Origin of the sequence: Rhizobium halophilum (genome assembly GCF_021648825.1) — a bacterium.
GTDB classification, from domain to species: domain Bacteria; phylum Pseudomonadota; class Alphaproteobacteria; order Rhizobiales; family Rhizobiaceae; genus Neorhizobium; species Neorhizobium halophilum.
This window is the reverse complement of record NZ_JAKJHS010000007.1, coordinates 167,939-222,368: the sequence shown is the minus strand read 5'-3', so window position 1 is coordinate 222,368 and position 54,430 is coordinate 167,939. Positions and strand designations below refer to the sequence as shown.

Here is a 54,430-nt window from a genome sequence, read left to right as displayed (position 1 = left end):
TTGCCCTTGCCGCCGGCATTGTCCTTGCCCTTGCCGCCGGCATTGTCCTTGCCCTTGCCGCCGGCATTGTCCTTGCCCTTGCCGCCGGCATTGTCCTTGCCCTTGCCGCCGGCATTGTCCTTGCCCTTGCCGCCGGCATTGTCCTTGCCCTTGCCGCCGGCATTGTCCTTGCCTTTGCCGCCGGCGTTGTCCTTGCCGTTGCCGCCAGCATTGCTCTTGCCATCTGCCTTCGCGTTGCCCTTGCCATCGCGCTCAGCCTTGCTGTTGACCGGGCCGCTGCTGGAGCTATCTCCTGATGAGTTGCTTGACGAAGCTGCTCCACCTGCATTGCCCGTAGCTGCCGAGTTTTGTCCGCCTGCGCTCGGCCCCGCACCGATGGGATTGGCCTTGCCGACTGCGGGGACCGATGCCGGTGTCGGCTCGACAGAGAAGACGGCCGGGGGTTCAGCAACTCCTGCAACCGACATGTTCTGGGCTTGGTCAACAGTGACCTGCTGTCCCGGCCCGACATTTGCACTTTGTCCGCTGGTGAAGGAGGAAACCTGCACCAGTCCCTCTTGCACGGAAACAGAGGCGTCCTCGTCCGTCACCGTGACGGTGAAGCTGGTTCCCTTCACCACCGCCGCCAGGAAGGGCGTGTGGACATATGTGTGCGGTCGGCTGCGCTTCTCGATGTCGAGCGCGATCTGCCCCGTCTGCTGCACGACCTCAGTCTTGCGCGAGAACAGCCCTTGTGTCGTGATCACTGCCCCAAGGGTGTTTGGGCTCAGAGACAGACTTTCCGGACCCCTCGTGAGGGTCACGCGCCCTCGTGGGCCTGTGGCTACCCACGCATTGCTGGGAATGGTGATCCCGACCTTGACGTCGTCCCACGTCTTCTTATCGGTCGTATAGCTGACCTGTTTGGTGGTTCGGGAAACCACCCACTCCTGCGCAAAGGCAAGCGAAGCACTCAGCGTGGCAAGGAGAAATACGGACAGCCGTAACAGGCAAAGGATAGGCGACATGGGACCCCCTAAATACAGAAGATCCTAATCTACAAGCTGCGCTTTAAGAAAATCCCTATGCACTCGCTAAGAGTTTAATCGTTCTGCACTGAGCCGGAACATCATCGGCGTCTCTGCCCGGAGCAACAGTCGGCGGAAGCCTATTCCGGTGCTCCCGCTCCACCGCTTCTGCCCGACCCGCAACTCCTTGGCAGACAAGCGACGCTCCAGTATCTTCATCCCGGCCAGTATACATCCGACCTGTAATCGAGGGGGATACCGTCCAGCGCTCCCAGCCTTTCGGCCACGAATTCGATCTGCATCGCCAGATAGCGGATTTCGCGGGGTATTGCGATGCCGGCGACCATCTGCCGGTTGCGCCAATGGTCGTAGTTCAGTCTTTTCAGGCGCCGATCCGCCTCCAGACGCACATCGCGCGCCTGTGGCGCTCGCAGTTCCAGCGCCGCCATCTGCGTGCTCGGCACTTCCCGGGTGGTCTCGCGTCCACCTTCGATTACTCTCAGATTCATGTCTCACCTCGTCACCCACCATCGGAAGGTCGACGATTCGAGCCGCGCGCGGCAAGACCCACTTATCGCGGATGATTCTTAGCTGCAGCATTCCGCTCACTATGCCGCGAAACACAATCCTGATATCCATCCGCGCTCTTGAGCATAGGAGAGTTGGTTCGTGCCGGAAGCATTCGAATTCAATGACAGCAGCACGACACTGAGTGAGACGTTGCGAGCCCTGATCGGGCGAATTGACGGCAAGACGGTTAGCCTGCGCGAAATGATGGCGCAGGTGGGGGAGCATGGCCTGCTTCTGATGTGCGCGCTTGCCTCCCTGCCCTTCCTCATCCCCGTTTCCATCCCGGGCGTCAGCACCGTCTTCGGCTTCGCCATCATCCTGATCAGCCTGTCGATTACCTTCAACCGCCTGCCCTGGCTGCCGAAGCGCATCCTCGACCGGCGGCTCGACACGACGAAGCTGGTGCCGGCTCTGGAGAAAGGCGCCAGCCTCGTCTCGCGTCTAGATGCTTACATCAAGCCTCGCATGGCCAGCTTTGTCGCAGGCAGAGTGATGAACCGGCTGAATGGGCTTGCCATCGCCTTCGGGGGCGTGCTCCTGATGTTTCCGCTCGGCTTCGTGCCGCTGTCGAACACGCTTCCGGGCATCGCCATCCTGCTGCTGGCGACCGGGATGATCCAGCGCGACGGGCTGATCGTGGCAGCAGGTTACGCCTTCCTCGTTTTTACGGCCATCTATTTCGTCGCGCTCGGCTTCCTTGCCTTTAGCGCTGGTCAGGGGCTCGCAGAAATTCTCCGGTAGCCGGCATCAGCGGTTGTCTTCACGCGCCTGGCGGCGGCGCTGCCACCAGACGACGGTCTTCCTGCGCCGGCGACGGACAAAATGCAGGTCGTGGGACAGCACGAGGATGCCGAGCGGCAGCATCCAGAAGCCGAGAACCGGCAGAAAGCCCAACGTGCCACAGGTGATAAGCGTAGCGCCGATGACGATCCGCCCTGCGCGCGAGCGCGGCATGGGGATCTGCCAGGAGCCGAGCGCCAGTCTGCCGCTTTCCGGATCCATGCCGAAGCGCACCGTTTTCCGTTCTCTGTCCAATGCCCGAGGCTCCGCAGACTGTGCCATGACGGCTCCAGATGGGTCAGGAATTGTGGCAAAACAAGCAAGCCGCATTTTTTTCGAAAAAGTCCTTGGCAAACGGGCAAAGCATTTGTATTACCCCGCTCACCGCCGCCACAGAGCGGCTTGTTCCCTGGTAGCTCAGCGGTAGAGCATTCGACTGTTAATCGACAGGTCGCCGGTTCGAATCCGGCCCGGGGAGCCATCTGTTTCCAAACCTTTCTGGTTCGTTTTCGGGCGCGTCTGCGTATCGACGGCATCGTTTTCCGCTGCTTCTGCAGCGCATGGGTCGGCCTGAGGGCCGAGTCTCTGGCGTGAAACGCCGTCCCGGCCCCTCACGAACGTCTTACATCGAGCGTCAACCGGTCATTTGTGCCGGAACGTTGGCTGCCACCAACCGTTCTTTGGAGAATTAAAGGAGGATGCGCCGATGCCGGACGATTTGAGAGACATTGCCAACGACGTATCGAACGCGACCGAAAGTCCCACCGAGTTCGGACACTCGGTCGAAAGCAAAGCCCAGATTCTGGACGCCGCCAAAACCGCACATGCCACGGAGCCAGGCGAGGCGCTGAACGTATACCGGCTGGTTCCCGTGGCTCCGCCAAACGATGCGAGATGGCATAACGTGCCTGAGGTTCGCGAGCTGCTGGTGGCGGCCCGCACGCCCGGCGACGCGCGCATCGTCGCTGCGGGCGCCGAACTCGATTTCATGGAGGTTGACGCGCTTCCGGGCGAGGACGTGACCACCAGACACGGCAGCATCTATCGGGACGAGAAGGCCTTTACGGTCATTGAAGTCGAACGCAATCGCCATGATCTTCTTCGAGGTCCCCTCGACCATCCACCGCGGCTCGATACGATCTCTCCCGTCACGCCTTGACGTCAACCATGCTACCTTTCACCAGGGAGCGACCTTGCCGTGAACTCTGGCGACCGAGACGCGACAGGGTGCAACCGGAGGCGCTATATGCGAGCAACGAACATCAGGATCCCAGCTCTGCTAATGGTTGCAGTCACGCTGGGCAGTTGCACGACCACGGGACCTAATCCGGACCCGGTGCCAGGGAGCCTCATCTACGGCGGCCAGCCTTCTGAACAGTTGACCAAGGCGCCTGTCGGCAGCACCTTGACCCATCGCTTTTATGATGACTTTGCGCAGGAGTGGGAAGAACTCTACCGGATTCGGCCCGACCGCTCCCTCACGCTCGTGCGCCGGACACGGATCAACTATCCTCAGGATTGAACACAGCAGAGGGCAGGTCCTAGTGGGTCATTCATCGCTGTCGAGAGAAGGCCGCGCGTGCGGGAATTCTATGTAAGGGAACCGGACGTGGAACCTATTCCTCCCGCCGGCGTCGCTCAATCGGCTACAACATTGGGAGCACCTCAGATGCAGACTTTCCAGCGCTACTCGCCTGAAGCAACCCGACCCGGGGCACTCATCGTGCGACTGTATCATTCCGGAGGAGAGATTCGGGGTTATATTCGTCAGGTCGCAGAACCCGGCACGGATGATACGATCTTCCCGGGGAGGAGATGGAGCCGGAGACGGCCTTCCGGATGGCGGAGAACAAGAACCGGGAGACGGGCCAGCCGGTCTTTGTGGAACTGAGCGAAGGCGTGACCTGGGACCGAGCCTGGGGTGACTTGGCCTGAACGGCCGTACCCTCTGGATTTGACGGCACGACCAGCATCGGCAAAAATTTCTCGCTTTCCTTCCGGCGGCAGAAACCGGTTGCTTGTGTGAGCGGCCTTGTCGGTCGAGAAGTGCGGCTTACATCAGGCCAAACAGAAGGCTCTTCACATGACTCTCCATCACTCCGTCCTTGATGCCATCGGCAACACCCCCCTCATCCGCTTGAAGGGCGCCTCCAATGAGACGGGCTGCGAGATTCTGGGCAAGGCGGAGTTCCTCAATCCAGGGCAATCGGTGAAAGATCGCGCGGCCCTTTTCATCATCCGTGACGCTGAGCGAAAGGGGCTGCTGAGGCCGGGGGGCGTGATCGTCGAGGGCACAGCGGGCAACACCGGTATCGGCCTGACTCTGGTTGCCCAGACGCTCGGCTATCGAACCGTTATCGTGATCCCCGAGACGCAGAGCCAGGAAAAGAAGGACGCGCTGCGGCTGTTGGGTGCGGAACTGGTCGAGGTGCCGGCAGTGCCCTACAAGAACCCGAACAACTACGTGAAAGTCTCCGGCCGCCTCGCCGAGGAACTGGCGAAGACGGAGCCGGCCGGCGCCATCTGGGCGAACCAGTTTGACAACGTCGCCAACCGCGACGCCCACGTCGAAACCACGGCCGTCGAGATCTTGGAGCAAACGGACGGAAAGGTGGACGGCTTCATCTGCGCCGTCGGCTCCGGGGGAACGCTTGCCGGCGTTGCCAAGGGCCTGCGGGAAAGGAAGCCGGGCGTGAAGATCGGCCTTGCGGATCCCGAAGGCGCGGCTCTCCACGCGTACTACACGCAGGGCGAGCTCAAGTCCGAAGGTTCGTCGATCACGGAAGGCATCGGCCAAGGCCGGATAACGGCCAATCTGGAGGGCTTCACCCCGGACTTCTCTTATCGGATTCCCGATTCCGAAGCCTTGCCGGTCATCTTCGATATCGTGGAGAACGAGGGCCTGTGCCTGGGCGGCTCATCCGGCATCAATATCGCCGGCGCTATTCGCCTGGCCCGTGACCTCGGCCCAGGGCACACCATCGTCACCATCCTGTGCGACTACGGCAACCGCTACCAGTCCAAGCTGTTCAATCCGCAGTTCCTGCGCTCGAAGGACCTTCCGGTCCCGCAGTGGCTGACGACGGAATCAAACATCGCCATTCCCTTCGAGGCTGCCTGACCGATGCCCGTTGACGCGCTTTTCCGCGATGACTTCTACCTGAACACGCTCAAAGCTACCGTTACTGCCGTTCATGACGATGGCAGTATTGAGTTCGACCGGACGTGCTTCTATGCAACATCGGGTGGTCAACCTGGCGATACGGGATATCTGGAGCGCGCCGATGGCAGCAGGATCCGGCTTGGCCAGACCAGAAACGGCGGCAGCAAAGACATCATCCTTCATATGCCTCTGGACGGCGAGCCAAGGCCCTCCGTGGGCGAAACGCTCCGCCTGCAGATCGACTGGGAGCGGCGCCACCGCTTGATGCGCATGCACACCGCCTGCCATCTTCTCTCTGTGGTCTGCACCTATCCGATCACGGGTGCGGCGGTCGGCGAAGATGAGTCCCGCGTCGACTTCGACATGAGCGATACCATCGACAAAGATGACGTCACCACCCGCCTCATGGAATTGATAAAAGCAGATCATCCCGTCTACGTCCAATGGATCACGGATGATGAACTCGCTGCCAATCCGGGGATTGTGAAATCAAAGAACGTCCGCCCGCCAATGGGTCTCGGCCGCGTCAGCCTCGTTTGCATCGGCGATAACACCAGCGTTGACAGCCAGCCCTGTGGCGGCACACATGTACGACGCACCAGCGAGATCGGCGCCATCCACATTGCCAAGATCGAAAAGAAGGGTAAGGAAAACAAGCGCTTTCGCATCCGCTTCGGCGAAGCTCCGTCCGACGCCTGAGCGTTAACACGAAGAGGTAGCCTATGAACCAGTCCAGCCGTTTCGTCGTCTCGTCAGAATGGCTTGATCGGGAGCTCGGCGCACCGGATCTTCGCATCGTTGATGCGTCCTTCTACCTTCCCGCGCAGCAACGCAATGCGGAAGCGGAATATGCCGCAGGACATATCCCCGGTGCCGTCCGCTTCAACCATGACGCCGTTGCCGATCATTCGAGCGACCTTCCCCACATGGTCCCCTCGCCAGAGGTCTTTGCGGAGGCCGTTGGTCGTATGGGGATCAGCGAGAGCGACCGGATCGTGATCTACGACGGCCCCGGTATCTTTTCAGCACCGCGCGGTTGGTGGCTGTTTCGCATTATGGGCGCACAGAATGTCTTCATTCTCGATGGCGGGCTCGACGGGTGGAAGGCTGAAGGGCGGCCGCTCGAAACGGATGTTCCTGCCCCTGCACCCGCTCTCTTCAATCCGACGTTCCAACCGGAGAAGGTGATCGACCTCGACACCATGAAAGCAATCGTGGATGCTCGGTCGATCCAGGTTGCCGATGCTCGCAGTGCAGCCCGCTTCACGGCGGCAGAGCCGGAGCCGCGGCAGGGCCTTCGGGCGGGCCATATGCCCGGGGCGAAGAACCTCCCCTCCTCTCTCTTCTCCACGAATGGAAAGCTCAAACCCATGCCGGAGCTGCGCCGTATTCTCGAAGACGCTGGGCTGGACCTTAGCCGTCCTGTCGTCACCAGCTGCGGTTCGGGCATAACGGCGGCGATCATCACGCTCGCACTTGAGTCCGTTGGACATGAAGACAATGCCCTCTACGACGGCTCCTGGACCGAGTGGGGCGGCCGTAGCGACACGCCCGTTGTGAGCGCATCGGACGAGTGACCATGCCGAAGAAGTCGCAGCCACTGACGGCACATGTCACACGCCTTGAGATGACGGGGCCGCCTCGAGTGTCGCTGCCGGTCCCGGTCAATCTGCAGACGGCGGTGATCAGGGCACCCGCAATCCCGTTGCACTTTTACCGCTACCTCTACCGGCGGGTAGGCAAGCGTTGGCACTGGTACAACCGGCTGAGGCTGAGCGACGAACAGCTGTCGGCGATCATCCATCATCCGCGGGTTTCGGTGACGGTGCTTTACGTGAACGGTGCTCCGGCGGGCTTCTTCGAACTTTCCAAGGAAGCCGAGGACTGGACAGAGCTCTCCTACTTTGGGCTGTTCGACCACGCCATTGGTTTGGGTATCGGCAAGTGGTTTCTGCAGCAGGCGCTTTATGCTGCCTGGCAGGACATGCCTGCGAAGGTTACCGTCACGACGAACACGCTGGACCATCCGCGCGCTCTCCAGCTCTATCAGATGATGGGTTTTTCACCGGTCGCCACAAACGAGGCCATCGTCCAGCCGTTGACGGAGCGGGAATTGCTGCGGGCGCTTGACGGCTGACGCAGGAAACGGGTGGCGGGAGCCAGCAGACCACGCGATCATCGGCACAAACCGATGGAGCCTGCAAATGACGTCCCTGATCTTTTCCGCAATCGCATCCGAACATGCCGAAGCTCTGCAGTCCGGCTCGCCGGATGCCTATGGGCAAGAGCCTGAACGCCTGACATCATCGGGCGCCGGCATGCCCTGTCGCCACTGCCTGAACGTCATCACGGAGGGTGAAGAGCTTCTCGTTCTCGCCTACCGCCCCTTCCCCGAGTTGCAGCCCTATGCAGAAACCGGGCCGATCTTCCTGCATGCGCAAGCGTGCCGGCGTTATGACGCGTGCGATATCCTTCCTCCTATTCTTGAAACCAGTCCTGACTATATCCTGCGCGGCTATGGGCATGACGACCGCATCGTCTATGGAACGGGCGCAGTCACGGCGCAAAGGGATATTGCATCTCGGGCAAAGGAACTCCTGGCACGGCAAGACATCGCGTATATCCACGTCCGCTCCTCCCGCAACAATTGCTACCAGTGCCGTATCGACAGAGCCCCATCTGCATTTTCAAGCGAACGTACCGTGACCTGACGGACCGGGGCGAACGGGGCACCCCGGTTGCACGGTGTGCTGGCGGATGATCTGTGCCAGACAACAGCCGCCTAGGCGACGGCCAACAGCTTCTCCGGCGCGTGAACCTCGTATCCCAGTGCATCCGCGACGGCGGCATTTGCGATACGTCCTCTATGGACATTGAGTCCGTTGCGCAGGTGCTTGTCTTCGGCGATCGCTCGCAGACCCCGATCGGCGAGCGCCAGGCCGTAGTGCAGGGTTGCGTTGTTTAGAGCATGCGCGGAGGTCACCGGCACGGCGCCCGGCATGTTGGCGACGCAATAGTGCACGATGCCATCGACCTCGTAGGTCGGGTCGGAGTGGGTGGTAGCGTGCGAGGTCTCGAAACATCCACCCTGATCAATGGCAACATCGACCATCACCGCCCCTGCCTTCATTCCCGACAGCATCTCGCGGGTGACGAGCTTGGGCGCTGCCGCGCCCGGGATCAACACCGCGCCGATCACGAGATCGGCTGCGAATACCTCCTCTTCAAGGGCGTCGATCGTCGAGTAGCGGGTGTGGACGCGGCCGTTGAATATATCGTCGAGTTGGCGCAGGCGCGGCAGCGAGCGGTCGATGATCGTCACATCGGCCCCCAGTCCCACCGCCATCTTCGCCGCATGCAGCCCCACGACGCCGCCGCCGATCACCGCTACCTTCGCGGGCAGAACGCCCGGCACCCCACCGAGAAGGATGCCGCGACCACCATTTGCCTTCTGCAACGCCGTTGCCCCCGCCTGAATGGCAAGCCTGCCGGCCACTTCCGACATGGGTGCCAGGAGCGGCAGGCCGCCACGCTCGTCGGTCACCGTCTCGTACGCTACCGCCGTTACGCCTGATTCCAGCAGCCCTTTCGTTTGTTCCGGATCCGGCGCCAAATGAAGATACGTATAAAGGATCTGGCCTTCACGCAGTTGCGCCCATTCCTGGGGCTGGGGTTCTTTTACCTTCACCACCATGTCGGCCCTGTCGAAGACATCCTTGGCCGTGCCAAGGATGCGTGCGCCGGCAGCGCGGTAGGCGTCATCGTCGGCTCCGATGCCGGCACCGGCTTTCGCCTCGATCAAGACCTCATGGCCATGGGCGACATACTCGCGGACTGCACCAGGCGTCAGGCCGACACGATACTCATGATTCTTGATTTCCTTCGGGCATCCGACACGCATGCAGCGTTCCTCTCCTCTGATGGTTTTCACCGATAGTCCCAAGGGGGAAACCAGAGCAAAAAACGCGAGCAATGTCCTTGCAAAGGTGGATTGGCTTCGGCTCCCTTTTCGCGGATACTTGCAGTCTAGTCATTCCTATTGGGAGATTCTTGCAGGTGCAGCAGCCAGACGCGATCGATCTTGCGATGATGCGGATTCTCCAGCAGGAGGGGCGGATCTCCAATGCGGAGCTTGCCCAGCGGGTCGGGCTGTCGCAGTCGGCCTGTTCGCGCCGCCTGGCGGCACTAGAGGCCGACGCCATCATCAGCGGTTATCACGCGCGGCTTTCCAACAAGGCGCTCGACTACAAGATGATGGTCATCGTCCACATCTCGCTGTCGGGGCAGTTCGCGAAGACACTTACGGAGTTCGAGGCGGCAGTGAAACGTTGTCCCAACGTCCTCGTTTGTTACCTGATGTCGGGGGAATACGACTACATCTTGCGCGTCGCTGCAAAGGACCTGGAAGACTACGAACGGATCCACAGGGACTGGCTCTCCGCCCTCCCGCATGTCGTCAAGATCAACTCCAGCTTCGCTCTGCGCGAGATTATTGACCGCCCCAACGTGGGACTGTGATCCTGTCGATTCTCTCAAATCCCAGCATTCGCGCTAAGCGTGAGGTAACGGGCATCTGATAAATGCTGAGACAGAGGGGATGGAGATGCTCGGAATGGCAATCGGAAACGATCTCGCAATGACCGATCGGAATGCGGAGAGAACCAGGACCCGCATCTATGGCACGGTGAAATACTTCGCCCAATCCGCGAAGGGACGGGTCGTGGATCTTTCCGCGACGGGCATTGCCCTCGAGCTAGAGGAGGCATTGGCGGCAGCAGCCGGAAGCAGGGTGAAACTCGAGAGCGAAGAACTCGGCTTCATGGAAGGCACCGTCCGATGGTGCCGTGGCAACAGGATCGGGATTCAGTTGAACCTGAACAGCAATGCGCTCGCTCAGGTCTCGTCCTATTTCCGCTTCTTCCACAAAGACGTCGGCCCGGTTCTGACGCGGTAGGCACGTTCAGCGCTGGTCGGATTCGATGCTGAAGCTGTACGGTTGAACATCCTTTGCACCGAAGGATCGTGCGAGGTCGTTCCAGTAGCTTCTCCTGATCCCGACATCCAGCGTCACCGGCCCTTCGCTCGACATCCCGGACGCTTCCAACTGCCGCAGGTCCAGTTCGGCCGCGTTGGCATCCGATCCGTTGAATAATATCACCTGCGTCTCCTCGGGGACGGTGAGGGGTCCCGATTGCGCCGCCTGCGACAGTGGCTCTCTTGCAATCGGCTGTCGGCCCTCGCCGAGGAAAGTCACGGAGCAATCGCCGCAGCCTTGACCGGTGACCAAGTTATCGAGCTTCAGCTGCACGTCGGGAGACGCCGCAACCGATCGAGCGAAGGCCACTCCGACCAGACCTGCGCCAAGTGATCCGGTAATCTGGATCTGGTTCGGCTGATCGTTCGTGTTGTTGACGGCGCTCAGGATGAAAGCCGGCGCGCCAAGGCCGATCAGCAGCGCCTTCTGCGCACTTTGGCTTTCGTAGATGGCGGCAATCAACGCGCCGCAGAGAAAGTAGAAGGCGATCGGAACCGCGGCAACCAAGATAGCGATCAGCGGATTGGGCGCGCTTTCCAGCCATCGGGCGACCTCCCCGCTGTTCCACGCCTGAACCTTGTCTAGGAGGCTAGGTAGAACACCTCCCAATCCCCCGATGAGCACAATGCGCCACATATCAAACCCCCGGGTCCAGAACTCTGCCACAGCTTATCTTAAATTGTATCTTTTTCAACTACCCTTATAGGATGTGACGGAGGAGCGCCGTCATTTTGCCGATGTACTTCTGTGCGATTGCGCATAATCTTCGACAAGATCATCCTGGGGATTGACCATGCTGCACAATACTCTCCGTCCTCTCACGCGCCGCTCGTTGTTGACCGGCATCGCCGCCAGTTCGGCGCTGGTGGTCCTGCACCCCTTCGCCGCTCGCGCACAGGCAAACCAGGCCCACCTCAGGATCATGGAGACCACCGACATCCACGTCCATGTGATGCCGTACGACTATTACGGCGACAAGCCGAACGACACGATGGGCCTGGCCCGCACGGCATCGATCATCGACTCGATCAGGGCGGAGGCCGGTAATTCGATGCTGATCGATAACGGCGACTTCCTGCAGGGCAATCCCATGGGCGATTACATTGCCTATGAACGCGGCATGAAGGAGGGTGACCAGCATCCAGTCGTGAAGGCAATGAACGTGCTCGGCTATGATGCGGGGACGCTCGGCAACCACGAATTCAACTACGGCCTCGACTTCATGTTCAAGGTACTTGCCGGCGCTGGCTTCCCCTATGTTTGCGCGAATCTTACCAAGGGCATGCTGGCGTCCGATCCCAAACAGGATGAACTCTTCTTCAAGCCTTACGTGATCCTGGAAAAGCGGATCCGCGACGGCTCCGGGGCCGACAGCACGGTCAAGGTCGGCTTCATCGGCTTCGTGCCGCCGCAGATCCTGGTGTGGGACGCCAAGCACCTGGAGGGCAAGGCACAGACTCGCGACATCGTCGATGCTGCCAAGGCGTGGGTACCGGTGATGAAGGAGGAAGGGGCGGATATCGTCATCGCCCTTGCCCATTCCGGCATCGACGGCTCGGGAATGAGCGACCGCATGGAGAACGCCTCGCTCTACCTGGCGGGTGTGGAAGGCATCGACGCGGTCTTCACCGGGCACCAACATCTCGTTTTCCCCGGACCGAAGGATTTCGATGGCATTGCGGGTGCAGACGCCGCGAGGGGAACACTGATGGGCAAGCCAGCAGTGATGGCCGGCTTCTGGGGCTCGCACATGGGCCTCATCGATCTTCTTCTCGAAAAGGACGGCGGTAGCTGGAAGATCGTGGACTTCACGACAGAGGCACGGCCGATCTACCATCGCAACGAAGACCGCAAGGTCGTCGCGGACGTCCAGGACAAGCCGGAAGTGACGGCTGCGGTGAAGAATGAGCACGAAGCCACCCTCGCCTATGTCCGCCGGCCCGTCGGCAAGACTTCGGCGCCACTTTATTCCTATTTCGCGCTGGTGGCCGACGATCCGTCCGTCCAGATCGTCTCGAATGCGCAGACCTGGTACATCAAGGACATGCTCAAGGACGGCGAGCACAAGGATCTGCCGGTGCTCTCCGCAGCCGCGCCATTCAAGGCAGGCGGTCGCGGCGGCGCCGATTATTATACGGATGTCCCTGCGGGCGACATTGCCATCAAGAACGTCGCCGACCTCTACCTCTACCCCAATACGGTCCAGGCGGTGCTGATCACCGGCGAGCAGGTGAAGAACTGGCTGGAAATGTCCGCAGGCATGTTCAACCAGATCGAGCCTGGCGCCAAGGATGCTCCGCTCATCAATGCCGGCTTCCCGTCGTACAACTACGACGTCATCGACGGCGTTACCTATCTGATCGACCTCTCGCAGCCGGCCCGCTTTGGCAAGGATGGCGAACTCGTCAATCCGGATGCGCAACGCATCGTCGATCTGCAATTCGAAGGCAAGCCGATCGATCCCGCGCAGAAGTTTGTGGTGGCAACCAACAACTATCGCGCGGGTGGTGGCGGCAAGTTTCCCGAGATCGCCGGCGACAAGGTCATCTTCGTCGCTCCCGACACCAACCGGGACGTGGTCGTGCGCTACATCATGGAACAGGGCACCATCAATCCGTCGGCTGACGCCAACTGGTCGTTCAAGCCGATGGAAGGCACGACCGCCGTCTTCGAGACCGGGCCGAAGGGGCGCGACTATGCGGCCGACGTCAAAGGCGCGAAGATCGAGGATGCCGGCGACGGCGCCGAAGGCTTCGCCAAATTCCGGCTGATCCTCTAGCGCCGGCGGGAGAAATGCGTGGCTGCCCTCAAGCAGCCTCGCGCGCCGCCTCCTTCATCCGGCGGTTCAGCAAGGTGAGCTCCAGCGGCGCCTCCTTCTCATTTCGCCGGTAGTCGCTGCCATCCCTGTTTCGCCGCATGAGTCCCATGTCCACCAGGTCGCGGCGCAGGAGCGCGGCGTCTCCAAAGAGATGCAAGGCACCGAGAAGGAGGTTGATCTGCGGCTCCGAAAAAGTTTCGCCCGCCGGGATCCTACCCCACAGGTACCACAAGCAAAGCTCCTGCTGCGATCGCTTGCTCGGCCAGCGGATAATGCGTCCGCTGCGGTCGAAGACCCGAAGGGTCTTCTTCACCCGCTCCTCATCCGGCACCGGCAGTGTCTCCCCATCAAACTGCCAGTCCAGCAAGACCTCGGCTCTGCAGACCGTGGAGCGGAAGTGCTGGTAATTGCGGTAGCCCCCGGCGCGGCTCAACAGATTGAGCATCTCCACGTGGCTGGGCTTGTGATCGAGCCTGCCGAGTTGTTCGCGCAAGGATTTGGCGAAAGCGGAAATGTCGGCGACTTCCATCGGAAAGATGGTTCTGGTCATCTCTTATCCTCGATGTGCCGTTCCGGATAAGGTGGTCGATGGTCGCCGTCTTGTCGACTTCGGCACGAGATAAGTGCTGATGATCTCAAATCGCAGGTTTAGCTTCCCTTGAAGGGACGGCGACGCCTTGGTGAACTGCTGACCGTGACGCCGTTCTAGCTCTGTTGCGAAGGAGCGTCAATCGGCTGGACTACTCGGCCGCATCGATCCAAGACCTGTGCGCTTCGATCGTGACGGCAAACTCATCGGCACTGGGGCAGCTGGAAAGCCTCCTCCTGAAGGCCTCCACCAGCCATGATCCTGCCGGACCTGTCGGGCTGGACACCTTCCGCAACGCATAGAGCGGATATTCCCCCTGCTCATAAGCTTCAAGCCGCAGGGCCACGAGCCGCCCGCTCTGCAGGTCCTCGCGCACCAGGGGTGCAGGCAGCCCGCCCCAGCCGAGGCCGCCGCGGATCAACTGGTGCTTGGTAGCGATGTCGCTCACCCGCCAGGTCTTGAACGACAGGACATTGAAGTCCCGCCCCTTGGTCAAGCCAGAGGCATCCGTCACCACAAGTTGCGTTTCCTCGCGAACATCGGCCAGCGTCAACGGGCGTTCCAGCCGCGCGAGCGGATGATCGGCTGCAGCAACCGGAAGCATGAAGGAGTGGCCAATCTTCTCCGCGTGGATCGTGTCATCCGGCTTCGGCAGCGCCCCGCCAAGGCCGATGCCGGCCCGACCGGTCGACACCATGTCCATGACCATGCCCAGTTCCCCGACGTTCAGGCTCAAGGCGACCGTCGGGAAGCGTTTGCCAAACTCACGAAGCTCTTCGACCACGGCGTCCGCCGGCACCATGACGCTGATGGCAAGCGAAAGCTCCGGCTCAAGGCCCTGCTTCATGCTCTTGGCGCGCGAGCGCATCACTTGAAGATCCGCAACGATCCTGCGCGCGTCTGGAAGCATGGCACGGCCCGCCTCCGTCAGCCTCGGCTGGCGAAGACCTGCCCGTTCGAACAAGGGGACCTCCAACTGCGACTCCAGGTTTCCGATTGTGTAGCTGATCACCGATTGCGCCCGGCTGAGCCTGCGCGCGGCGGCCGAGAAGCTGCCTGTCTCTGCCACGGCGAGGAAGACCTGCAACTGGTCGAGCGTCGGATTCGCGTCCATTGGATCCATCCATATCTTCGATAGCTCTCTTCGAGATTATCACGCTTAACTCGATAGGTGTCCAGAGTTATCTCTTGCTCGCGAGCGCGGCCTACCTCCCCGCGACGACCTCCCAAGTCAGCCAAACAAGTCAGGAAGATCACCATGTCATCCATCCTCCTCGTCACCTCCAGTCCCCGCGCCGAATCCGTCTCAACCAAGGTTGCGCTCGATCTCGTCGAGAAGCTGAAGTCAAAGCAGGCAGACGCCACCGTGGTCCATCGCGACCTGGGAGAGACGCCGATCGCCCACCTCGACACCGTCACGACATCCGCCATCCGCAAACAGGCGGCCGATCGCACTCCTGAAGAGGCTGCCGCGGCTGCAGCTTCGGATGAACTCGTAGCCGAGCTTCTTGCCGCCGATACCATCGTGCTGGCGACCGGTCTCATCAACTTCAACATCTACTCGACGCTCAAGTCGTGGATCGACAATGTTGCCCGCGCCGGCGTGACGTTCCGCTATACCGCCGAAGGTCCCGAAGGACTTGCCACCGGCAAGAAGGTTTACATCGTCCTTTCAGCCGCCGGCATCTATTCCGAAGGTCCGGCCATGGGCATGAACCATGCCGTCCCGTACCTGAAGACGATCCTATCGTTCATGGGCATGACGGACGTGGAGGTGGTTTACGTCGAAGGAACAGCCTTTGGGCCGGAGGCCTTTGACAAAGCTCTGGCGGACGCCGACGCGCGTATCGTGGAGCTGGCAGCTGCGGCCTAGAGATCCGGATCGGGTCTCGCGCGCGGAAATCCAGGTTCCGGTTGCGCTCCGTGGTTAGGCAGAGCGCGACTTTTCTCCATCGGAGAAGAGCGATGCTCCGCTCTGGTCGATGATCTGCCTCGCCTTGCGGAAGGTGCACTCGATTGCCTCGTCGCTCGATGTGAAGACGTCGGCACGGATGAAGTGGCGCACCAGCACTTCACCATCCACCTCCTTTTCGATGCGACCAGCCAGCCGCAACTGGCTTCCTTCGCGGATCGGATTTGCAAAGATCATGCAGTCGCCGTGCATCTGTGGCTCGGCATCAGGGCCCGCCGGAGCTTCCGGCGTTGAACCGCGTGAAAAGATCGAGAGGATGCTGGAAAGAAACGAAGCCATAGCCCTGCCTGACATGTTGATGGAAGCGGAACGGTTGGATCCGCCATCTAGCTCATCTGCGATTAGAGCCTGAGAAGGTCTAAATGATCAAGTTCGCCAGGATCTCGTTGTCGGTAATGTCCTGATAGCCGAGATCGGCGGCTTCGAATCTCCTGATCAGCTCCTTGAAGTTCGCCGGATCCTTGGTTTCGATACCGATCAGGATGGAGCCAAAATTTCGAGCTGACTTCTTCAGGTATTCGAACCGCGAGATGTCGTCTTCGGCGCCGAGGAGGTTTAGAAAATCGCGGAGGGCGCCAGGCCGTTGCGCGAGCCGGAGGATGAAGTATTTCTTCAGCCCGGAATAGCGCATCGCCCTTTCCTTCACATCCGGCAGACGCTCAAAGTCGAAGTTCCCTCCGGAAACGACCGCCACCACTGTCTTTCCTTGAAGCCGCTCCGTCCCAAGTATTTCGAGGGCGGTGATCGACAATGCGCCAGCCGGCTCCAGCACCAGGCCTTCGAGGTTGAGCATCTCGGCGATCGTCAAGCAGATCGCATTCTCAGGCGCAAGCAGCACCTGCTCCGGCGAGAATCGCTTCAGCGCCTCAAAGTTCAGGTCACCAACGCGGGCCACGGCCGCGCCATCGACGAAATTGTCCACCTTCGGCAACCGAACGGGAGTCCCCGCCTCCAGGCTGCGGCGCAGGCTGGGCGCTCCCTCCGGCTCGACCAGCACGAATGCCTCCGGAGGCAACTGTTCCTGCAGATAGCCGGTGACACCCGAAGCAAGACCACCGCCTCCGACCGGCAGTATCAGCAGGTCCGGGACGCTGCCTTTGGGTAACTGGGAGAAAATCTCCGCTGCCACCGTCGCCTGTCCCTCGATGATATGGGCATGGTCGAAGGGCGGCACCATGACGCTGCCGGTCTCCTCCACATAGGCATTGGCCGCCGCATAACACTGGTCGAAGATATCGCCGATCAGCCGGATGGTGATGAATTCGCCACCGAACATCCGGGTCTTGTCGATTTTCTGCTGCGGCGTGGTGACCGGCATGAACACGATGCCCGGCACTGCGAAGTGCCGGCAGACGAAGGCAAAACCTTGCGCATGGTTTCCGGCGGAAGCGCAGACGAAGGTGCGTCCCCGGCCCCCCGCGGCCATTGCCTTGCGGAAGAAATTGAACGCCCCCCGGATCTTGTAGGACCGCACCGGCGAAAGATCTTCGCGCTTCAGCCAGACCTGTGCATCGAAGCGGCGACTCAAGTGCTCGTTCAACTGCAACGGCGTTTCGGGAAATATCTCCCGCAACGCCCGGCGCGCATCGTCCACCGCAACTTTGTCCACGTTCGCTCCGTCCATTGAATTTCGCATGTCTTCTCGCTATGCCATAGCCACCGGAGGAGGGAAAACCCTCTTTCGCGCCACACGAGAAATCGGAACATCGATTTGAACGCCAGTGCTCTTCGGCCGGCCATGTATATCGCGGCCCTCTGCGGTCTCTATCTGGCCACCGCGATGTTCCTTCCGGCGATGGTGGACCTTTACTATGGGCACGAGGACTGGCAGGTCTTCGCCCTCTCGGCTTTCATGGTCGGCGGCATCTCGTTGATGACGGCACTTGCCACCCGCGGCCCCCCGCCCGTCTTTACGAAAAGGTTGGGCTTCCTGCTCGTCAACCTGTTGTGGGTCATCTTTTCTCTTGTCGGGGCCATCCCGCTCTTCCTGGCCGACCACGAGCTTACATTTGCGCAGTCACTGTTTGAGTCCATCTCCGCCATCACCACCACCGGGTCGACGGTCCTAGTCGGTCTGGACAACATGCCTCCCGGTATTCTCCTTTGGCGTTCGCTGTTGCAGTGGCTGGGCGGGATCGGCATCGTCGCCCTCGGCCTTTTCGTACTCCCTTTCCTGCGCGTCGGCGGGATGTCCTTCTTCAAGCTGGAATCGTCCGATACCAGCGACAAGCCCTTCGCCCGTCTGGCCAGCTTCACCCGGGCCTTCATGGGGATTTACGTCGGGATTACGCTCATCTGCGCCATCTGCTACGCTTGGGCGGGCATGTCGCGGTTCGACGCGCTCAACCACGCGATGACGACGGTCGCCACCGGGGGGTTCTCGACCCACGACGCCTCTTTCGGCTATTTCGATAGCATTCCGCTGTTGTGGATCTCGACGCTGTTCATGACGATCTGCAGCCTGCCGTTTTCGCTGCTGATCATCTTCGTTGTGCGACGCCGGCTCGATTCGCTTCGCGACCCGCAGATCGTCGTCTTCGTCGGCTATCTCTTCGTCTTTGCGGTGGTACTCGCCGTTTATCACCACCTACAGAACGACGTGGGTCTCGGCACGGCGCTCGCGCATTCGTTCCACAACATGTCGTCGATCCTGTCGACAACCGGCTATGCCAGCACCGACTACACCACCTGGGGGCCGTTCGCGGTGGCGCTTGCCTTCTTCGCTACTTTCATGGGCGGCTGCACCGGCTCGACCGCCGGCGGTATCAAGGCTTACCGTTTCGTCGTGCTGTTCAACATCGTCGGCACCGGCCTCAAGCGCCTGATCTATCCTAACGCGGTCTATTCCATCCGCTACGGCAACTCGGTGATAGAACCGGAAGCGCAGCGAGGCATCTTCCTGTTCGTGGCGCTCTACATCTTCCTCTGGGCGGTCGGCAGCCTGGCGATGACGCTGCTCGGCTACGACTTCCTCACCGCCGCCTCCTCCGTGATCACGGCGCTCTCCAACGTCGGTCCCGGCATTGGCGACATCGTCGGCCCAGCCGGTAATTTTTCAACGATCAGCGACTCGGCGCTCTATCTGCTCTCGGTGATGATGCTCGCCGGTCGTCTGGAAATCCTGACGGTGCTGGTGCTGCTCACCCCGCTCTTCTGGCGCCAATAGACATCAATCGTTCTTACCACCGCTGGCCGTTTGGGGTCAGTAGATACGGTGACCTGATTCTCCAATGGGCACTTCACTTCACGGGCGTGAGCGCTAATTTCGCTCGGCATCGGATCAGGGCTCATGGCAAGCAGCACGTTATTTCCATCATCAACAAGCCTGATGGCGCAGAAGATCAGGTCATTTCCTTGGGAAACCACGCCGTTGGGGGCCATAGAATCCTGGCCATCTGCTCTGAAGATTTCGGTAGACGCGATGGTGGCCTCCCGTTTTCCCCAGTGTCTTTTTTGGGGACCGGACCTGATCGCAATCTACAACGACGAATTTCTGCCGATCCTCGGTGCCAAGGCCGAAGCCTTGGGCCAGCCTCTTCGGGTCACCTGGAGCGAGACCTGGGATGCCCTGAAGCCCATCGCGGAGCAGGCGCTGGCAGGCGAAGCGGGCTATTTCGTGGACTTCCCGCTCCAGACCACCAGGCACGGCCACACAGAGACAGCATACTTCACCTTCTGCTACTGCCCAATCCGAGACGAGAACGGCATTGTCCTAGGAATGCTGGATACGGCCATCGAGACCACCGAGGCAGTTCATGGGCGCAGAACATTGCTCTCGGAGCGCGAGCATTACCGGCAAATGTTCGAGAACGCTCCCGGCTTCATGGTAATGCTGAGCGTTCCCGACTTCCGAATCGAGTACGCCAACCCGGCCTACATGCGCCTGGTCGGCAACCGCGACGTCATCGGCAAAACGGTGGAGGACGCGCTTCCGGAATCGATCGCGCAAGGTTACCTGGGCCTTCTGCAGGAGATTTCGGTATCGGGGAAGGCTTATGCGGCGATGGGTCGGCTCTTCTCGCTCCGGCGTCATCCCGAAGCCCCGGTCGAGGATCGGTACCTGGATTTCGTGTACCAACCGATCAGGGACGCGGGCGGGAAGATCAGCAATATTTTCGTTTCGGGCTCCGACGTCACCGAAAGGACGTTGAGTGAAACAGCCCTGCGGCAATCAGAAGCCCGGCTGAGGTTCCTCGACGACCTCGCGAGGGAAACTGGCAAAGCCGGCGACGCTGACACGCTGCTTGCTGTCACGACACGGATGGTGGGCGAGTACCTACAGTTGTCCAGTTGCGCCTATGCGGACATGGACGATGACGAAGACGGCTTTACCATTCGCGGAGATTGGGCAGCGGAAGGCTCCCCCTCAATTGTCGGCCACTACAGCCTTGCCGCCTTTGGCAAGCTCGCCGTCTCGAAACTCACCCGTGGGCTGCCTCTCATCATCAACGACAACGCTCGTGAACTCGCCCCGGAGGAAGCGAAGACGTTTCAGGACATCGGCATCGCCGCCACCATCTGCATGCCTCTCATCCGCGATGGCAAGCTCACGGCACTGATGGCCATCCACAGCAAGCTGCCGCATACCTGGTCGGCCGAAGAACTCGCCCTCATTCGCGAGGTCACGGAACGATCCTGGGCCCATATTCAGCGCGTCCGGGCGGAAGCGGAATTGCGCAGCACCGCGGCCGCCCTTGCCGAACTGAATGCATCGCTGGAAGCGCGCGTCGAAGAGCGCACCGCGGCTCTGCTTCAGGCTGAGGAGGCCCTTCTTCATTCACAAAAGATGGAAGCGGTCGGTCAACTCACAGGAGGGATCGCGCACGACTTCAACAACATCTTGGCCGGGATCGGCGGCAGCCTTGAGCTCATGAACACGCGCCTTGCCCAAGGTAGGATTGCCGAAGTGGATCGCTACCTGCACGGCGCACAGTCGGCTGTCAAACGAGCGGCAGGGTTGACGCAACGTCTTCTGGCTTTCTCCAGACGTCAGACTCTGGATCCAAAGCCGGCTGACCTCAATCGGCTTGTGGCTGGTATGCATGACCTGATCACCCGCAGCGTCGGGCCCGCTGTCGCCGTTGAAGCCGTCGCGGCAGGCGGTCTCTGGACGACCTTCGTCGACGTTGGGCAACTGGAGAACGCTTTGCTCAACCTTTGCATAAATGCACGCGACGCCATGCCGGACGGCGGCAAGGTCACCATCGAGACCGGCAACCGATTGCTGGACGATCGGGCCGCCCGCGAACGTGGCCTCCCGCCTGGGCAATATGTCTCCCTGTGTGTCAGCGACACGGGCACGGGTATGTCGAATGAAACCATCGCTCGCGCATTCGATCCATTTTTCACGACAAAGCCGATGGGCCAAGGCACTGGTCTGGGGCTCTCGATGGTTTACGGGTTCGCAGGTCAATCGGGCGGAGCGGTTCGCATCTATTCGGAACTCGGGCAGGGAACGATGGTCTGCCTTTACCTCCCGCGCCACAGCGCCGACACGCCCGCCGATGAAGAGATGGAGCGGGAGGCAGACGCGCCTCGGGCATCCGGTAGCCAAACCATTTTGGTGGTGGACGACGAGCCGCTTGTGAGAATGGTTGCGGTGGAGATCCTGGAAGAACTGGGCTACCACGTGCTTGAGGCGGACGACGGGCCTTCGGCATTGAGGATCCTTCAGGCGCACCGTGACATTTGCCTGCTGGTCACAGACGTTGGCCTCCCCAATGGCATGAACGGTCGCCAGGTGGCCGATGCCGCAAGAGTGGCAAAGCCGGACCTGAAGGTTCTGTTCATCACGGGCTATGCTGAGAACGCGGTCTTGAACCACGGTCATCTGGAGCGCGGCATGCAGGTGATGACGAAGCCGTTTTCCGGAGAAGCTCTCGCAAGGCGCGTGAAGGACATCATCAAGGGCGACGAAGCCTAGTGACGGCAGGCTTGGGTGCGCGACCATCGTCCAAGCGTTGTTCCGTCAGGCCGGCCAACCTGCAGTCACGCAAAGCCCGGCCGGCCTCTGCGGCCTGCCACAGCCATCCCCTGATCCAAACGATCAGCTTGCGAGCCCTGCAGCAGGACCTTTCAAATTAATTGGTTGAGAAGGCTCCGCCACTTTGGTAGCAGGGGGCATGCGGACGTGGTGAAACTGGTAGACACAAGGGACTTGAAGACAAGTTGAGTGCACCGGCGGAAACGCCGGCTGTAGAACTGCTCAAAGTCGGGGAAACCTGTAAGATGGCAATCCCGAGCCAAGCCTCGCAAGAGGAAGGTGTAGAGACTAGACGGGCAGCACCTAAAGCGAAAGCCAGGGTGAAGGTATAGTCCAGACCACGAACGCCGTAAGGCGGCGGTGAAAACCGTAGCTGGTAAGAAAATCCCTCGGCTTCGGCCATGCGGGTTCGAGCCCCGCCGTCCGCACCATCCCCATTTTGCATTCCTGCCGTGCTCTGCGCTTGGAGCCCCTTCCCTACCCTCGGGGTCTAACTCCGCGATGACGATTGGCGACACCGCTTCCAGGAAGGCGCGCGATTTGGATGTTGCTGACACTTCTGCTCCAGCATCGGGTGCCGGCGGATGGCCCGGCAAAGACAGACACCTTTCCCCACCTCGGTCAGCCTTCGTTGACGAAGAAGAAGCTTAGGCGCTATGTCTTGTGGAACATGGGGAAGCGCGACATGATTGGGGCTCATCTCGAACAACCGGTCGATACCATCGATCCGCAGCAACTGGCCATGCTGCAGAGAGTTTTTGACCACGTTTGCGCCAGGTCCGGGATTGCCAAGAACACACCACAGGCCGAGGGACTGGCGGCAACGCTGATGCATCTGTTTCAGCAAGGCACGACAGGCGAGGCCAGGCTCGCCGAGATGCTGTCGGAGATCGACTTCATCTAAACTCCTGCCTTCGACATTGGCGAGAATTTGCGTTCAACCAGATTAGTGCTTACACCAACAGCACTGAGTTGGAATTGCGCCACCCACAGACGGCTCGCTTGACGGGGGAGAACATGCTTCAGGTCACGCTCGATGGCTTGGCGACGAGTCGAGTCTTGCCCGCCTCATCACCAACAATTCTGTCGACGCCATCTTTCTTATCGATAGAGACGGCTGCACCCTGTTTGCCAACCCTGCGGCGGAAAGACTGTTCGGCTGGAGCCAAAACGAGCTTCTCGGACGAAAGCTGCATGACGTCATCCACCATCATCACCCGGACGGAACGCCGTTTCCGATGTCCGAATGTGCCCTTGGCGAGGTCTTCGCCACAGGACGCAGTCTCAAGGCGCATGAAGACGTTTTCTTTCATCGCGACGGCCGGCAGATCCCGGTGTCCTGCTCCAATGCCGCTATCACGCGCAACGGCGAGGTCATTGCCGGTGTTCTCGTGGTCAGGACGTCACCGAGCGCAAGCTTCTCGAAGAGCGGCGAGAGCTGATGCGCGGAGAGCTGGCGCACCGAATCAAGAACCTCATTTCCGTCATTCAGGCTCTCGCCCTGCAGTCGCTGAAGGGGGAGGATCTGGCTGCTGCTCGCGACACGTTTCTAGGCCGGCTCAAGGCCGTCGCCCATGCCCAACTGCTGCTCGGCGATGATCAGGCGACGGCGGTGACCATCGACGACCTCGCCTTCAGCACATTAGCACCATTTCAGTCGGAACAGCAGCCCGCCCTGATCAGCGGGCCACCTGTCCTGTTGCCGCCGAAACAGGCTTTGACGCTGACGATGGCGATTCACGAATTGGCGACGGCTTGAAGTGCCATCTGACAGGACGCGTTCCCGAAACCAACGTCTCCTGATCCAGAAGCGAAATTCTCCTCTACCACCGACAACAGCAACAAGCTTCGGGCAATCTTGTTGCCGTCATTTGCAGCATCAATTTTCGGAGAATCCTTAATGACACGGACTGCTGCGGCTTTTGCGCATGATGCCATCCCCGTCTTCGCCGACGACATCCAGAGAACGGCTTGGGCGATTGCTGCGCGGCATCTGACGGCAGGCCAGAAGGATGTGACCCGGATGATTGCCGATGGGATTCGTCAAGAGCGCAGCCGCTGCGTCGATCTCGTTGGAGCTGCGCTCGGGCCGGACGCCGAAATCGCCGTTTTTGTCGGCAATCCTTCTCACGATTGGTAGTCTGGATCGCCCGACGGGTCCGGTCCAGCGCTTGCGCACCTCTTCTCGCTGCCTATCGTTCAACCTGCGAGACGGATAGATAGCGAGAACATACGAAAATGTTCCAACCGTACCGGAAGGGCCTCATCTGCACTCGCGGGTGTGCGCCCCACCGTGCATGATCACTTTGCCCGATCGAGAAAGCCGGGCTTTTTCCCCTTTTGCCCTGTCTCTTGGCAGGGCATTTTTTTATCCGGCCTTTGTCAGCCAGTCGCGGCGCAACCGGAAGCTACGGCGATACGCCCGCCCCTCGGCGGCGGATCCGGGCATACGTGCAAGGAATGAACCCAACAAAAAACGCGCACGACCACGAAGACATGGAGTCGGGGGGACTCCATGTCTTCGTGGCAACGAACGAACGGGCTCAGCCCGCGAGCTTGGCCGCAAGTCTGGCAACGTAGTTGCCCTGGTAGCGTGCGCCCTCCAGTTCGACGGCTGAAGGCTGGCGGGAGCCGTCTCCGTCGGTAATCGTGCTGGCGCCATAGGGCGATCCACCCTTGACCTCGTCCACTCCGGTCTGGCCCTGGAAGGCATAGGGAAGGCCCGCGACGACCATGCCCTGGTGCAGGAAGGTCGGGATGAAGCTCAGGATGGTGGATTCCTGTCCGCCATGCTGGGTAGCGGTGGAGGTGAAGACCGACCCAAGCTTGCCGACGAGCTTGCCTTCGGCCCAGAGGCCGCCGGTCTGATCCCAGAAGCTGCGCATCTGCGACGCAACGGTGCCGAAGCGGGTGCCAGCGCCCACAATGATGGCGTCGTAGTCGGCAAGCTCCGAGGGGCTCGCAATCGGCGCTTCCTGGTCAAGCTTGTAGTGGGAGGCCTTGGCCACTTCTTCGGGAACGAGCTCGGGAACCCGCTTGATGGTGACGTCTGCACCGGCGGTACTGGCGCCTTCGGCAACGGCCTTTGCCATTGTTTCGATGTGGCCGTAGGCCGAATAATAAAGGACCAGAACCTTCGCCATGCTGTCGTCTCCGCTTTCGTTGAAGTTGCGCCGTCTGCCGGCAGATCCTTACCTGTACCCGGCAAAGCCGACACTGGCAGCCCCTGCATCAGTCGACGCAGTGTTCGCTTTCCAAGGACGAACCCCTCTGATCTGTCATCGGTTCCGCCCCCATTGATCTCTTTCCTCTCCGGCAGCCTCTTCTGCTTTTCCACATTTCGGCCTACCACTGCACAACCCGTAGAACATCAGGATTCATCATGTCCCAAGCGACCGACCCCTCCCCTCTCGTCACCGCCGCCATGCTCGCCATCGGCGACGAGCTTCTTTCCGGTCGCACGAAGGACAAGAACATCGGCCACCTCGCTGACGTGCTGACGCTTTCCGGCATTGACTTGAAGGAAGTGCGGATCGTCGCCGATGAAGAAGAGGCCATCGTCGATGCGCTGAATGCGCTGCGGGCGCGGTACGACTACGTCTTCACGTCCGGCGGCATTGGCCCCACCCATGACGATATTACTGCCGATGCGGTGTCAGAGGCCTTCGGTCTGCCCTGCGTGCACGATCCGGAGGCGATGCGGCTGCTCGGCGAGATATATCAGCGACGCGAGATGGAATTTACCGAGGCGCGACAGCGAATGGCACGCATGCCGCAGGGCGCACGGCACATTGCCAACCCGGTGTCGACAGCGCCCGGTTTCATTGTCGAGAATGTCTACGTGATGGCGGGGGTCCCGCAGGTGTTCCAGGCCATGCTCGACAACGTTGTCGCCGAACTGCGCACAGGCACCAAGATGCTGTCGCGGGCGCTCCCCTGCCCGTTTGGCGAGGGTGACATCGGCACTCCACTTGCCGCCATACAGAAAACCCATCCTCAGACCACCATCGGCTCCTATCCGAAGTATGACGGTCAGCGCTTCTCGACCGAGATCGTCGTGCGCGCCCGCCATGCGGAGGAACTTGAGGCGGCCGCCGAAGCCGTCATGCAGATGGTGCGCGAACTGGAGGGGAAGCGCATCTCCTCGAACGTCTCGCCGGACGCCTGAGTAGCAATTTCGACGCAGAGTTGACCCGCATCAAGGAAGGCGACAGGCTGCACGACGAAATTGGTTGAAACACAGGGCACCAGCTTGAGGGAGAGACCATGACGTACAAAACCATCGTTGCCGTTCTCGATTCGCCGGCGCATGCGGCACAGATCGCCGACTTTGCGCTGGCCGTGGCGGCGAAGTACGACGCCCACGTTCTCGGCCTCCATGCCGAAACTCTTGCCGCGGTCCCGCTGATCGCCCCGATGGAAATCCCGGATCCAGCGGCAATCGAGGCGTTGCAAGCGGCCTCTCGGCGCGAGACCGCGGAGGTGGAGAAGATTTTTCGCGAACGCATTGCACGCGAAGGCCGCTCGGCCGAATGGCGCAGCTTCGTCTCTTCGGCAGGCTATGCCGGATCCTCGGTCATGGAAACGGTCCGGGCAGCCGATCTCGTCGTGGCAAGTCAGGGCGACCCAGCCAACGACAGCCGCTCGGAACTCGAGAACCTGCTCTTCGACACCGGCCGGCCCATTCTGCTCGTGCCCTATGTGATGAAGCATCCGAAAGACATTCGCCGCGTGATGATTGCCTGGAATGGGTCGCGCGAGGCCGCGCGGGCGACCTTTGATTCGCTCCCTTTCCTGAAGAGCGCCGAGAGCGTCGAGATCTTCTGCGTCGATCCGCCGGAGCGGGCGAACGAGGAACCGGATATGGCTGGCGTGGAACTTGCCGAGGCGCTTGCCCGGCATGACGTCAACGTCACGCTCACCACCCGTGAGGGCGGAAGCGTGCCGGCCGCCACGGCCATCGAGAACCGTCTTGCCGACAACAGCGTCGACCTTCTGGTGATGGGCGCCTATGGCACGTCGCGCTGGTGGGAGATGCTTTTCGGCGGCGTCACCCGCAGCTTGCTCGAATCCATGACGGCGCTGTCGCTGATGTCACGTTAGAAGCGCGCAGGAGCGGTTCCGGTGGCAAGCTTGCCCTGATTGGGATCATGTGCGTAGGATCCCGGCCTCCTCCGCAGCCTTGATGAAGGCGGCCTCTGCCTCGGCGGGATCGCCCTCGCCTTCCAGTGCCTCCATACAGCGCTTTCGCGCCACCATAAGCCATTTGCCGCTTTTGCTGGGCCAACAGGTCGACAGACATTCGTAGGCTTCTCGGCTGTTTCTGACGCAGCGGAAGTGATCTTCGCTGTCGATCATCAATTCCACGCTGCGGTCCCAGAGGTCGACAGGCATCCTCGTATCCTTGTTCTGCCGGAATCCAAGGCAGCCAGGGAGTGAAATCGCTCCCCGGCTGCGGCTCGATCTCTTCTATCGGTCCATCGTCGAACGGATCTGGTCAATCTTGCCGTCAGCGCTTCCGACACCCAGGACAGCCTTCGCTTCCGCCAGCATGTCGTCCGTTATCGGATCGGGGGTGAAGGCGCTCAAGGCATCCCGCAGTGCCTCATCACCGAGAGCTGCGTCGGTTTCCGGAGGAGACACGCCATGGTCGATCTCATACTGGGCGTAGTCCATCGTATAAGCGGAAACTGCCGCCATGCGCGGGTCGCGGCTGTTGAGATAGGCTTGATAGTTGCGGTTGAGGGAGTTCAAGCCCTTGAGCTGGGAGCGGCTGAGGGAAGGTTCGGCTGCGCTTCGCTCGGCACGTCGGTTGGCGTTCTTGTCGCTCTGGCCTCGAGGCGCTTCGCCAATCTGCGACTTTCCAGAGTTGTCGCGCTCGGAACTCCGTCCGCCGCCGTGTCCGTTGCCCCCTCCACCATTACCGCCGCCGTTTCCTCCGCCATTGCCACCGCCGTTGCCACCGCCGTTTCCTCCGCCATCACCGCCCTTGGCCCAGACGGTGTCGGTAAAACCAGGCAGGTGCCCTCCCACAGCAACCGAGGACAAGAGGATGGCAGCCATGGCTGCAGATCTTGTGAGGGATCGAATGATCATGTTCTCATCTCCTTTTAGTCTTGTCGCCCCGCGCAAAGCTTGTGAGCCGATGGTGAAATGTCGATCCCCCTCGGACCAATGCTCCGGAGACTGGGCCAAAGGTCCGACACCGCTGTTCACCCGCCCCAGAGGAGTTCAGGCGCACCTCCGGCGGCACGGCTTCCGTTGTACGTGAAGCCGATTCACCCATGCCTGTTTACAACTCGACGTCTTGCCAGGGCGCCGGACTTGCCGCTATTAGCGAGAGCCAACGCAGCTCTCGCTAACGGCTCCTCCCATGTCTCTTCCAGAAAAAGCCTTTCCCGTCTCCTGGGACCAGTTCCACCGCGACGCCCGTGCGCTTGCTTGGCGCCTCGCCGGCTCCGGCCAGGAGTTTCGCGCTATCGTCTGCATCACCCGAGGCGGCCTGGTCCCGGCGGCGATCATCTCGCGCGAACTCAACATCCGCCTGATCGAAACGGTCTGCATCGCGTCCTACCATGACTATTCAAGTCAGGGCGAAATGAACCTGCTGAAGGGGATCACGCCGGAATTATCCGTCAATGGTGGCGAGGGCGTGCTCGTTGTCGACGACCTGACCGACACCGGCAAGACCGCGTCGGAAGTCCGCGAGATGCTGCCGAAGGCCCATTTTGCCTGCGTCTATGCCAAACCGTCCGGCGTCCCGATGATCGACACCTTCATCACCGAAGTGAGCCAGGACACTTGGATCTACTTCCCTTGGGACATGGGCTTCACCTATCAGGAGCCGATCGCCAAAGGCCACAAGGGCTAGCTTCTACCGGCGGTGACAGTTTTTCGTGCTGTAGACTCCCGCCCCTGTCCTTCGGTTTTTCGCTTGTGGACCAATCTGCAACACCGGCCTGTTGAAGTGCGCAAAGACTTCGGCAGGCCTGTGCATGACGTGGGGAGGAAACCCTCCCTCACGCCAACCGGCCGCTGCAAATACCTGACTTTCCTGCTTCTTTTTTCTCTCCCCGTTTTCCACAAGGTCTCGACACAATATCTTGTGGTTAAGAATGTATGGCGATCTATGCCTTGACGAATCTTGCCAAGGGGACGAGATTGCACGTCATGTTGCAGCGGCGACTGGACCGAACGTAACGAGGCCGGTTCTTTCAAACAGGTTCAAGCAGAAAATGACCATGGCAGGCGGCCTGAGACGCTGTCCGCCAGGAGTACTGCCTGCGCCTTTTTCCGATCGCAGCAGCTCGTGTTGGCACTGGTAAAAAGACGCTGTTAACGCTATATTTAGTGTTGCAGTCGACCATCAACACAAGATACAGGTTGGACATCCCGGATGATTCACCTGGACGAGAGATTTCCCGGCTGCCCATGATGGCGAGCGGCCGGGCCGGAAATTTGCGCCCTGAGCGGGCCACAGACGAGGGACACAAGGCAATGCGCATCGAACGTCGTTTCACCCAGCCCGGCCAGGGTGCCTATGCGGACATTGAATTCCGCAAGGCGGTCAGTGAGATCCGCAATCCTGATGGCTCGATCGTGTTCCGCCTGGCGGATATCGACGTACCGGCGCAGTTTTCCCAGGTCGCAACCGATGTCCTGGCGCAGAAGTATTTCCGCAAGGCCGGTGTGCCGGCGCGGCTGAAGAAGGTCGAAGAGAACGATGTCCCTTCGTTCCTTTGGCGCTCGGTCGCTGACGAAAAGGCCCTGAAGGATCTGCCGGAAGACCAGCGCTATGGCTCCGAAACCGATGCACGTCAGGTCTTCACCCGCCTTGCCGGCACCTGGACCTACTGGGGCTGGAAAGGCGGCTACTTCTCCTCGGAAGAGGATGCCTCCGCCTTCATGGACGAGCTTGCCTATATGCTCGCCACCCAGCGGGTCGCGCCGAACTCCCCTCAGTGGTTCAACACCGGCCTGCACTGGGCCTATGGCATCGACGGTCCGGGCCAGGGCCACTTCTATGTCGACCCCTTCACCGGCAAGCTCACCAAGTCCAAGTCGGCCTATGAGCATCCACAGCCTCATGCTTGCTTCATCCAGTCCGTCGGCGACGACCTCGTCAACGAGGGCGGCATCATGGATCTGTGGGTCCGCGAAGCGCGCCTCTTCAAGTACGGCTCCGGCACCGGCTCCAACTTTTCCATGCTGCGCGGCGAAGGCGAGAAGCTTTCCGGCGGCGGCCGTTCCTCCGGCCTGATGTCCTTCCTCAAGATCGGCGACCGTGCAGCGGGCGCGATCAAGTCCGGCGGCACGACCCGTCGCGCGGCCAAGATGGTCGTCGTCGACATCGACCATCCGGATATCGAGGAATACATCAACTGGAAGGTCAAGGAAGAGCAAAAGGTCGCAGCCCTCGTCACCGGCTCCAAGATCGTCGCCAAGCACCTGAAGGCGATCATGAAGGCCTGCGTCAACTGCGAAGGCGAAGGCGACGACTGCTTCGACCCGAACAAGAACCCTGCGCTGAAGCGCGAGATTCGCGCCGCCAAGAAGGACATGGTTCCGGAAAACTATGTCGGCCGCGTGATCCAGTTCGCCAAGCAGGGTTACAAGGACCTCGAGTTCAAGACTTATGACACCGACTGGGATTCGGAAGCCTATCTCACCGTATCGGGCCAGAACTCCAACAACTCCGTCTCGCTGAAGGACGACTTCCTGCGTGCCGTCGAAAACGATGGCGAGTGGAACCTGACCGCGCGCAAGGACGGCCGCGTGATGAAGACGCTGAAGGCCCGCGACCTGTGGGAGAAGATCTCCTACGCCGCCTGGGCCTCCGCCGATCCGGGCCTGCACTTCAACACCACCATGAACGACTGGCACACCTCGCCGGCCGGTGGCCCGATCCGCGGCTCCAACCCGTGCTCGGAATACATGTTCCTCGACGACACGGCCTGCAATCTTGCCTCGCTCAACCTTCTCCAGTTCAAGGACAAGGACACGAAGCGCATCAACATTGCCGACTACGAACATGCCGTGCGCCTATGGACCGTCGTGCTCGAAGTCTCGGTCATGATGGCGCAGTTCCCGTCCAAGGAGATCGCCGAACTCTCCTACCAGTACCGCACGCTCGGCCTCGGCTATGCCAATATCGGCGGCCTGTTGATGTCGACCGGCATTCCCTACGATTCCAAGGAAGGCCGCGCGATTGCCGGCTCGCTCACCGCAATCATGACCGGCATCGCCTATGCGACCTCCGCCGAAATGGCGGGCGAGCTCGGACCCTTCCCCAACTTCGCGCCGAACCGCGAAAGCATGCTGCGCGTGATGCGCAACCATCGCCGCGCAGCTTACGGTGAAGCCACCGGCTATGAGCAGCTTTCGGTCAACCCGGTACCGCTCTTCCACGATGAGAACCCGGACCAGGATCTTTCCGCCCATGCCAAGGCTGCCTGGGACAAGGCGCTGGAACTCGGCGAAAAGCACGGCTACCGCAACGCCCAGACGACCGTGATCGCGCCGACCGGCACGATCGGCCTCGTCATGGATTGCGACACCACCGGCATCGAGCCTGACTTCGCGCTGGTGAAGTTCAAGAAGCTCGCCGGCGGCGGCTACTTCAAGATCATCAACGGTGCCGTTCCGGAAGCGCTGCGCACGCTCGGCTATACCGAGAGCCAGATTGCTGAGATCGAGGCTTATGCCGTCGGACACGGCAACATCAACCAGGCGCCCGGCGTCAACCCCGGTTCGCTGCGCGCCAAGGGCTTTACCGACGACAAGATCGAGGCGATCAACGGTGCCACCAAGGCCGCCTTCGACATCAAGTTCGTCTTCAACCAGTGGACGCTCGGCGCCGACTTCCTGAAGGACGTGCTCAAGGTTTCCGACGAGCAGCTCGCCGACATGAGCTTCAACCTCCTGGAGCATATCGGTTTCTCGAAGAAGGAGATCGAGGCCGCCAACATCCATGTCTGCGGTGCGATGACGCTCGAAGGCGCGCCCTTCCTGAAGGAAGAGCACCTGCCCGTCTTCGATTGCGCCAATCCCTGCGGCAAGATCGGCAAGCGTTATCTCTCGGTGGAAAGCCACATCCGCATGATGGCAGCGGCCCAGCCGTTCATCTCGGGCGCGATCTCCAAGACGATCAACATGCCGAACGACGCCACCGTGGAAGATTGCGGTGCAGCCTACATGCTCTCCTGGAAGCTGGCGCTGAAGGCCAATGCGCTCTACCGCGACGGCTCGAAGCTTTCCCAGCCGCTCAACGCCTCACTGATCGAGGACGAGGACGACGAGGATGCGCTCGAAGACCTGATCCAGCAGCCGGTGGCCGCCCAGGCGGTCACGGTCACGGAAAAGATCATCGAACGCGTGGTCGAGCGCGTTACCCGCGAGCGTGAAAAGCTGCCGAACCGCCGCCAGGGCTATACCCAGAAAGCCAATGTCGGCGGCCACAAGGTCTATCTGCGCACCGGCGAATTCGGCGACGGTCGCATCGGCGAGATCTTCATCGACATGCACAAGGAAGGCGCCGCCTTCCGCGCGATGATGAACAATTTTGCCATCGCCATCTCGCTTGGCCTGCAATACGGCGTACCGCTGGAAGAATATGTGGAGGCCTTCACCTTCACCAAGTTCGAGCCCGCTGGCATTGTCACCGGCAACGACGCGATCAAGAACGCTACGTCGATCCTCGACTACGTGTTCCGCGAACTCGCCGTCTCCTATCTCGGCCGTCATGATCTCGCGCATGTCGATACGTCGGACTTCTCCAACACGGCACTCGGCAAGGGCATCCAGGAAGGCAAGACCAACCTCGTGTCGACCGGCTGGACGCGCGGCTACAAGCCGACGCTGGTTTCCAGCAGCGAGCGCTCGGCTGGCGAACCAAAGGGTGCAGCCACCGCGGCTCCCGCCAAGGCTTCGGTTGGCAACGTCACCTCCTTTGCCGGCTCCGCCGCCCGCAAGCTGGAACCCACCGTTGCCGTCGCCACCTCCGAAATCGTCGCCTTCAAGCGCGATTACGAAGAGCGCGCCAAGGAACTGGCCGAGGAGATTGCCGAAGACGTGTCGGAAGAGCTTGCCACCGAACAGCAGCAGGCTTCCACCGCCCTCTTCTCCGACAAAGCCGCCGCCGACGCCGCCGCTGCCAAGACGGAGGCCAAGAAGGTCGAAGCCGAACGCCGCATGCGCTCGATCGCCCAGGGCTACACCGGCAACATGTGCTCCGAGTGCCAGAACTTCACGATGGTGCGGAACGGGACGTGTGAGAAGTGCGACACGTGTGGTGCGACGAGCGGTTGCTCGTAACTGCATGCCTAATTCGTAATAGTTGCGGCCCGGGCAGCCCCGGGCCGCAACTGCAGGGGGGAACAAAGTAGAAACGGAGCGATCAACACTGGAGCGTTTGAAATGGATTTTCGTGCATACCTTCGTGCTGAACGACTGTTCACTGAGACGCCCTATGAGCAGATTGGGCTCCTCCCAAAAGAACGTGTGACGGCGGTCCCTAGTGAAGTTGTCTTTGACAACTTCTACCGAAGTCAAAGGGAGCGGATGTACTGCCATATTTGCGGTGGCCATCGCCATCTCAACGGCATTACAGGGCTTGTCGACGGTGACAAACGGATGCTTTTTGGTAGCTCCTGCGCCAAAGAGTTTTTCGGCGCCGAAACAGCTAGGCTATGCGCAGGCGAGTTCAAGCAGCGCACCCGACGCGCACATAACCGCTACGTCATCCAAGCGATTGCCAATTCGATAGAGCCTATCGAAGGATGGCTTAAAAGCTACCGACCGTTACTTACTCATATAGAGTCGGCTTGGGTTGAAATGCATCTAAAACACGAGAAACCTGTAGCGCACCTTCTGACCCACCTCGCCCGAAACAACGGCCGTCTCGTAGAGACCTCTCACGTTGCTGTGGGCGGAAATGCAAAGCAGTTGGAACGCATTGAGCAACATTCAATTGTTACGCACGTCTCACCAAGCAGCGCTATTCCCTATCTGAAACAGATAATTCAGCGAGTTACTCTCGTAGAAGCGTTTGTCTATGCCGTACAGTCAGTGAGGACAGAGCCAACCGACCAGATGTTCGCAAATCTCGCTGCTAAGCACCAGAAGACTTTGGAGGCTGCGGAGGTTGTGGATGCTTGCATCGCGTTTACTCGCGATTTCTTTCAGCCAAGCAAACTGAGCCTATTGGCTTCCTGGATGGAGAAAGAGCGCGAGAAAACGTCTCAGCCATTTGGCCGAGGTGAAGCCCCAGAACCTGGAGTCACATCTGCGAAGGATTATGGGCTCTGGGATTGAACAGCCGAGCCAATCGCTCTCTGAAGCAATCATGTCGACTGACATCAGTGAGAAATTGCTCTCTCGAGACCGCAATAAAGAGATCAAAGAGATTGCAGTGATCTAGAACTTCTTGCCGACGTAAGCCCTCCCTCTCCCCTTGTGGGAGAGGTTACAAGATCACGATCTTAGCGCAGCTAAGTCGTAGATCTTGTTGGTGAGGGGGTCGGACGGCGAGATCAACAACAGCCCTCTCACCAAGTTCGCCTCGCCAATCGGCTTCGCCTCTTGGGGCGAACTATCCTCTCCCACAAGGGGAGAGGAGCCGGTGCGGCACCCTCGGCGCCTCCCTCTCCCCTGGTGGGAGAGGTCACAAGATCACGATCTCAGCGCAGCTAAGTCGTAGATCTTGTTGGTGAGGGGGTCGGACGGCGAGATCAACAACAGCCCCCTCACCAAGTTCGCCTCGCCAATCGGCTTCGCCTCTTGGGGCGAACTATCCTCTCCCACAAGGGGAGAGGATAAGGTCTCACAAGCCGCTATCACGCAGCTCCGCCAGTATCCGCAGGCAGACAGCGTTGATGTTCTCCTCCACCTCCTCGTTCCAGAAGCGTAGCACCCGAAACCCTTGCGACCGGAAGAAAGCGTCGCGGATCCCGTCAGATGGGCTATCCGCATGCTGCCAGCCATCCACCTCCACGATCAGCCGGTGTTCGAAACAGACGAAATCGAGGATGTAGCGCTCGAGCGGCACCTGCCGGCGAAACTTGGCGCCCTCCAGCCGCCGGTCACGCAGGGCCTCCCACAGCATGTCTTCCGCCCGCGTCGGATCCCTCCGCATGCCGCGGGCGCGGCCCCGGTTGATCGGCGGCGGCTGGTGGCGCATGGGGTACCCTCCACAACGGGAGAAAGGTAGCATGATCCCCTCACCTGAAAAATCTGGCACTTACCCCTTCGGGCTAAGACGCCGATTTCTTCTTCCTCTCCCACAAGGGGAGAGGAGCCGGTGCGGCACCCTCGACGCTCTCCCTCTCCCCTGGTGGGAGAGGTTACAAAATCGAAGGCTTAGCCGCAGGCTAAACTTCAGATTTTGTTGGTGAGGGGGACGTTCTCACGCACCCCCATCAACAACTTCAACATCTTACACGAATTTTCATCCCCCCTCATCCCCACCCCGCAAACCCGTGCCCATACTTCCCCTGTCCCGCCGCGGATACACCAGGAGGCGTCCTGGCGAGGCGGGGCCGGCGCTGGTGGTGAAGGGACGACGTGAACCTTCATCATCGGGGTCCGCGGAAAATGGTTTCCCTCCGGCGACACGGGGAGAGGCGAAGGGTTACGGACCGGCCCTTGCCTCTTGATGCCCGAACAGCGCGCCGGGCGTGCCTGTGCGGCACACAGGGGGGTCGATGAGGATGGTGTCGCCGGATCTGTAAGTCCGACGAGATGTCTGGAGGAAACTCCGGGTCCCGGAAAACCGGCGATCAAACACCGCCCCATTGGACCTAGGCAGAGAGACCGGAGTCGCGGGCAATAACCGCCGAACGGGGCGCTGAGAGGTGCCACATAAATTACTTTACGAGGCAGCTTTCAGCGCCCCGTCCTATTTAAATTTGTTCGTCCTCCTCGGGCGAACGCAGTGAGACCCGTGGATCGCCAAGGGGGACGTGTGTCTTCTCGTCATCCTCGGGCGAACCGGTGACACCCGAGGATCGTCTTGGTCATCCCACAAGGAGCACACCAACTGCGACGACACGTCGTCCGCCATCAAGAACACCCTCGCCGGTAGTCCGGAACAGATGGCGGCGCCGGCGGTTGACGGTCTCGGCGTAGCTTACGCCGGTCCAACCTCCATCGCGGTCTTCCCCTTGCGGCCCCGCTCGCTCAACTCGTTCGTCTCGATCATGCCCGACACTCCAAGCAAAGATAGGCCCACAGCATCGCGCCACCGCAGCATCTCCGGCTGGCTCCGGCGCATGGCTGGACTTCGGCCGCTGAGGCTCGCGGTCCAGACGGCGGGGGGCGCGGCACTGGCCTTCGGCATCGCCAAATCGCTGGACCTCCCCGACGTGTCCTGGGTCGTCTTCTCGGCCGTCTTCGTCGTCCAGTCCAGCATTGGCGGCACGATGCGCAGCGCCGCGCGGCGCATGGCCGGGGGTGGAGCCGGCCTCCTGCTCGGCCTCATCGCCATTTTTGCTTTTGGCAGCGGTGGCTGGCAGACCTTTGCCGGATTGGTCACCGGCGTGGCCGCCATGGCCGCACTCTCGGCCCTGCGTCCCGGGTTGAGCTATGGCCTTGTCACGGTGACAATGCTTGTGCTTGCTCCTGGTGTCGAAGTGGTCGAGGGATCGGTCCTGAAGGCCGCCGAGATCGCGCTGGGCACGCTCTGCGGTGCCGCCGCCGCTGCTGCCGTCATGCCGCGCGCGGCGCACAGGCAGGTGGATGAGCACCTGGCGAACGCGCTGCGCTCCATCGGCGAGTTCATCGGGCGGGACCGCCGCCACTTCGTCCGTGGGCCGCAGAAAGGGCCAGGCGTTTCGCGCGATGGCGTGGAATCCGAGTTGGCTCAAGCACGCGACTTGCTTCGTCAGTCGCAACCGCGGCTACGCTCTACCAGCGCCGCCGTCGATGCCAGGGAGGAATTGCGGCGCGAGATCGAGAGGTTCTGGTATGGGGTCGTCCTCCTGGATCAACTCGTCGAGCCCTTCCCCCATGCTGGGCAGCCCGGCCCGATCGCCGAACCAATCGATCGCGTGATACGCGAAAGCGCCGACCACCTGCAGCGCCTGAGCGAATGCATCAGACAGTCGCACCCCCCAAAGCCCTGGAGCCCTCCGGCGGCGGCAATGGAATCGCTCGATGAGTGCTCCCGTGAGTTGTCGGTGCAGAAACGCGCGGTGACGGAGGTTCAGCACCTTTTCGCCATTTCCTTCACGTGCAAGCAGATCGCCTTTGGGGTTGAGCGGATCGACAAAGCCGCCCGTTCTGCTCTGGGTGGCGTGGAGGAGGAAGCGGGCGGCAAGACATAAACCGTCAGCCTCACACCAGAGGAAACAGGCTGGGCAGGACAGTCCCGACCGATCTTGGGCTACAGGAACCAGAAAGCCACCAGCACGGACAAGGCTCCTGCCGTGGCGCCAAGGGTGAGGATCACCAACCTTCGCCGCCCAGGTACCGAAACGGCGTGAGGGTTGAGCTGCTTCAGGACTTTTCCTGCTGAAACCAGGCCGAGCCAGAAGATGGCAATGGCGAGCAGCACGAAAATGCTGGCGCCGATCCGGACCGGCCAGGTCGGGTCGGGTCGCTGGCGCGAAACAGAGCCTGGAACCCGAGCGCAACCGCGATCGCAGCCATGCCGGTCCTGAACCAACCGCCAAAGGTCCTCTCATTGGCAAGAACGGTCCGATCCTCCGCCCACTCCGTACGATCCTCCGCCAGTTGGCGACGATCGAACTTCCGATCCGGTTCACTCACTTTGCGCACCGTCCTTCCTCGGCTTTGAATGTTGCCATGGCCATTTGCCTTCGATCTCCACCTCCAGCGAAAGGCTGAGGAAGGTGCGTATCAGGACGATGCCGGCGAGTACGAAAACGCTGTCCAAGGTCGGCTCAATCGCCACCGTATTGATGATATCTGCGGCAACCAGAAGCTCCAGTCCCAGCAGGATGGCCCGTCCGAGCGTCGACCTGAGCTGGTGATAGGCTTCCTCGCGGGCCCGATTCTTGAAAAACGTGATCCCCGCAACAATCGCGCCGACCACAATCACCAGGACGCCGACAGCTTCGATGGCGAGCGTCGTTGCATCCAGGGCTTGGGAGAAGAACGGATCCATGTGCACTCCTTTCGCTATTCAGTGAACGAGGGAGCAGCCGATCTGTTTCGCGACCTTCGAATCGTCTCTCCGGCATCTGCTGCTGCCGAGCGCTCCGGGCTACCGAAGATCGGCAACGAAAAAAGGCGGCCGTTGCCAGCCGCCTTTCTTTTGTTGCTTACCCAGGCTTACTGAGCGCCGAGTGTGACCGGATGGTCATCAGGCAGCGCCTCGTAGCGGTCGCTCTGGAAGTTGGCCATGCCGTCGATCTGACGCTGGCTGACATCAGGCGCCAACAGCGTTTCCTGGTCGGTCACATAAAGGGCCGAAAGCGGAACCGCGGCACGGTTTTCCCCGAGACCAAGGAAACCACCCGAGGTCACGACGGCGTAAAGCCGGTTGTTGACGTTCACAACGTCCTCGATGTCGCCGAGGTTGTTACCATTGGCACCAACGATGTCGTAGTCCTTGATGTCGTTGACGGTCAGAGCAACGTCGCGGGTCGAACCGGCACCGATAGCGGTGTTGAGGTCGTCGCGCGCCTGGCCCGGCGAGATGGCCGCCGTGTTCTGCTCGTCAAGCGCCGCGCCATCTTCGCTGGTGCGAGCCTGCTGTTCCGATGCGTTGCGGTTCATTCGATCCACATCGTTGGTCGCCTGCTGACGGTTCTGGTCTTCAAAGCGAACCTCCGGCTCGCCTTCAGCACGATTAACGCGAACCTGTGCTTCCTCGGAGCTGTAGCGGACCTGTGCCCGCTGCTCGGCCTCCTGGATGTTCACCACCGGCTGGCCCGAACGCTGGACCTGCACATTTGCCTGTTCCTGATTGTCGCGATCGGTGCGAACCTGCGGCTGGCTCTCGCTGACGTCAACCCGCGGCTGACCTTGCTCGACTTCAACCTGCGGCTGTGCCTGGCTAACGTTGACCTCCGGCTCTGGCATCCGAACGGTGATCTGGGGCTGCGGAATGTCTACCGTCACGGTTGGCGCCGGCTGGTGCACGATAATTTCCGGCTGCGGCTGCTGCACGGCAACGCGCGGGTTTGCCTGGCGCACCGTCACGTCGGGTTCGGGTACTTCCACGCGAATGGAAGCCTCGTCTTCGACAACGACGTCTGCACCGCCCTGGCCACGCTGGCGGTCCATGCTTGCCATCTGCTCCTCGACGCGGCCAAGGGCCTCTTCAGCACGCTCCGCATTCTGTTGCGAAAGTGCCTGCTCGGCCTGCTGCAGGGGTTCGCGAAGTTCGGTAGCAGCAGTGTTGCGCGCGCCGTTCTCAGCCTGCCGGGCGAGCTGACGGCGGGCTTCCTGCACCGCCTGGCGTGCAGCCTGCATATCATCGTTATCGAGCGCCTGCATGGCGCGCTGAATATGTTCCTGAACCCGGGTCATTGCCGGATTGATCTGTCCTGCTTGGGACGCAGCGTTTTGCGTGTTTACGGCAGCTGGTGTCTGCTGTGCAAAGGCGCCCGCCGGGGCTAGCGCGGTACCTGCCATAAGGGCGGCGACATAAATCATCTTCATGGACGTTTACCTCTCTGTCTCGTGATTGTTCTCCATACGCAGGACTTCAAGGGACACGGTGTCCTCTCCGTACGCACACTGTCCAAAGCATTACCGCCGCAAATCGTTCCAAAAAAAACCTTATTCTTGCGAGCCTCTTCAGGAACATCTTCATCAATAACATCAATGACTTCCCGGCCCATGCCGGGTCGGCAAGTTGTCTCTGGGGTGTGTGTGACCGTGAGGCAGACGGTTAAGAACGCTCCCGCGGCCTTCAAGAGCCACGGGTGTCGCTGCACAGATGACGGCGCGGGAGGCGGAGCCTATGAGACGAAGTCCACCAACGAAATCTCTATCGACCATTGGTAGGTCGCAAGGTCGGGGTTCAGGGGCCGCGGCGGAAGAAACCCATGCGGCAGTATTCCATAACACGCCACCGCGACCTCGCCCGGCTGAAGAATCCTGTCGCTGCGCAGGAAGGCACGGTAGACAACAGAGGAATGATCCTTGTGCCGTGCAGCAAGTTCGAAAGAAACGCGTTCCACCTGTCGCTCGCTGCTGTTGTGGAATTCTACCCTGATGGGTTGCTGAGCGTCCTCGCAACCGTCGGCACCGACGGTTGCCGAAGCCGTCACCGATCCCGCTGGCTCTGAACGCCAGAACCATTGGCTGCCGGTAAAGGCCCAGACGGCCCCACCCACAGCGAGGGCCAACGCCAGAACAAGCGCCGCTGTTCGACGATCGAGCAGGAACAGCACTAGGAGAATGGTGACTACGGCAGCAATTGCCCAAGCCATCAAGCCTCCTCACACAATGAGCAAATTCGCATCAGGGGAATCTAGGCGGCAAAGCCGGAAATGCAATCACCTTGGGATTCAGGATGTGGCGAGGCGTGCGCCGGACCGGCCGTTACCTCATCCTTGTCGTTACCACAAGGGTCGCGGCCATGACGCCGATGACGATGCTCGCCCAGAAGAGCAGGGTCGGGAGGACAAGGATAAGAGGCAGCACCAGCATGACCAGCGCAAAAACGGCGTCTAGAGCCAGGTGCGCGGGAATGGAAAGAAGAGGCTTCCAGCCCAGTTCGTAGTCGGTCACCAGCGCATATAAGATAGCAAACGCACCGAGGATGAGAAAGGCATAGAAGCCGATGCCGCCGATGTCGGCCACGAAGGCGAGCAGGATCATGACCGCGCCGACGACATAGTCCGCGATGCCATGAACGAGCGTCGGTACAAAGCGCATCGCCTCAATCCTCCTCGCATAAGCTTGGCGGGAGGCGGACCTGCCGCCTCCCGCCTCCGTATGGTTTGTTTATAGATTGAGCCTATGAAAGCTGCTGGGCGGTGGTGTCCATCCAGGCGCGGTGGCGCTGCTCGTCAGCGAGGGCTTTCTGGAGAAAGGCCTTTGACTTCGGCACCGCTTCCTGGTGCTGAGAAGCCTTCTCATAAGCAGTCACCGTGTCGTCCTCATTCGTTTTCATCGCCTTGAGGATTGCGGCATCGCCCATCAAGTCTGCCAAGGCGATCTTTCCGGTGGTCAACATCTGCTTCATGTCACCTTCCGTCGGCGCGTCGATGCCCAATTCCCGCGCCATCTCGTGCAATACCTCGAGATGCTGCAGGTGGTCCTGACGGAACGCGGCGATCTGCGTGCTCAGGGCCTTGTCATCCAGTCGCTCGATCGTGGATTCATATGCGGCAATCGCATCGTGCTCGAGGTAGATCAGGTTGGTCACGAGCTTCTCGATGCTCGATTCGGTGCCCACCATGGTGACCATGTCTTCGCTCCTTGTTTGATCTCAACACCCAGTTGAAACCCGCTCGGAGCGGCTGTGTTCCCATGAAGCTAGGGGCGGTCGCGCGAACGTAGGCGAAATTGTCGCCTTGCCCTGCAACGCTTGTTAAAACTGCCTCCCCGTTGGGGGAGGCAGGAATGCGGCCGAGATCAGAACTTATAGTTCACGCCAGCCTTGATGGTGTGGTCGCTGACATTTGTTTCCGAGGTGGTCGTGCTGCCGGTGGGGAAGCTGCGAACATCGCCGGTGCGCGTATAGTTGTACTCCACACGTCCGGAAATCTGGTCGTTGAATTTCTGCTCGACGCCAGCACCGATCAGCCAGCCAGGCTTCCAACCGTCAGGGCCTTCCGTAGAGCCCGAGTCACGCAGGCTGGTCATCGTGCCGCCGGCCGTTCCGTAGATCAAGGTGTCACCGAGCGGGGCACCTACCCTGGCTTTCGCCGCCAGCCGGTACCGTTCGCGGAGTTCGCCCCCCGGAACGTCAACTTCCGTGTCGCCCATATGGGAAAGCTCAACTTCGCCGCCGACGACCGCGCCGCCCATTTCGGCGTTGTAGCCGCCCTGGATACCACCCATGAACTCCTTTTCGCCGGAGAACGGGCCGCCATGATCAGAACTCGTGCCGGCATGGAGACCGACATAGGCGCCGGTCCAGCCGCCTGAAGAGACGGAGGGCGAGTCGTAGCTCGGAGCGGGTTCAGAATAGGTAAGATCGGCGGCACCAGCAGGTGTGGCGAATGCGGCGACGAGCGCCAGCGCGAAGGGCGTCTTGTTCCTGGTCATAATTTACTCCGTACAGTGCCTGCATGACGTCCGGGCAGGCAGTTACTCATTACACGTTTGCATACGCGGCGGCGGCCGCCCCATCAGCCCTTCGTGACCATCCGCCGTGAAGCTTCCCTCAACTTGTCAGCAAACGATAAAGGTTCTCTTAACTGACTGCCCGCGCAGAGCTGGCCCTCGCCCGTCGTCAGTCACGAAATCGCGAGTAAAAAGCAGTGCAGCGTGAACCCAAAGAAAAAGGAAAGGGCGGCCAATCGCCGCCCTTGATCACTGACTTGGCTATAATCTGATTACTGCAGAAAGCGAGGTAGCTGTGTTGCGCCGGCGGCAGCACCGTTGAGTTCATGGCTGGCTGCAGCGACCGCGGCTTCGCCGCCATCCAGGCCTGTGGCAACGACGGAGACACGGAACTTGCCGTCCAGTTCGCGGTCGAAGATGGCGCCCACGACAATATCGGCGTCATCCATGACTTCATCGCGAATCCGACTGGCGGCTTCATCCACTTCAAAGAGGGTCATGTCGGAGCCGCCGGAGATGGAGATCAGCACCCCTTTGGCGCCCTTCATGGAGATCTCGTCGAGCAGCGGATTGGCGATTGCCGCCTCGGCGGCAACCAACGCCCGACCGTCACCCGAAGCCTCCCCCGTGCCCATCATTGCTCGCCCCATGCCTTTCATCACTGACTTGACGTCTGCAAAATCGAGATTGATCAGGCCTTCCTTGACGATCAGATCAGTGATGCAGCCAACGCCGGAGAAGAGGACCTTGTCGGCGGTCATGAAGGCATCTGCGAACGTGGTCTTCGCGTCGGCGATGCGGAAAAGGTTCTGGTTCGGAATAACGATCACCGTATCGGCAGCGCGCCGTAGTTCCTCGATCCCCGCCTCCGCCGTTTTCATACGGCGATTGCCTTCGAATGTGAATGGCTTGGTGACCACGCCGACCGTCAGGATGCCGGCATTGCGCGCCGCCTGAGCAATCACCGGTGCTGCGCCCGTGCCGGTGCCGCCGCCCATACCCGCGGTCACAAAGCACATGTGGCAGCCGGAGAGATGATCCATGATCTCGTCGATGGATTCCTCCGCAGCAGCGCGTCCGATCTCCGGCAGCGATCCTGCTCCGAGGCCCTCCGTCACTGCCGTCCCCAACTGAATGCGCCGCGTGGCCTTCGATGTCGCGAGCACTTGGGCATCAGTGTTGGCAGCGATGAACTCAACCCCTTCAAGATGCTCGGCGATCATGTTGTTGATGGCGTTGCCGCCACCTCCGCCGACACCGACCACGGTAATCTTCGGCCGCATTTCCTTGATCGAGTGCTTGATGTCGTCCGACATGGAGAGGTCCCTCTGCGCGATTTCTTGCGGCATGCCGCCCCTGGCATCACCGAATCGATTACCAGATTATGCTCGCAACAAGGCAGAGGCTGGGCAAAAGAACAAGAGAGAGAGCCCTGCCCGCCGTTTCCCCTGCTGCAACACGCATAAGGAAACTTGCCGCAGATGATCTTTGCCCTGACGGCCGCGGCCTATAGTTCTTGAGAGAGGCAAGAAAAAACCCTGCCGGAGGGAACGGCAGGGCAAGACTGGAGGTCATTTATTGTTTTACGGCGGCAGCAGGGGGGAATGCCGCCTCTTATGAAGTCTAGATATGTACTCGATCGCGCTCTCGCCAGTAACGCAGCCTCATTCGAGGGGCGATCCTCTTGGCAATGAACGGCGTCGCTACGAATGCGACAACAATCCAGCCCGGTAGAAGATACTTGGCGTGATCATTCAAAGCGGGGATAGACAGAATGGCGACTGCGCCGAAGCCGAACACGACCGCATTCACCATCAGCGATGCAATCGCTGTCAGATAGGTCTGTGTCTTGATCTTCTCCATCGCATCAGCCTTGGTTTGCTGTGGGAAAAACACGCCAAGGGCCGTCCGGTTCCACAATTCCTTAAGAGAAGGCTGCTAAAGAGGGCTCTCAAACAGCATAACCGAGGCTGACCGTGGCAGCACCGTCTTTCCGTTTCAAACACTACGACCTTAGAGGACAGCGGGCCGGTACCGTCGTCGAAGTTACGCTCAACGCCGTCAACAACGTGCGCCTGATGACCTCGGGCAACTTCCAGCGGTTCAAGGAACTTCTGGACTTCAAGTATATCGGCGGCGTCGCCAAGAAATCGCCAATCCGGCTTGTGGTGCCGGAAGACGGACAGTGGAACCTGATCGTCGACATGGAAGGGCATCACGTCCTGGCCGATTCCGCCGTCAAAGTGACACCGCCACCAGCGGTGCAGCGCCGAGCGTCCTAGGGCTCGCCGCGCTCCCTGCGGAGCTTCGCCCACCAGTCCAGACGCTTGCGGATCTCACGCTCGAAGCCGCGCTCGGGTGGATCGTAGAAGAGCTTTCGCCCCATTTTTTCCGGGAAATAGTTCTGCCCGGAGAACCCATCCGGCTCATCATGGTCATAGCGGTAGCCTTCGCCATAACCTTCGCCCTTCATCAGCTTTGTTGGTGCATTGAGGATGTGCTTGGGTGGCAGTAGCGAGCCATGCTCCTTGGCTGCACGCATGGCCGCCTTGTAGGCCACATAGACACCGTTCGACTTGGGCGCCGTCGCGAGATACACACATGCCTGGGCAAGTGCCAGTTCTCCTTCGGGCGATCCAAGGTAGTCGTAGGCGTCCTTTGCAGCATTGCAGATGACAAGTGCCTGGGGATCGGCCAGTCCAATATCCTCAACGGCCATGCGTACCAGACGCCTTCCGAGGTAGAGCGGGTCTTCGCCGGCATCGAACATGCGTGCCAGATAGTAAAGGGCTGCATCCGGATCGGAGCCCCGGACGGACTTATGGAGCGCCGAAATGAGGTTGTAATGGCCGTCCTGTCCCTTGTCGTAGACCGGGGCTCGCCGTTGCACGATCTGCGTCAGACCGGTCGTGTCAAACACCTCCCCCGCCCGTGCTGCGCGCCAGACTTCCTCGGCCAGCGTGAGCACCGCACGCCCGTCTCCATCTGCCATGCGGATCAGGCTTGCGCGGGCACCTGCATCGAGAGGCAGAGGCCGGTTTCCGACCTGCTCGGCGCGCTTCAGCAATTCCTCAAGGCTCGCCTCATCATGAGCACGAAAGGTCAGAACGCGGGCACGCGACAGAAGGGCAGCATTCAGCTCGAAGCTCGGATTTTCGGTGGTGGCGCCGACGAGGATGATGGTCCCGTCCTCCATCACCGGCAGGAAGCTATCCTGCTGGGCCTTGTTGAAGCGGTGGATCTCGTCGACGAAGAGCAAGGTCTGCCGCCCTTCCATCCGCCGCATCCGCGCCGCCTCAAACACCTTCTTCAAGTCGGCCACGCCAGAGAAGATCGCAGAAATCTGTTCGAAGGCGAGCCCGGCCTCGCCCGACAGAAGTCGAGCAACGGTTGTCTTGCCCGTGCCGGGCGGCCCCCAGAAGACCATCGATCCCAATGACCCGGCATCGATCATCCGCCTGAGCACGCCGTCTTCGCCCGTGAGATGCTGCTGCCCTGCCACCTCGCCCAGCGACTTCGGCCGCAGCCGATCAGCGAGCGGCCGCCGATTGGCAAGCTCATCCGGGATCGTTGGTGCGAAGAGATCGCCGTTCATCGGAAGAACTGCCGGATCCGTTGGCCCTCACGCTCAATCTCGACCCGCCAAAAGCCCGGATCATCGTCAAGCATGCGTTCCATGGCTCGGGTCGAGGCAACTGCAAGGCCGTTCAGGGAGACAATCATGTCCTTTGGTCGGAAGCCAAGCCGGCTGCTCGGCGACCCGCGTGCCACATCAACAACCACGACGCCCGTCTTGTCCGTCGGCATCCGCAGTTCCTGCGCAAGTCGCGGCGAAAGATTTGCCACACGAAGTCCGGCGAAGGGATTTCGACCTTCAAGGAGACGCTCGTCCCGCGGCGGGGTCTCCGGCGCCGTGTTCAGCGCAATGGTGACCTTACGCGTCCCCCCAGCTTGCTGTACCGTCAATTCCGCCTGGCGGCCGAGGCCCGCCGTGGTGAGGCGATAGCCGAGAGCATCCGGATGCTCCACCTGCACGTCGTTGACGGCCGTGACGACCTCGCCCGGCGTGAGCCCGGCGCTGGCGGCGGGCCCTCCTTCAACCACTGCCACCACAAGGGCACCGCGGGCGGCCTTCAGGCCCAATGCCTCGGCGACGTCAGACGTGACAGCCTCGAAGCTCGCGCCAATGTAGGGACGTTCGAAAGTCTCGTCCCCCTCCTCCGCCGCAGCCACGAAGACCTTCACCAGATTTGCCGGGATGGCAAAGCCGATGCCGTTCGACCCGCCGCCGCGGGAAAAGATCGCCGTGTTGATGCCGATCAGCTCGCCGCGCATGTTCATCAAGGCGCCGCCCGAATTGCCGGGGTTGATCGACGCATCTGTTTGTATGAAGAAACCGAAATCACCGGGCGTGACTTGGTTTCGGGCGAGAGCGGAGACGATGCCGCTTGTGACCGTTTGGCCGACCCCGAACGGATTGCCTACCGCAAGGACCAGATCGCCCACTTCGACGGCATCGGAATCACCGATCGCAAGCATCGGAAAACTTTCGCTGGTGCGTGCCCGCAAGACGGCCAGATCAAGACTCTCGTCCTTCAGGAGCACCTCTGAATCAAATTCCCGCCCGTCGGCGAGAGCGATCCTTATGTCGTCGGCACCCTCGATGACGTGATTGTTGGTCACGACCAGCCCGTCGCCGGAGACGATGACGCCCGACCCCAACGACGATTGCTTTTCCGTCCGGTTGGGCATGCGCTGGCCGAAGAACTGCTCGAAGAAGGGGTCGCCGGCGAAGGGGTTGAGCCGCTGGACGACTCGCTCCGCGTAAACGTTCACAACGGCACCGGCCGTCTGCTTGACCAGCGGCGCGAATGAAAGCTGTACCTCGGCCTGGCTTCTCGGCACCGCCTTCTCGGACTGGGCATGCGCGGCATCTGGCTGCAGGAGAAGCAGGGCTATAAAAGCTGCTGAAATGTAACTGCGGGTGCTCGTCATCTGATTCCTCATTGAAACCGGAACGATTTGTAGCGCGGGGCGCTGGAAAGGGAAGGCGAACCAACCACGGTGAAACCACTGCGTTCATTGCGGATTACAGGAAGATCAACATGCACCCATTTCGACCCCATTATGACCGTGGCTTCCACAGCACCGTCTCTTGCGTATTTACCTTCCTGTCTCTGTCGCTCTTCACGTCCGCGAGTGCTTCCGCGGCCAGCTTTGACTGCAACCGGGCGGATCTGGCCACCGACGAACGAGTGATCTGCGAGAACCGCGTGTTAAACGATGCCGATGTCCGGATGGTCACCACCTTCGACCTCCTCTCAGGGCTACTTGCCATGGGCGCGCGCGGCAGCATGCAGGATCGCCAAGTGGAATGGTTGTCGAAACGCCAGGCCTGCGGCGCAGAGATCGCCTGCCTCACCAGCGCGTATCAGGAACGCCAGAAGGAACTCCGGGACATCTACAACGAGATGCCGAGGCATTCTTGAGTTCAGGATGCAGGAGCACCCGTCATGCGAACGGCATCAACAGGAGCTTCTATTCCGGCAGGATGCGCACCGCACCCTTGTCGGCACTCGAGGCGAAGGCGGCGTAGGCTTTCAGTGCCGTGGTGACATTGCGCTTGCGCGGCACCACCGGCTTCCAGCCTGTTCTGTCTTGTTCTGTACGCCGCTGTGCCAGCTCAGCATCCGAGACCAGCAGGTTGATGGAGCGGTTGGGGATGTCGATCTCGATCATGTCGCCTTCGCGCACCAGGCCAATTGCTCCGCCGTTGGCGGCTTCCGGTGAGGCGTGGCCAATCGAGAGGCCGGAGGTACCGCCGGAGAAGCGGCCGTCGGTGACGAGCGCGCAGGCCTTGCCGAGGCCCTTCGACTTCAGGTAGCTCGTCGGATAGAGCATTTCCTGCATGCCCGGGCCGCCCTTGGGTCCTTCGTAGCGGATGACGACGACATCGCCGGCGACGATCTCGTTGTTGAGGATCGCCTTGACGGAGGCATCCTGGCTTTCGAACACGCGCGCCGGCCCGGTGAACTTCAGGATCGACTCGTCGACGCCGGCCGTCTTCACGATGCAGCCATCGAGCGCGATGTTGCCGTAGAGAACCGCCAAGCCGCCGTCCTTGGAGAACGGGTTCTTGACTGAGCGGATGACGCCCTGTTCGCTGTCGGTATCGAGTTCATCCCATCGTGACGACTGCGAGAAGGCAACCTGCGTCGGCACGCCGCCCGGTGCCGCCTTGTAGAAATTGCGAACGGTCTCGCTGTTGGTGCGGGTGATATCCCAGCGGTCGATAGCATCGCCGAGAGTTTCCTCGTGCACCGTCCTGCAGTCGCGGTTCAGCAAGCCGCCCCGGTCCAGTTCGCCGAGGATGCGCATGATGCCGCCGGCGCGGTGAACGTCTTCCATGTGGACGTCGCTCTTGGCGGGAGCCACCTTGGACAGGCATGGCACCTTGCGCGACAGGCGGTCGATGTCGTCGAGAGTGAAATCGACGCCGCCCTCATAGGCCGCCGCGAGGATGTGCAGGACCGTGTTCGTGGAGCCGCCCATGGCGATGTCGAGCGCCATGGCGTTTTCGAAGGCTTCCTTGGTGGCGATCGAGCGCGGCAGGATGCTGTAATCGTCCTGCTCGTAATGGCGCCGGGCAAGATCGACGATCAGGTGGCCCGCTTCGACGAAGAGGCGCTTACGGTCCGCGTGGGTGGCGAGCGTCGAGCCATTGCCTGGCAGGGACAGCCCGAGCGCCTCGGTCAAGCAGTTCATCGAATTGGCCGTGAACATGCCCGAGCACGAGCCGCAGGTCGGACAGGCGGCGCGCTCGATCGCCTGGACATCGGCGTCGGACATCGCCTCGTCGGCAGCGGCGACCATGGCGTCGACCAGATCCAGCGCAACAGTCTTGCCCTGGAGGACGACCTTGCCGGCCTCCATCGGGCCGCCGGAAACGAAGACGGCGGGGATGTTGAGGCGCATGGCGGCCGAGAGCATGCCGGGGGTGATCTTGTCGCAGTTGGAAATGCAGACCATGGCATCGGCGCAGTGTGCATTGACCATGTATTCGACCGAGTCGGAGATGATCTCGCGCGACGGCAGCGAGTAGAGCATTCCGTCATGACCCATGGCGATACCGTCGTCCACGGCAATGGTATTGAACTCCTTGGCAACACCGCCGGCCGCCTCGATCTCACGAGCGACAAGCTGGCCAAGATCCTTCAGGTGAACGTGGCCTGGGACGAACTGCGTGAAGGAGTTTACGACCGCGATGATCGGCTTGCCGAAATCGCTGTCCTTCATGCCTGTGGCGCGCCACAGGCCGCGCGCACCAGCCATGTTACGGCCGTGGGTCGTGGTTCTGGAACGATAGGCGGGCATGTTTTCTTCCTCGGTCTTGTTTTCGGCTGTGCGCAAAGCCGTCATTTGCACAGCAATTTTGCTGTTTCCTACCCTAATATCGGCAGAGGGTCACTAGCATCGAGCGCCGAAACGGTACTCTCCGGTACGCCTCACGCGAATGTGCCCTGCTACTCACCTGTGAAACAACTCGGCTCCGCGTTACGTATAGAGGTAAATAGCCGCTCCCGAGGAGACCGTCATGCCTGTCTATCATCCGCCTCGTATCGCCGCGTCGGAGATCACGCCACGTGAGATCTACATGTCGCGCCGCAAATTTATGGGGACCGCCGCGGCCGGTTTGGTAGTGGCCGGTGCCAGTTCTGCCCTTGCCGCGCCACTGGCGGGCTCCCCCAGCACTTTCTCCACCGACGAAACGCTCACGCCGAAGGAAGCGGTGACGAGCTACAACAACTTCTATGAGTTCGGCACCGCCAAGAGCGATCCTGCCCAGAATTCAGGTCAGTTCGATCCTCTGCCCTGGTCGGTCAAGGTGGACGGCCTGGTCGGCAAGCCGCGCGAGTTCGGCATGGACGAACTGATTAAGATGCCGCTCGAAGACCGGGTCTACCGGCTGCGCTGCGTCGAGGGCTGGTCGATGGTGATCCCCTGGATCGGCTTTCCCCTGGCTGCCCTCCTCGACCAGGTTGAACCGCTCGGCAGCGCCAAGTATGTTTCCTTCGAGACAATCGTCCGCCCGGAGCAGATGCCAGGCCAGACGGGGTTCTTTCAGCCGCTGGAATGGCCCTATGTCGAAGGACTTCGTCTCGACGAAGCTCGCCACCCACTGACGATCCTTGCCGTCGGCCTTTACGGCGAAACACTGCCGAACCAGAACGGCGCCCCGATCCGGCTCGTCGTTCCTTGGAAATACGGTTTCAAGAGCATCAAGTCGATCGTCAAGATCTCGCTTGTTGAGGAACAGCCGCAGACGACTTGGAAGAACTCAAACGCGCGGGAATACGGCTTCTATTCCAACGTGAACCCGGAGGTCGATCACCCGCGCTGGAGCCAGGCGACCGAACAGCGGATCGGCGAAGGCGGCTTCTTTTCCGTCGCCAACCGGCCGACGCTCAAGTTCAACGGCTATGCGGACGAGGTTGCCAGCCTCTACGAGGGCATGGACCTCAAGGCTAACTTCTGATGACCGTTATTCCATCGCTGCCACGCAGGCTGCACGGGCCGAGCATCTGGGCGCTCTATGTGATCGGGCTCTGTCCTGCAGCCTGGTATTTCTATCAAGGTGCGACGGGCGGACTTGGGGTCAACCCAGTCAAGACCTTCGAGCACCTGCTGGGCATTTGGGCGCTGCGCTTCCTGATCGCGACCCTCGCGATCACACCGCTGCGCGACATCGCGGGGATCAACTGGCTGCGTTACCGCCGTGGGCTTGGGCTTCTCGCCTTCTACTACGTGCTGATGCACTTCGCGGTGTGGCTGATCCTCGATCGCGGCCTGGACTTCAGCTCGATTGCCGGCGACATCGTCAAGCGGCCCTACATCACCATCGGCATGGTCTGCCTCGTCTCCCTCGCGCCGCTTGCGGCCACATCGAACAACTGGTCGATCCGACGGCTGGGCCCGCGCTGGAGCAAACTGCACCAGCTGATCTATCCCGTCGCGCTGGGTGGAGCGCTCCACTACCTGCTGGCCGTCAAATCGGTGACGTTCCAGCCGTTCATCCATATCGCCCTGGTTGCCGTGCTGCTGGCCTACAGGCCGCTGCGAAAGCCATTCCTGGGGTGGAAGCGCGGCAGCAAGCCCAGCGTGGCACGAGCCACCCGGTGAGCTGAACGTCAGACCGACCGCATAAGGCCGCCGTCGACCTTGAGGTTCTGGCCAGTAATATAACCGGCACCCTCGGAGGCGAGGAAGGCAACCGTTGCAGCGATCTCCTCGCTCTTGCCGTAACGCTTCATCGGGACGCTGCCGCGTCGCTCCTCCGTGGCGGGCAGACTGTCGACCCAGCCCGGCAGGACGTTGTTCATCCGCACGTTGTCTGGCGCGTATTCGTCGGCAAAGATTTTTGTATAGGCCGACAGCCCCGCGCGAAACACCGCCGACGTCGGAAACATGGCGTTTGGCTCAAAGGTCCAGGCCGTGGAGATATTGACGATGCTGCCCGATTTCTGCGCCTGCATGATCGGGGCGACGAGACGAACGGAGCGGATCACGTTCATGAGATAGACGTCGAGACCCACATGCCATTGTTCATCAGTGATCTCGAGGATCTGCGCCCTCGGTCCGTGGCCGGCACTATTGACCAGGACATCGATACGGCCCCATCGTTCCATCGTCGCGTTGACCAGCCGCGTCAGGTCCTCATTCGATTGATTTGAGCCGGTAACACCTACGCCACCCAGTTCCTGCGCGAGCGCCTCGCCTTTGCCTGATGAGGAGAGAATTCCGACCCTGTAACCTTCGGTCGCAAGTCGTCGGGCGGATGCAGCTCCCATGCCGCTACCGCCAGCCGTCACAATCGCTACCTTCTCCATCGACTCGATCCTCTCTGGACTGACTTTGGAGGAGGAGTAGCTTGGGTGGAAGCCGGTGACAACGGTTCGCCTGGATGCCGGTTGGAGGCACGGCGTGAAACAAAAAAGCCGGGCGTTTCCACCCGGCTCTTTGATAGGTCATCCGACGGATGATTAAGCGGCTTCGGCAGCTTCTGCCTCTGCAGCAACGCGAGCCTTGTCGGCTGCGCCCTTGGCGTTGACGTCGCGCTCAACGAACTCGATGACGGCGAGCGGGGCGTTGTCGCCCTGGCGGAAGCCGGCCTTCATGATGCGCAGGTAGCCGCCGTTGCGGGTCGCGTAACGCGAGGCAATGGCGTCGAACAACTTGCGGACGGCGTCCTGGTCCTGGATCTGCGAGATCGCCTGGCGGCGAGCGTGCAGGTCGCCACGCTTGCCGAGCGTCACGAGCTTCTCGACGATCGGACGGATTTCCTTGGCCTTGGGCAAGGTGGTGAGAATCTGCTCATGGGTGATGAGCGAAGCCGCCATGTTGGCGAACATCGCCTTACGGTGGCTTGCGGTGCGGTTGAGCTTGCGGCCCGAATTTCCGTGGCGCATGTCTGGTCTCCTTCACTTGCAGGCATTCGCCTGCAGTCTGATCAGTTAGTATTGGTCTTCGTAACGCTTGGCGAGATCTTCGATGTTTTCCGGCGGCCAGGCGGGAACTTCCATGCCGAGATGGAGGCCCATGGACGCCAGAACTTCCTTGATCTCGTTCAGCGACTTGCGACCGAAATTCGGAGTGCGCAGCATTTCCGCCTCGGTCTTCTGGATGAGGTCGCCGATATAGACGATGTTGTCGTTCTTCAGGCAGTTCGCCGAACGGACAGAAAGCTCCAGTTCGTCGACCTTCTTGAGCAGCGCCGGGTTGAAGGCGAGCTCAGTGACGGCTTCTTCCTGGACGTCCTTCTGCGGCTCGTCGAAATTGACGAAGACGCCGAGCTGGTCCTGCAGGATGCGAGCAGCGAAGGCCACAGCATCTTCACCAGTGACCGAACCATCGGTCTCGATGGTCATCGAAAGTTTGTCATAGTCCAGAACCTGTCCTTCACGGGTGTTTTCCACCTTGTAGGACACCTTCTTGACCGGCGAATAGAGGCTGTCGACCGGGATGAGGCCGATCGGCGCATCTTCCGCACGGTTACGCTCGGCGGGGACATAGCCCTTGCCGTTGTTGACCGTGAACTCCATGCGGATCTCCGCCCCCTCGTCGAGGGTGCAGATCACGTGGTCGGGGTTCAGGATCTCGATATCGCCAACCGTCTGGATGTCGCCAGCGGTCACGGCGCCCGGGCCCTGCTTGCGCACGACCATGCGCTTGGCATCGTCGCCATCCATCTTGATGGCGATTTCCTTGATGTTGAGCACGATGTCCGTCACATCTTCCCGAACGCCGGGGATGGAGGAGAACTCGTGCAGAACGCCGTCGATCTGAACGGCGGTGACAGCAGCACCGCGCAGCGACGACAGAAGCACGCGACGCAGGGCGTTGCCGAGCGTGAGGCCGAAGCCCCGCTCAAGCGGCTCTGCAACCAGCGTTGCCTTCGTGCGGCCAGACGAGGTGAACTCCACCTTGTTCGGCTTGATCAGTTCCTGCCAGTTCTTCTGGATCATGTTTTAAACCTTCCGTTCGTTGCCACCATCCAATCGTGGCAACCGAGCATGAGAAGCACCGAGTGAGGCAATACCCTTCGGCGGTACGGCAAAACCGCCAGACTTCGCGAACGAAGTGAGGCGGCATTACGCAAGTCAATGCGACACGACCTACGAAAGTCGGCGCACCCGATGATTAGACGCGGCGCTTCTTGCGCGGGCGGCAACCATTGTGCGGGATTGGGGTCACGTCACGGATCGAGGTGATCATGAAGCCGGCAGCCTGGAGCGCGCGCAGAGCCGATTCACGACCGGAACCCGGACCGCAAACTTCCACTTCCAGCGACTTCATGCCGTGTTCCTGGGCCTTCTTGGCGCAATCTTCAGCAGCGATCTGGGCTGCAAACGGTGTCGACTTGCGCGATCCCTTGAAGCCCTTGGCACCAGCGGACGACCAGGCAATCGCATTGCCCTGTGCGTCGGTGATGGTGATCATGGTGTTGTTGAACGTCGAGTTGACGTGGGCAACGCCCGACGTGATGTTCTTGCGTTCGCGACGGCGGACGCGGGTGGCTTCCTTGGCCATGGTCTTCCTTTCGTTGATCTCGTCACCGCCGTAGTTCCAGCGGCTCCACCGGGATCAGGCTCTTGCCTCACCCCAAACTCAAAAAGAGGCCAGCGAGCAATCGCCAGCCTCCCTCACCCGGAGAACCGGGAGATTACTTCTTCTTACCGGCAATCGCCTTGGCCGGACCCTTGCGGGTGCGAGCATTGGTATGCGTGCGCTGACCGCGAACCGGAAGGCCG

The 54,430-nt window shown here is 60.8% G+C and carries 59 protein-coding genes and 1 tRNA gene (1 of these 60 only partly in view); 29 read left to right on the top strand and 31 right to left on the bottom strand.

All coding sequences use genetic code 11. The features are described 5' to 3' along the window. Window positions 1-1,007 (bottom strand): FecR family protein (locus LXM96_RS15015; protein ID WP_239999356.1); only part of this gene is annotated, 1,007 nt, incomplete at its 3' end. A gap of 215 nt (window positions 1,008-1,222) precedes the next feature. After that, window positions 1,223-1,516 carry a hypothetical protein gene (locus LXM96_RS15010; RefSeq protein WP_239999355.1) on the bottom strand — a complete coding sequence of 98 codons (294 nt, stop codon included), beginning with the start codon at window positions 1,514-1,516 and terminating at the stop codon, window positions 1,223-1,225. 160 nt (window positions 1,517-1,676) lie between these two features. Here LXM96_RS15010 and LXM96_RS15005 point away from each other — a divergent pair, with 160 nt between their 5' ends. After that, complete coding sequence (locus tag LXM96_RS15005) at window positions 1,677-2,318, top strand: exopolysaccharide biosynthesis protein (RefSeq protein ID WP_239999354.1); 642 nt, start codon at window positions 1,677-1,679, stop codon at window positions 2,316-2,318. A 6-nt stretch (window positions 2,319-2,324) separates the two neighbouring features. Here the strand turns inward: LXM96_RS15005 and LXM96_RS15000 are convergent, their stop codons facing one another. Further along, window positions 2,325-2,639 (bottom strand): hypothetical protein, encoded by a 315-nt coding sequence (locus LXM96_RS15000; protein WP_239999353.1) that lies wholly within the window; start codon window positions 2,637-2,639, stop codon window positions 2,325-2,327. A gap of 124 nt (window positions 2,640-2,763) precedes the next feature. Here LXM96_RS15000 and LXM96_RS14995 point away from each other — a divergent pair. From LXM96_RS14995 to LXM96_RS14955, 8 genes are all read left to right on the top strand, one after another. Beyond that, window positions 2,764-2,838 (top strand) — tRNA-Asn (locus LXM96_RS14995). Between the two features lie 225 nt (window positions 2,839-3,063). Next, entirely contained in the window at window positions 3,064-3,516 is a 453-nt protein-coding gene (locus LXM96_RS14990; protein ID WP_239999352.1) for a hypothetical protein, read from the top strand. An 87-nt stretch (window positions 3,517-3,603) separates the two neighbouring features. Continuing rightward, window positions 3,604-3,879 carry a hypothetical protein gene (locus tag LXM96_RS14985; protein ID WP_239999351.1) on the top strand — a complete coding sequence of 92 codons (276 nt, stop codon included), beginning with the start codon at window positions 3,604-3,606 and terminating at the stop codon, window positions 3,877-3,879. 561 nt (window positions 3,880-4,440) lie between these two features. Continuing rightward, window positions 4,441-5,478, top strand: coding sequence for a cysteine synthase A (locus tag LXM96_RS14975; protein WP_239999350.1), 1,038 nt, complete (start codon window positions 4,441-4,443; stop codon window positions 5,476-5,478). Window positions 5,479-5,481: 3 nt separating this feature from the next. Then, complete coding sequence (locus LXM96_RS14970) at window positions 5,482-6,219, top strand: alanyl-tRNA editing protein (RefSeq protein ID WP_239999349.1); 738 nt, start codon at window positions 5,482-5,484, stop codon at window positions 6,217-6,219. 23 nt (window positions 6,220-6,242) lie between these two features. Continuing rightward, window positions 6,243-7,097: a 3-mercaptopyruvate sulfurtransferase gene (sseA, locus tag LXM96_RS14965; protein ID WP_239999348.1), complete on the top strand. Its 855-nt coding sequence runs from the start codon at window positions 6,243-6,245 to the stop codon at window positions 7,095-7,097. Window positions 7,098-7,099: 2 nt separating this feature from the next. After that, window positions 7,100-7,657, top strand: a complete 558-nt coding sequence (locus tag LXM96_RS14960) for a GNAT family N-acetyltransferase (protein ID WP_239999347.1) — start codon at window positions 7,100-7,102, stop codon at window positions 7,655-7,657. A 67-nt stretch (window positions 7,658-7,724) separates the two neighbouring features. Next, on the top strand, window positions 7,725-8,231 hold the full coding sequence (locus tag LXM96_RS14955) for a DUF1203 domain-containing protein (protein WP_239999346.1): 507 nt from the start codon (window positions 7,725-7,727) through the stop codon (window positions 8,229-8,231). 71 nt (window positions 8,232-8,302) lie between these two features. Here LXM96_RS14955 and ald read toward each other — a convergent pair whose 3' ends face one another. Continuing rightward, window positions 8,303-9,421, bottom strand: coding sequence for an alanine dehydrogenase (ald, locus tag LXM96_RS14950; RefSeq protein ID WP_239999345.1), 1,119 nt, complete (start codon window positions 9,419-9,421; stop codon window positions 8,303-8,305). Window positions 9,422-9,576: 155 nt separating this feature from the next. Here ald and LXM96_RS14945 point away from each other — a divergent pair, with 155 nt between their 5' ends. Together LXM96_RS14945 and LXM96_RS14940 are read left to right on the top strand one after the other, a co-directional pair. After that, a complete protein-coding gene (locus LXM96_RS14945) occupies window positions 9,577-10,038 on the top strand; it encodes an Lrp/AsnC family transcriptional regulator (RefSeq protein WP_239999344.1) in 462 nt (153 codons plus the stop codon). A 94-nt stretch (window positions 10,039-10,132) separates the two neighbouring features. After that, window positions 10,133-10,474: a PilZ domain-containing protein gene (locus tag LXM96_RS14940; protein ID WP_239999343.1), complete on the top strand. Its 342-nt coding sequence runs from the start codon at window positions 10,133-10,135 to the stop codon at window positions 10,472-10,474. A 6-nt stretch (window positions 10,475-10,480) separates the two neighbouring features. On the opposite strand, the gene LXM96_RS14935 is transcribed toward LXM96_RS14940, so the two are convergent. Further along, a complete protein-coding gene (locus tag LXM96_RS14935; RefSeq protein ID WP_239999342.1) occupies window positions 10,481-11,191 on the bottom strand; it encodes a hypothetical protein in 711 nt (236 codons plus the stop codon). A 157-nt stretch (window positions 11,192-11,348) separates the two neighbouring features. Between LXM96_RS14935 and LXM96_RS14930 the strand changes: the two genes are divergently transcribed. Then, window positions 11,349-13,334: a bifunctional 2',3'-cyclic-nucleotide 2'-phosphodiesterase/3'-nucleotidase gene (locus tag LXM96_RS14930; protein WP_394801965.1), complete on the top strand. Its 1,986-nt coding sequence runs from the start codon at window positions 11,349-11,351 to the stop codon at window positions 13,332-13,334. Window positions 13,335-13,362: 28 nt separating this feature from the next. Here the strand turns inward: LXM96_RS14930 and LXM96_RS14925 are convergent, their stop codons facing one another. Together LXM96_RS14925 and LXM96_RS14920 are read right to left on the bottom strand one after the other, a co-directional pair. Further along, window positions 13,363-13,923 carry a DUF2087 domain-containing protein gene (locus LXM96_RS14925; protein WP_239999340.1) on the bottom strand — a complete coding sequence of 187 codons (561 nt, stop codon included), beginning with the start codon at window positions 13,921-13,923 and terminating at the stop codon, window positions 13,363-13,365. Window positions 13,924-14,113: 190 nt separating this feature from the next. Beyond that, window positions 14,114-15,076 (bottom strand): LysR family transcriptional regulator, encoded by a 963-nt coding sequence (locus LXM96_RS14920; protein ID WP_239999339.1) that lies wholly within the window; start codon window positions 15,074-15,076, stop codon window positions 14,114-14,116. Between the two features lie 144 nt (window positions 15,077-15,220). Between LXM96_RS14920 and LXM96_RS14915 the strand changes: the two genes are divergently transcribed. Continuing rightward, window positions 15,221-15,835 (top strand): FMN-dependent NADH-azoreductase, encoded by a 615-nt coding sequence (locus LXM96_RS14915; RefSeq protein WP_239999338.1) that lies wholly within the window; start codon window positions 15,221-15,223, stop codon window positions 15,833-15,835. A 54-nt stretch (window positions 15,836-15,889) separates the two neighbouring features. Here LXM96_RS14915 and LXM96_RS14910 read toward each other — a convergent pair whose 3' ends face one another. Continuing rightward, on the bottom strand, window positions 15,890-16,213 hold the full coding sequence (locus tag LXM96_RS14910) for an HlyU family transcriptional regulator (protein WP_239999337.1): 324 nt from the start codon (window positions 16,211-16,213) through the stop codon (window positions 15,890-15,892). Between the two features lie 79 nt (window positions 16,214-16,292). Then, a complete protein-coding gene (ilvA, locus tag LXM96_RS14905) occupies window positions 16,293-17,558 on the bottom strand; it encodes a threonine ammonia-lyase (RefSeq protein ID WP_239999369.1) in 1,266 nt (421 codons plus the stop codon). 87 nt (window positions 17,559-17,645) lie between these two features. Here ilvA and LXM96_RS14900 point away from each other — a divergent pair, with 87 nt between their 5' ends. From LXM96_RS14900 to LXM96_RS14890, 3 genes are all read left to right on the top strand, one after another. Beyond that, window positions 17,646-19,100 carry a TrkH family potassium uptake protein gene (locus tag LXM96_RS14900; RefSeq protein WP_239999336.1) on the top strand — a complete coding sequence of 485 codons (1,455 nt, stop codon included), beginning with the start codon at window positions 17,646-17,648 and terminating at the stop codon, window positions 19,098-19,100. A 162-nt stretch (window positions 19,101-19,262) separates the two neighbouring features. Continuing rightward, a complete protein-coding gene (locus tag LXM96_RS14895) occupies window positions 19,263-21,857 on the top strand; it encodes a response regulator (RefSeq protein WP_239999335.1) in 2,595 nt (864 codons plus the stop codon). A gap of 604 nt (window positions 21,858-22,461) precedes the next feature. Next, a complete protein-coding gene (locus LXM96_RS14890) occupies window positions 22,462-22,821 on the top strand; it encodes a hypothetical protein (protein WP_239999334.1) in 360 nt (119 codons plus the stop codon). Between the two features lie 118 nt (window positions 22,822-22,939). Here the strand turns inward: LXM96_RS14890 and LXM96_RS21855 are convergent, their stop codons facing one another. After that, the gene (locus LXM96_RS21855) at window positions 22,940-23,113 is read right to left on the bottom strand and encodes a hypothetical protein (RefSeq protein WP_262913684.1); all 174 of its coding nucleotides are present in this window, start codon (window positions 23,111-23,113) and stop codon (window positions 22,940-22,942) included. On the opposite strand from LXM96_RS21855, the gene LXM96_RS14885 reads away from it, so the two are divergent. The 3 genes from LXM96_RS14885 (at window position 23,042) to LXM96_RS14875 (ending at window position 24,057) form a co-directional block, all read left to right on the top strand. Further along, complete coding sequence (locus LXM96_RS14885; protein WP_394801970.1) at window positions 23,042-23,359, top strand: PAS domain S-box protein; 318 nt, start codon at window positions 23,042-23,044, stop codon at window positions 23,357-23,359. The genes LXM96_RS21855 and LXM96_RS14885 overlap by 72 nt on opposite strands. Further along, window positions 23,359-23,676 carry a sensor histidine kinase gene (locus tag LXM96_RS14880; protein ID WP_239999333.1) on the top strand — a complete coding sequence of 106 codons (318 nt, stop codon included), beginning with the start codon at window positions 23,359-23,361 and terminating at the stop codon, window positions 23,674-23,676. Before LXM96_RS14885 ends, LXM96_RS14880 begins: the two co-directional genes overlap by 1 nt. Before the next feature lie 141 nt (window positions 23,677-23,817). Next, window positions 23,818-24,057 carry a hypothetical protein gene (locus tag LXM96_RS14875; protein ID WP_239999332.1) on the top strand — a complete coding sequence of 80 codons (240 nt, stop codon included), beginning with the start codon at window positions 23,818-23,820 and terminating at the stop codon, window positions 24,055-24,057. A gap of 403 nt (window positions 24,058-24,460) precedes the next feature. Here LXM96_RS14875 and wrbA read toward each other — a convergent pair whose 3' ends face one another. Next, a complete protein-coding gene (gene wrbA, locus LXM96_RS14870; protein WP_239999331.1) occupies window positions 24,461-25,060 on the bottom strand; it encodes an NAD(P)H:quinone oxidoreductase type IV in 600 nt (199 codons plus the stop codon). Window positions 25,061-25,299: 239 nt separating this feature from the next. Here wrbA and LXM96_RS14865 point away from each other — a divergent pair, with 239 nt between their 5' ends. Beyond that, a complete protein-coding gene (locus LXM96_RS14865) occupies window positions 25,300-26,085 on the top strand; it encodes a competence/damage-inducible protein A (protein WP_239999330.1) in 786 nt (261 codons plus the stop codon). A gap of 98 nt (window positions 26,086-26,183) precedes the next feature. Then, complete coding sequence (locus LXM96_RS14860; protein ID WP_239999329.1) at window positions 26,184-27,020, top strand: universal stress protein; 837 nt, start codon at window positions 26,184-26,186, stop codon at window positions 27,018-27,020. 45 nt (window positions 27,021-27,065) lie between these two features. Here LXM96_RS14860 and LXM96_RS14855 read toward each other — a convergent pair whose 3' ends face one another. Together LXM96_RS14855 and LXM96_RS14850 are read right to left on the bottom strand one after the other, a co-directional pair. After that, on the bottom strand, window positions 27,066-27,311 hold the full coding sequence (locus LXM96_RS14855) for a DUF982 domain-containing protein (RefSeq protein ID WP_239999328.1): 246 nt from the start codon (window positions 27,309-27,311) through the stop codon (window positions 27,066-27,068). A gap of 75 nt (window positions 27,312-27,386) precedes the next feature. Beyond that, on the bottom strand, window positions 27,387-28,013 hold the full coding sequence (locus LXM96_RS14850) for a hypothetical protein (RefSeq protein WP_239999327.1): 627 nt from the start codon (window positions 28,011-28,013) through the stop codon (window positions 27,387-27,389). A gap of 277 nt (window positions 28,014-28,290) precedes the next feature. Here LXM96_RS14850 and gpt point away from each other — a divergent pair, with 277 nt between their 5' ends. From gpt to LXM96_RS14835, 3 genes are all read left to right on the top strand, one after another. Next, window positions 28,291-28,788 carry a xanthine phosphoribosyltransferase gene (gpt, locus tag LXM96_RS14845; protein ID WP_239999326.1) on the top strand — a complete coding sequence of 166 codons (498 nt, stop codon included), beginning with the start codon at window positions 28,291-28,293 and terminating at the stop codon, window positions 28,786-28,788. A gap of 626 nt (window positions 28,789-29,414) precedes the next feature. Then, the gene (locus tag LXM96_RS14840; protein ID WP_239999325.1) at window positions 29,415-33,230 is read left to right on the top strand and encodes a vitamin B12-dependent ribonucleotide reductase; all 3,816 of its coding nucleotides are present in this window, start codon (window positions 29,415-29,417) and stop codon (window positions 33,228-33,230) included. Window positions 33,231-33,332: 102 nt separating this feature from the next. Further along, window positions 33,333-34,229 (top strand): hypothetical protein, encoded by an 897-nt coding sequence (locus LXM96_RS14835; RefSeq protein ID WP_239999324.1) that lies wholly within the window; start codon window positions 33,333-33,335, stop codon window positions 34,227-34,229. Between the two features lie 508 nt (window positions 34,230-34,737). Here the strand turns inward: LXM96_RS14835 and LXM96_RS14830 are convergent. Then, window positions 34,738-35,094: an endonuclease domain-containing protein gene (locus LXM96_RS14830; RefSeq protein ID WP_239999323.1), complete on the bottom strand. Its 357-nt coding sequence runs from the start codon at window positions 35,092-35,094 to the stop codon at window positions 34,738-34,740. A gap of 781 nt (window positions 35,095-35,875) precedes the next feature. Here LXM96_RS14830 and LXM96_RS14825 point away from each other — a divergent pair. Next, window positions 35,876-37,237 carry an FUSC family protein gene (locus LXM96_RS14825; RefSeq protein WP_239999322.1) on the top strand — a complete coding sequence of 454 codons (1,362 nt, stop codon included), beginning with the start codon at window positions 35,876-35,878 and terminating at the stop codon, window positions 37,235-37,237. A 172-nt stretch (window positions 37,238-37,409) separates the two neighbouring features. Here the strand turns inward: LXM96_RS14825 and LXM96_RS21850 are convergent, their stop codons facing one another. The 9 genes from LXM96_RS21850 to LXM96_RS14780 form a co-directional block, all read right to left on the bottom strand. Next, window positions 37,410-37,562 carry a hypothetical protein gene (locus LXM96_RS21850; RefSeq protein ID WP_394801969.1) on the bottom strand — a complete coding sequence of 51 codons (153 nt, stop codon included), beginning with the start codon at window positions 37,560-37,562 and terminating at the stop codon, window positions 37,410-37,412. A 112-nt stretch (window positions 37,563-37,674) separates the two neighbouring features. After that, entirely contained in the window at window positions 37,675-38,040 is a 366-nt protein-coding gene (locus LXM96_RS14815; RefSeq protein WP_239999320.1) for a DUF1622 domain-containing protein, read from the bottom strand. A 167-nt stretch (window positions 38,041-38,207) separates the two neighbouring features. After that, window positions 38,208-39,542 (bottom strand): PRC-barrel domain-containing protein, encoded by a 1,335-nt coding sequence (locus LXM96_RS14810; RefSeq protein WP_239999319.1) that lies wholly within the window; start codon window positions 39,540-39,542, stop codon window positions 38,208-38,210. A gap of 302 nt (window positions 39,543-39,844) precedes the next feature. Beyond that, window positions 39,845-40,318, bottom strand: coding sequence for a hypothetical protein (locus LXM96_RS14805; RefSeq protein ID WP_239999318.1), 474 nt, complete (start codon window positions 40,316-40,318; stop codon window positions 39,845-39,847). Window positions 40,319-40,430: 112 nt separating this feature from the next. After that, window positions 40,431-40,766 carry a hypothetical protein gene (locus tag LXM96_RS14800; RefSeq protein WP_239999317.1) on the bottom strand — a complete coding sequence of 112 codons (336 nt, stop codon included), beginning with the start codon at window positions 40,764-40,766 and terminating at the stop codon, window positions 40,431-40,433. 82 nt (window positions 40,767-40,848) lie between these two features. Beyond that, window positions 40,849-41,301, bottom strand: a complete 453-nt coding sequence (locus LXM96_RS14795) for a DUF2383 domain-containing protein (RefSeq protein WP_239999316.1) — start codon at window positions 41,299-41,301, stop codon at window positions 40,849-40,851. A gap of 167 nt (window positions 41,302-41,468) precedes the next feature. After that, complete coding sequence (locus LXM96_RS14790) at window positions 41,469-42,104, bottom strand: outer membrane protein (RefSeq protein WP_239999315.1); 636 nt, start codon at window positions 42,102-42,104, stop codon at window positions 41,469-41,471. Window positions 42,105-42,394: 290 nt separating this feature from the next. Continuing rightward, on the bottom strand, window positions 42,395-43,438 hold the full coding sequence (gene ftsZ, locus LXM96_RS14785) for a cell division protein FtsZ (RefSeq protein WP_239999367.1): 1,044 nt from the start codon (window positions 43,436-43,438) through the stop codon (window positions 42,395-42,397). Between the two features lie 307 nt (window positions 43,439-43,745). Then, window positions 43,746-43,985 (bottom strand): hypothetical protein, encoded by a 240-nt coding sequence (locus LXM96_RS14780; protein WP_239999314.1) that lies wholly within the window; start codon window positions 43,983-43,985, stop codon window positions 43,746-43,748. 113 nt (window positions 43,986-44,098) lie between these two features. Here LXM96_RS14780 and LXM96_RS14775 point away from each other — a divergent pair, with 113 nt between their 5' ends. Next, on the top strand, window positions 44,099-44,404 hold the full coding sequence (locus LXM96_RS14775; protein WP_239999313.1) for a DUF1883 domain-containing protein: 306 nt from the start codon (window positions 44,099-44,101) through the stop codon (window positions 44,402-44,404). On the opposite strand, the gene LXM96_RS14770 is transcribed toward LXM96_RS14775, so the two are convergent. Next, window positions 44,401-45,717, bottom strand: a complete 1,317-nt coding sequence (locus tag LXM96_RS14770; protein WP_239999312.1) for a replication-associated recombination protein A — start codon at window positions 45,715-45,717, stop codon at window positions 44,401-44,403. The genes LXM96_RS14775 and LXM96_RS14770 overlap by 4 nt on opposite strands. Continuing rightward, window positions 45,714-47,117, bottom strand: a complete 1,404-nt coding sequence (locus LXM96_RS14765) for a DegQ family serine endoprotease (RefSeq protein ID WP_239999311.1) — start codon at window positions 47,115-47,117, stop codon at window positions 45,714-45,716. The genes LXM96_RS14770 and LXM96_RS14765 overlap by 4 nt, the downstream gene beginning before the upstream one ends. 110 nt (window positions 47,118-47,227) lie before the next feature. Here LXM96_RS14765 and LXM96_RS14760 point away from each other — a divergent pair, with 110 nt between their 5' ends. Beyond that, the gene (locus LXM96_RS14760; RefSeq protein ID WP_239999310.1) at window positions 47,228-47,611 is read left to right on the top strand and encodes a lysozyme inhibitor LprI family protein; all 384 of its coding nucleotides are present in this window, start codon (window positions 47,228-47,230) and stop codon (window positions 47,609-47,611) included. A 49-nt stretch (window positions 47,612-47,660) separates the two neighbouring features. Here LXM96_RS14760 and ilvD read toward each other — a convergent pair whose 3' ends face one another. After that, window positions 47,661-49,496 (bottom strand): dihydroxy-acid dehydratase, encoded by a 1,836-nt coding sequence (ilvD, locus tag LXM96_RS14755; RefSeq protein WP_239999309.1) that lies wholly within the window; start codon window positions 49,494-49,496, stop codon window positions 47,661-47,663. Between the two features lie 220 nt (window positions 49,497-49,716). Between ilvD and msrP the strand changes: the two genes are divergently transcribed. Both msrP and msrQ read left to right on the top strand, forming a co-directional pair. Beyond that, window positions 49,717-50,658: a protein-methionine-sulfoxide reductase catalytic subunit MsrP gene (msrP, locus tag LXM96_RS14750; RefSeq protein ID WP_239999308.1), complete on the top strand. Its 942-nt coding sequence runs from the start codon at window positions 49,717-49,719 to the stop codon at window positions 50,656-50,658. After that, window positions 50,658-51,302, top strand: a complete 645-nt coding sequence (gene msrQ, locus LXM96_RS14745; RefSeq protein WP_239999307.1) for a protein-methionine-sulfoxide reductase heme-binding subunit MsrQ — start codon at window positions 50,658-50,660, stop codon at window positions 51,300-51,302. Before msrP ends, msrQ begins: the two co-directional genes overlap by 1 nt. An 8-nt stretch (window positions 51,303-51,310) precedes the next feature. Here the strand turns inward: msrQ and LXM96_RS14740 are convergent, their stop codons facing one another. The 5 genes from LXM96_RS14740 to rpsM form a co-directional block, all read right to left on the bottom strand. Next, the gene (locus LXM96_RS14740) at window positions 51,311-52,009 is read right to left on the bottom strand and encodes an SDR family oxidoreductase (RefSeq protein WP_239999306.1); all 699 of its coding nucleotides are present in this window, start codon (window positions 52,007-52,009) and stop codon (window positions 51,311-51,313) included. A gap of 153 nt (window positions 52,010-52,162) precedes the next feature. Then, complete coding sequence (rplQ, locus tag LXM96_RS14735) at window positions 52,163-52,588, bottom strand: 50S ribosomal protein L17 (RefSeq protein WP_239999305.1); 426 nt, start codon at window positions 52,586-52,588, stop codon at window positions 52,163-52,165. A 45-nt stretch (window positions 52,589-52,633) separates the two neighbouring features. Further along, window positions 52,634-53,644, bottom strand: a complete 1,011-nt coding sequence (locus tag LXM96_RS14730; protein WP_239999304.1) for a DNA-directed RNA polymerase subunit alpha — start codon at window positions 53,642-53,644, stop codon at window positions 52,634-52,636. 175 nt (window positions 53,645-53,819) lie between these two features. Beyond that, on the bottom strand, window positions 53,820-54,209 hold the full coding sequence (gene rpsK / locus LXM96_RS14725) for a 30S ribosomal protein S11 (protein ID WP_007766864.1): 390 nt from the start codon (window positions 54,207-54,209) through the stop codon (window positions 53,820-53,822). Between the two features lie 133 nt (window positions 54,210-54,342). Beyond that, window positions 54,343-54,430, bottom strand: partial view of a 30S ribosomal protein S13 gene (gene rpsM, locus LXM96_RS14720; RefSeq protein WP_029620145.1) — the end only. 281 nt of this gene lie beyond the right edge of the window; 88 of the gene's 369 nt are visible here — the last part of the coding sequence; the start codon falls outside the window, past its right edge; its stop codon occupies window positions 54,343-54,345.

Bases quoted from the DNA above. Each gene is read 5' to 3' on its own strand.
- LXM96_RS14840 (WP_239999325.1), top strand. From the start codon at position 29,415: ATGCGCATCGAACGTCGTTTCACCCAGCCCGGCCAGGGTGCCTATGCG.
- LXM96_RS14830 (WP_239999323.1), bottom strand. From the start codon at position 35,094: ATGCGCCACCAGCCGCCGCCGATCAACCGGGGCCGCGCCCGCGGCATG.
- LXM96_RS14730 (WP_239999304.1), bottom strand. From the start codon at position 53,644: ATGATCCAGAAGAACTGGCAGGAACTGATCAAGCCGAACAAGGTGGAG.
- LXM96_RS14910 (WP_239999337.1), bottom strand. From the start codon at position 16,213: ATGGCTTCGTTTCTTTCCAGCATCCTCTCGATCTTTTCACGCGGTTCA.
- ald (WP_239999345.1), bottom strand. From the start codon at position 9,421: ATGCGTGTCGGATGCCCGAAGGAAATCAAGAATCATGAGTATCGTGTC.
- LXM96_RS14815 (WP_239999320.1), bottom strand. From the start codon at position 38,040: ATGGATCCGTTCTTCTCCCAAGCCCTGGATGCAACGACGCTCGCCATC.
- msrQ (WP_239999307.1), top strand. From the start codon at position 50,658: ATGACCGTTATTCCATCGCTGCCACGCAGGCTGCACGGGCCGAGCATC.
- LXM96_RS14895 (WP_239999335.1), top strand. From the start codon at position 19,263: ATGGCGCAGAAGATCAGGTCATTTCCTTGGGAAACCACGCCGTTGGGG.
- LXM96_RS14790 (WP_239999315.1), bottom strand. From the start codon at position 42,104: ATGACCAGGAACAAGACGCCCTTCGCGCTGGCGCTCGTCGCCGCATTC.
- LXM96_RS14770 (WP_239999312.1), bottom strand. From the start codon at position 45,717: ATGAACGGCGATCTCTTCGCACCAACGATCCCGGATGAGCTTGCCAAT.
- gpt (WP_239999326.1), top strand. From the start codon at position 28,291: ATGTCTCTTCCAGAAAAAGCCTTTCCCGTCTCCTGGGACCAGTTCCAC.
- LXM96_RS14890 (WP_239999334.1), top strand. From the start codon at position 22,462: ATGTTGCTGACACTTCTGCTCCAGCATCGGGTGCCGGCGGATGGCCCG.
- LXM96_RS14800 (WP_239999317.1), bottom strand. From the start codon at position 40,766: ATGCGCTTTGTACCGACGCTCGTTCATGGCATCGCGGACTATGTCGTC.
- LXM96_RS15010 (WP_239999355.1), bottom strand. From the start codon at position 1,516: ATGAATCTGAGAGTAATCGAAGGTGGACGCGAGACCACCCGGGAAGTG.
- LXM96_RS14970 (WP_239999349.1), top strand. From the start codon at position 5,482: ATGCCCGTTGACGCGCTTTTCCGCGATGACTTCTACCTGAACACGCTC.
- LXM96_RS14990 (WP_239999352.1), top strand. From the start codon at position 3,064: ATGCCGGACGATTTGAGAGACATTGCCAACGACGTATCGAACGCGACC.
- LXM96_RS14765 (WP_239999311.1), bottom strand. From the start codon at position 47,117: ATGACGAGCACCCGCAGTTACATTTCAGCAGCTTTTATAGCCCTGCTT.
- LXM96_RS14760 (WP_239999310.1), top strand. From the start codon at position 47,228: ATGCACCCATTTCGACCCCATTATGACCGTGGCTTCCACAGCACCGTC.
- LXM96_RS14865 (WP_239999330.1), top strand. From the start codon at position 25,300: ATGTCCCAAGCGACCGACCCCTCCCCTCTCGTCACCGCCGCCATGCTC.
- ilvA (WP_239999369.1), bottom strand. From the start codon at position 17,558: ATGGACGGAGCGAACGTGGACAAAGTTGCGGTGGACGATGCGCGCCGG.
- LXM96_RS14810 (WP_239999319.1), bottom strand. From the start codon at position 39,542: ATGAAGATGATTTATGTCGCCGCCCTTATGGCAGGTACCGCGCTAGCC.
- LXM96_RS14850 (WP_239999327.1), bottom strand. From the start codon at position 28,013: ATGATCATTCGATCCCTCACAAGATCTGCAGCCATGGCTGCCATCCTC.
- LXM96_RS14855 (WP_239999328.1), bottom strand. From the start codon at position 27,311: ATGCCTGTCGACCTCTGGGACCGCAGCGTGGAATTGATGATCGACAGC.
- LXM96_RS14915 (WP_239999338.1), top strand. From the start codon at position 15,221: ATGTCATCCATCCTCCTCGTCACCTCCAGTCCCCGCGCCGAATCCGTC.
- ftsZ (WP_239999367.1), bottom strand. From the start codon at position 43,438: ATGTCGGACGACATCAAGCACTCGATCAAGGAAATGCGGCCGAAGATT.
- rpsK (WP_007766864.1), bottom strand. From the start codon at position 54,209: ATGGCCAAGGAAGCCACCCGCGTCCGCCGTCGCGAACGCAAGAACATC.
- LXM96_RS14805 (WP_239999318.1), bottom strand. From the start codon at position 40,318: ATGGCTTGGGCAATTGCTGCCGTAGTCACCATTCTCCTAGTGCTGTTC.
- LXM96_RS14935 (WP_239999342.1), bottom strand. From the start codon at position 11,191: ATGTGGCGCATTGTGCTCATCGGGGGATTGGGAGGTGTTCTACCTAGC.
- LXM96_RS14780 (WP_239999314.1), bottom strand. From the start codon at position 43,985: ATGGAGAAGATCAAGACACAGACCTATCTGACAGCGATTGCATCGCTG.
- wrbA (WP_239999331.1), bottom strand. From the start codon at position 25,060: ATGGCGAAGGTTCTGGTCCTTTATTATTCGGCCTACGGCCACATCGAA.
- LXM96_RS14925 (WP_239999340.1), bottom strand. From the start codon at position 13,923: ATGACCAGAACCATCTTTCCGATGGAAGTCGCCGACATTTCCGCTTTC.
- msrP (WP_239999308.1), top strand. From the start codon at position 49,717: ATGCCTGTCTATCATCCGCCTCGTATCGCCGCGTCGGAGATCACGCCA.
- rplQ (WP_239999305.1), bottom strand. From the start codon at position 52,588: ATGCGCCACGGAAATTCGGGCCGCAAGCTCAACCGCACCGCAAGCCAC.
- LXM96_RS14930 (WP_394801965.1), top strand. From the start codon at position 11,349: ATGCTGCACAATACTCTCCGTCCTCTCACGCGCCGCTCGTTGTTGACC.
- sseA (WP_239999348.1), top strand. From the start codon at position 6,243: ATGAACCAGTCCAGCCGTTTCGTCGTCTCGTCAGAATGGCTTGATCGG.
- LXM96_RS14835 (WP_239999324.1), top strand. From the start codon at position 33,333: ATGGATTTTCGTGCATACCTTCGTGCTGAACGACTGTTCACTGAGACG.
- LXM96_RS14960 (WP_239999347.1), top strand. From the start codon at position 7,100: ATGCCGAAGAAGTCGCAGCCACTGACGGCACATGTCACACGCCTTGAG.
- LXM96_RS14985 (WP_239999351.1), top strand. From the start codon at position 3,604: ATGCGAGCAACGAACATCAGGATCCCAGCTCTGCTAATGGTTGCAGTC.
- LXM96_RS14875 (WP_239999332.1), top strand. From the start codon at position 23,818: ATGACACGGACTGCTGCGGCTTTTGCGCATGATGCCATCCCCGTCTTC.
- LXM96_RS14955 (WP_239999346.1), top strand. From the start codon at position 7,725: ATGACGTCCCTGATCTTTTCCGCAATCGCATCCGAACATGCCGAAGCT.
- LXM96_RS14940 (WP_239999343.1), top strand. From the start codon at position 10,133: ATGGCAATCGGAAACGATCTCGCAATGACCGATCGGAATGCGGAGAGA.
- LXM96_RS14795 (WP_239999316.1), bottom strand. From the start codon at position 41,301: ATGGTCACCATGGTGGGCACCGAATCGAGCATCGAGAAGCTCGTGACC.
- ilvD (WP_239999309.1), bottom strand. From the start codon at position 49,496: ATGCCCGCCTATCGTTCCAGAACCACGACCCACGGCCGTAACATGGCT.
- LXM96_RS14880 (WP_239999333.1), top strand. From the start codon at position 23,359: ATGCGCGGAGAGCTGGCGCACCGAATCAAGAACCTCATTTCCGTCATT.
- LXM96_RS14860 (WP_239999329.1), top strand. From the start codon at position 26,184: ATGACGTACAAAACCATCGTTGCCGTTCTCGATTCGCCGGCGCATGCG.
- LXM96_RS14975 (WP_239999350.1), top strand. From the start codon at position 4,441: ATGACTCTCCATCACTCCGTCCTTGATGCCATCGGCAACACCCCCCTC.
- LXM96_RS21850 (WP_394801969.1), bottom strand. From the start codon at position 37,562: ATGGCTGCGATCGCGGTTGCGCTCGGGTTCCAGGCTCTGTTTCGCGCC.
- LXM96_RS21855 (WP_262913684.1), bottom strand. From the start codon at position 23,113: ATGCAGCTTTCGTCCGAGAAGCTCGTTTTGGCTCCAGCCGAACAGTCT.
- LXM96_RS14920 (WP_239999339.1), bottom strand. From the start codon at position 15,076: ATGGACGCGAATCCGACGCTCGACCAGTTGCAGGTCTTCCTCGCCGTG.
- LXM96_RS15000 (WP_239999353.1), bottom strand. From the start codon at position 2,639: ATGGCACAGTCTGCGGAGCCTCGGGCATTGGACAGAGAACGGAAAACG.
- LXM96_RS14740 (WP_239999306.1), bottom strand. From the start codon at position 52,009: ATGGAGAAGGTAGCGATTGTGACGGCTGGCGGTAGCGGCATGGGAGCT.